The organism is Kribbella sp. NPDC051936 (assembly GCF_040680955.1).
In the GTDB taxonomy this organism is placed as follows: Bacteria; Actinomycetota; Actinomycetes; order Propionibacteriales; family Kribbellaceae; genus Kribbella.
On the sequence record NZ_JBFAXS010000015.1, the window covers coordinates 1 to 55,507 of the forward strand.

Consider the following 55,507-nt stretch of genomic DNA (forward strand, 5'->3'; position numbering starts at 1 on the left):
GTCGGGGAAGATCTTCCGCAGGTTCTTCTTGCCGATCTTCGCGATGCCGAGGCGATCGTCGACCCACTTGACCGGTCCAGGGAACTCTGTGCTTGCTGACACTGCTGTCACCTCGCGAGGCTCGCCGTCGTAATGTCAGACCATTCGCAATTGACGCACGCCTCCGCAGCGGACAGGTGACCCTGATTGTTCTCGTCAGGACGCCGTCCGCGGCGAAACTGCCCAGGTAACCGCGCCGTGTCATCGGTAGGCTCACGTCCCTCGACATGAGTCTTCGGCGTGCATCGGCTGCGCTGGACGGTGTCCCGTACCGGCACGGACGCGCGGTGTCCCGACGTTACTGAACGCGGACATTGGGGAGCTTCCATTTGGGCCGCTCGTAGTGGCACGTGTATCCCGACGGGTACCGCTTGAGGTAGTTCTGGTGCTCGGGCTCGGCGTCCCAGAAGGGCCCGGCGGGGGTGACTGCCGTGACCACCTTGCCCGGCCAAATTCCGGACGCGTCCACGTCGGCGATCGTGCGCTTAGCGACGTCGCGTTGCTCGTCGCTGGTGTAGAAAATCTCGGACCGGTACTCGCTGCCGCGGTCGTTGCCCTGCCGGTTCTTCGTCGAGGGGTCGTGGATCTGGAAGAAGTACTCCAGCAGTTCGCGGTAGGAGAGCTGGTCGGAGTCGAAGGTGACCTTGATGGCTTCGGCGTGCCCCCGGTGGTTGCCGTAAGTCGCGTTGGGGACGTCACCGCCGGTGTAGCCGACCACGCTCGAAATGACGCCGGGGTGCTTGTCGATGAGGTCTTGGACGCCCCAAAAGCATCCTCCAGCCAGGATCGCGGTCTGCGGTTCAGTCGTCATGGTCGGGTCCTCTCCTAGGGGCGGCGGGTGGTCGCACCATGAGCATGCCCCTGCTCCGCGGTCGAACGCCCCAGTGTCACCCCTGGGTCCTACTACGGGGTGCCGGGGACAGGTGACCTGGCACGCATGACTCGTGCTTGTGCGGACCATGACCGACCGCTGGATGGCTCGGCCGCACTGGGTCTCGCGGAGCCGGCTCTTGCCACGACCGCCTTCTGCCGCAGTACTGCCGGCGACTCTCGACGTCCAGCCGGTGCTCGTAGTCAGTACGGCTTGGGCGCGGGGACCATGGGGACCGGCGGCGGGTAGCGTCGCCGACCGCATCGATCCGTCCTGGTGCCGGCTGTCCTCATGACGGTGCGGCCCGTCCTGGGCGGCAGGGCGCCGTCGACGGGAGACGGCCGGTCGGGAACGGCAGTCATCGCGCAGCCTCCTCAGCACGGCCTGGACGGCGCCGCCCCGCGGTGCGACGGCGGTGTGCGAGAGAACCACGCAATTGCTCGCGCCCGCGGTACAGGCGGGTGCTGACCGTCGCCGGCTTCAAGTCGAGAAGGTCGGCGATCTCGTCTCGCGGTACCCCGGCGATGTCGTTGAGCACCACGACGGTGCGGAACTTCGGAGTCACTGCCTCGAGCGCCTCAGCAACATCGGTGTCGAGGATCTGGTCGGTCACAAGCTCGATCGCCGAAGGGGTCGTCTGTGCGGGGAGCCAGTTATCGGTGTCGGACAACGGGTAGATCTTCGCGCGGCTGCGGCGACGGACCAGGTTGATGAACATGTTGGTGGCGATGCGGTTGAGCCAGGCCTCGACATTTCCGGGGCGGCGGAAGGTCGCCCACGACCGGAAGACCCTGACGAACGTCTCCTGGGCGAGGTCCTCGGCATCCTGCGGGTCCCGGGCGAGCACGAGGCACCGCCGGTACACGAAGGCGTAGTGACGGTTCACTATCGCGTCCCAGGACGGCGCGGGCCCGGAGAGCTCTACCTGTCCGGCCGGGTCGTCCTGCACTGCCGCCTTAACGGTCTCGTCCATCCGAACCAGCTCCCTTCGCGGTGGAACGACAGCCTCGAGGTCCGTAGCTCGAGCAAACGCGGCTGACTGTGCACCAAGGTCCCGCGGCGACCGCGTCGGTTGCGCCAGCGGCGGCACCGGACTTCACCACGGGGTTGGTCGCCTCGCACACACGCGGTCGCCCACCGTGGCCCGACTCCAAGAGCAGCGAGACACACCTCGAGGCGCGGTTCCGCGGTCACGCGTCGGCGTTGCGGTTAGGCGACCAGTGGATCCGCGTTCGGTGACGCATCCGCGTCGCAGGAGCAGGTGTCGCTGCACGGGAGGTAGGTGTGCGTCGCGTGGCCGCAGCATGGACACGGACGGTCGTGCGAGAGGCGGCTCCGGACTTCTTCAGGTGCGTCCCACATGACTGTGTCTCCCTCCATACGGCGGTTCAACGGATACCTCGAGGCTTGTCCAACGACCGGGGAGCAGCGCCCGGGTCGACCACTGGGCTATGGCCCCAGGGTCAGGTGTCCGAGTCAGGCGGCCAGGTCGTGTTCCGTGCCTGCTGATCACTCATCGACACGGATGTCGTATTGGAGCGCGCAGTGCGGTCCACCCTGTCACTGGGGACTGGCACCCCGGGGGGCGCTCCGCTCTACCTCAGGTCGGCCGGGATCACCCCAGGCTTCGGGGACTACGCGAAGCGAAGTCCGGTGACGGTATCGACGCGGATGGCTGTCGAACCGTCACCGGACTTCGTCGGGCGCTCGTGCTTGCTGGTCAGAGCTTCTTGCGCAGCGATCGGAGGCCGGTGCGGACCTCGCTGACGTAGAGCTTCGGCTGCTCCCAGGCTGCGAAGTGCCCACCCTTCGGGAGCCGGTTGTAGTGGATCAGGTTCGGGAACGCTTTCCGTGCCCACGTCTCGGGGGCCGGATAGAGCTCGGTGGGGAACACGCTGACCGCGACCGGGACGTTCTTGATGCCCTTGACGCCGAAGAACGAGAACTTGTTCTCCGCGTACAGGCGTCCGGCAGACACCACCGTGTTGGTCAGCCAGAAGTGTGTGATGTTGTCGAGCACGTCGAAGGGCGAGAGACCCTCACGGACGCCGGAGATCGACCTGGTGATCATCGCCAGGCTCTTGGCGTCATGGTCCATCAGGTACGCCGCGACCCCGACCGGGGAGTCGGCCTGGCCATAGATGACCTGAGGGCGGAAGGCCATCTGCAGCGCATAGCTGACGCCACCGGTCCACACTTTGTCCAGCTCCTCGCAGCAAATGCGCTCGTCCGCGGTGAGGTTGGCCGGCAGGTTCGGGAGCACGGGCGCAGCTCCGAGGAGGTTCTTCTGGAACATGGAGTCGATCTCCGGGGGGACAACACCGGCCATGTTCGTGTGGATGCCCAGCAGTCCCGCCGGCTCGTCGACCGCCATCAGTTCGACGACGATCGCGCCCCAGTCGCCGCCCGCGGCGACGAACTTCTTGTAGCCCAGGCGTCGCATCAGCTCGACGTAGGCACGCCCGATCCGGTCCGGGCCCCAGCCCTTCGCGGTCGGCTTGCCGGAGTACCCGTAGCCAGGCATCGAGGGCACCACGACGTGGAACGCGTCTGCGGAGCTGCCGCCGTACGCGGTCGGATTGGTCAGCGGGCCGACGATCTTGAGTTGCTCGACGATCGAGCCGGGCCAGCCGTGGCAGATGACGATGGGCATCGCGTTGGCGTGCTTGGAGCGTGCGTGGATGAAATGGAAGTCCAGGCCGTCGATCTCGGTGATGTAGTGCGGGAAAGAGTTGATCCGGGCTTCACACCGCCGCCAGTCGTACTGCTCGCTCCACGTGTGGGCGAGTGCCTGCATCGTGGCGAGCTGCGGGCCCTGGGACTGGTCGTCGACGGTCTCCTTCTCCGGCCACTGGGTCTCGCGGACACGCCTCTTGAGGTCGACGAGCTTGCTCCTGGGTTCGTGGACGCGGAACCGGCGCACCGCCGTCCCGCCTGAGGTCCGGCGGGCCGGCGTGACAGCGGCCGCCGCGGTGCGGAACCCTTGGGTGCCGATCGACGTCGCCGCGGCCGCGGCCGCTACCGCGGCTGAACGGGACAGGAACGTCCGACGGGTCGAGGCGACCCCGGACGTCGACGTGCTTGGAGAGATGTCGGTGATCGTTGTGTCCGACCTGTCGGGTGGGGGTGTGGGTGACGTTTGAGACATGACAAGACCTCCTTGGCCTTGGGTCTGGCGGGCGCCGGCGGCGTCTCGAACCGTTCTGCTGCGTTCCGGCGACTACCGGGGTGCTGGGGGTTGCTTGGGGGTGCGCTGGGTGCGGGGCTGACCGACGTGAGTGGCTCTCGGGAGGGGTCGCTCAGCCCCGCTTATGCATGCGGGTCGAGGCACGCGCCAGGTGGGGATGCTCGGTTATGGTGATCGGTTCGCAGTTACCGCAACGTGCGGAATCCGGTCCGAACCTCGTCGACGTACAGCTCAGGCTGCTCCCACGCTGCGAAATGGCCGCCCTTGGGGAGCCGGTTGTAGTGGACGAGCTTGGGGTACGCCCTGCGTGCCCACGTCTCCGGCGCCGGGTACAGCTCGTCGGGGAACACGCTCACGGCGACCGGGACCTCGGTGACGCCCTTGACGCCGAAGAACGAGTACGAGTTCTCGGCGTACAGGCGGCCGGCGGACACCACGGTGTTCGTCAACCAGAAGTGGGTCACGTTGTCGAGGACGTCGCTGGGTGTGAGGCCCTCGGGCTCGCCGTTGACCGACCGAGTGATCATCGCGAGGCTCTTGGCGTCGTGGTCGAGCAGATAGGCGGCGAGCCCGGCCGGGGAGTCGGCCTGGCCGACGATGACCTGCGGACGGGCCGCCATCTGGAGGGCGTAGCTGACGCCGCCGGTCCAGACCTTGTCGAGCTCCTCACAGCACTTGCGCTCGTCGTCGGTGAGGTCGGCGGGCAGGTTGGGCAGCACCGGGGAGGCCCCCAGGACATTCTTGAAGAACTGGACGTCGATCTCCGGGGGGATGACGCCAGCCATGTTGACGTGCACGCCGAGCACCGAGGCCGGGTGGTTGACGGCCAGCAGCTCCACGACGATGGTGCCCCAGTCCCCGCCGGCCGCGAAGTACTGGTCATAGCCGATGCGCTTCATCAGCACGTCCCACGCCGCGGCAATGCGGTCCGGGCCCCAGCCCTTCTCGGTCGGCTTGCCGGAGTACCCGTAGCCTGGCATGGACGGGACGATGACGTGGAACGCGTCGTCGGCGCTGCCACCGTACTTGGTCGGGTTGGTCAGCGGCTCGATGATCTTCAGCTGCTCGACGATCGAGCCCGGCCACCCGTGACTGACGAGGAGCGGCTTCGCGTTCTCGTGCGGCGAGCGCGCGTGGATGAAGTGGATGTCGAGGCCGTCGATCTCGGTGAGGAAGTGCGGGAAGGAGTTGATCTTGGCCTCGCACTTGCGCCAGTCGTACTCCTCGAGCCAGTAGCGCGCCAGCGCCTGCACGGTGGCGAGCTGCGGCCCCTGGGACTGGTCGTCCACGGTCTCCTTCTCGGGCCATCGGGTGGCGGCGATCCGGGCCCGCAGGTCGTCAAGGTCTGCCTGCGGGACCTCGACCTTGAACGGTCGTACCGCTGTGGCACTGGTCCGCTCGTCAACTGTGGTAGCCATGGGCTCCTCCTGGGTGGATGGACTTGCGTCCGGGTTTCAAGAAGCGTGCCGAGGCGGCCGGAGAAGAGCGCCCGTGGTGACCCCGGGGTTGTCCACCGGGGTCGCGACCCCGTGTAGGTGCCAGCGGTACTACGGGTGGAAGAGACGGCTGGAGCTGCCAACCTGATCTCGACGGCCCAGCCCCGGGTCGTCGTCGAGAGAGGACTTCCAATGAACACGTGCGCACGCGCTCACTGCGAAGGCCAACCCAGCTCACCTTCTGCGGCGGTGACCGCGGCTCACAGCCCGAGATGCCCCGTGCTGACCGGCACCGCGAACGGCCCTGTGAACATGCCCGCGGACACCTCTGGGAGCGCTCCTAGCGGCACTGGGGCCGCTGAGTTCGGGTCAGTGCTGACCGCTCCGCAGCTGCCTCCGTTGTTCAGTTGGACCTTCGAGAGCCGGATCGTGCAGGCCAACGGCATCCGTCAGCACGTTGTCGTCGGGGGTGAAGGCCCGCCCCTGCTGCTGATCCACGGGTGGCCCCAGAACTGGTACGCCTGGCGTCTGGTGATGCCAGGCCTCGCGCGGGACTTCACGGTGATCGCTGTCGACCAACGCGGCATCGGCCTGACGGAGCTGACGGCGACCGGGTACGACACTGCGACGCTTGCCGCGGACATGGCCGAGCTCATGTCGACGCTGGGCTACGGGCGGTTCGCGGTCGTCGGCCACGACACTGGTCTGGCGATCGCCTACGCACTGGCCGCCGACTTCCCACGCCGGGTGCACCATCTCGCGGTCGCAGAGGTGCCGGCACCGCCCGGGGTGGTGCCACCCGGCCCGCCGCTGTTCACCCCCGAGACCGTCAACAACCGGCTGTGGCACATCCCGTTCAACCGCGTCGATGACGAGCTCATCGTTGACATGGTCCACGACCACGCGGACGCGTTCTTCGGATACGAGTTCCAGGTGCAGGGCGGCGGAACCGACATGCCCGCACACGCCCGCGACTACTACATCAGCCTCTACAACCGTGACAAGGACGCGCTACGCGCCTCGTTCGGCTTCTACCGCGCCTGGGACCAGATGCTCGACCAGAACGCGCAACGCGCGACCACGAAACTCACCATCCCGGTCCTGGGCATCGGCGGCTCGCTCAGCTGGGGCGACAAGGTCGCCCAGGGAATGATGCCCGCGGCCGAACACGTCCGCGCCGCCGTCATCCCCGGCACGGGCCACTGGGTGGCCGAACAAGGACCCGAGGAACTCGTCGCCGTCCTCCGGCACTTCCTGCCCCCCGACAGCGACTGGGCCGCCGCTCACCGTGTCGCGTAGACCGAGCGCCCGGATGGATCACCCCGGTCACGGACAGCGTCGCGCGGGTCTCACGATCCGTCCCCGGAGCGTAGGAAAGCCCAGGCCGACGCGCTGCGGGACGCCCAGGCCATCACAGCAGCAGCGAGTGCGATGACGGCCACTACGGCGCCGAAGATCTGGAAGGTCCTCTGAAGACCGAGGTCTTTGACCAGCAACCCGGCGATGACGGCGGGAATCGACAGCGACGCGTACGCGACGACGTAGAACGCAGACATGACCGACGCGCGGTGCGGGGGCGGGATGACGGCGAGGAGGTTGCGCAGGCCGCCGAGGAACGCGATACCGAAGCCGAACCCGGCGACCGAGCATCCGACGAGATAAGTAGCACCTGATCCGAGGTGGGTGGCCACTGCAATGGCGAGGATGCCGACCGCGAGCGCAATCGAGCCGAGGGTGGCCCCCAGCCAGGGTGCGGTGTACCCGAACGCGAGCTGGGCGACCGCGGCGGTGCCGAGGAGTACGACGATGCCGAGCACCGAGACGACCGTGTTCGTCGACTCGAACAGCGCAGCTCCCAGACTGGGTCCGAGCGAGAAGAAGAGACCACCGGCCGACCACGACGAGATGACCGCGAGGCTGGCGAGGATGAACGGGCCGCGCACACCCGCCGGGACGTGCGGCCGTTCGAGCCTGAGCCGGAACCGCCTGGTGGACTCGACCGGTTCAGACATCGCGTAGGACCCGACGATTGCCGCTGCGAGCAGTCCGAGAAAGATCAGGTAGGGCACGACCCGGGGCGCCCATGCGGTCTGGACGAGCACGGCGGTGGTGAGAATTCCCAGGCCGGTGCCGGTCGTGGTCACCACCGCGTTCGTGAGACTCACCTTGGCCGGCCCACGCGTGCCGGCGAAGTCGAGCAGCGCAGCGCTGGCGGTGCCGACGGCGGCGCCGGTGGCCACGCCCTGTAGGCCCCGCGCGACGAACAGCCAGGCGGCGGAGCTCGCGACGATGAATAGCAAGGTGGAGACCATGAGGGCGCTGAGAGCGGCGAGCAAGACGGGGCGGCGTCCGAGATCATCAGAGACGCTGCCGGCGAGGATCAGTGTCGCCAGCACCCCGAAACTGTAGGTCGCATAGATCAGCGTCAGAGTCAGCGTCGAGAACGACCACAGCTCCATGTACGTCTCGTACAGCGGGGATGGTGCGACCGAGCCGAACAGGCCTAGGCCGATCACGTACGCGGCAACTGCATACGCAACCGGCCCAGGGAGGGTCCGCCGACCCCGGTTGTGACTGTGGCTCGCGGCCGCCTTCTTGACCCGGCCACTGGGGTCTGCTGGGTGGTGTGCCATCGCGGGTCAGTCCTCGTTCCTGAGGCGCGGGTTCAGCCGAATGTGAAGGCGAAGACCTGCACGGCTGGGTCGAGGAAGGTGATTTCGAAGGTGCGGTCCTCGATGTGACCGGTCTGCCGGATCAGCTGGTGCAGCCGTTGGTGGGTGACGGCGCCGAAGCCCTCGGCATCGACGTCCTCGCCGTGGGCGTCATCGGGCGCTTGCCCGTCGAGGGTGACCCGGAAGTGGACGGTGTCGCAGCAGTCGGTGGGTCCCATCACGAGGTTCAGGTCACGGGCGTGGAAGCGCATGACGAGCGACCCGGCTGCCTCAGTCATGGTGCAGGACTCCTGGGCGATCGCCCACGTGCCGTGCAGAGACCAGTGGTTCAGCGGCAGCGGCGGGGGTTCGGTGTATGTGTGCGGCTGCCCGAATCGTGGGCCGCTGGGATAGGCGAAGCTGTCACTGCGCGCGGACCCGAGGTAGGTCTCTGGCGACTGCAGGTGGTCCCAGTCCGCAGCGACCTCCGCGCCCTGAGCCTCGATGGCTGCTGCTGCGGGCAGGTCGTGTACGCCGAGCAGCTCGCGAATCACCTGCTCGGACCGGTCGTAGGCGCCTTCCCCGAAGTGGTGGTGCCTGAGCCGCCCCTCGCGGTCGACGAAGTACAGCGCCGGCCAGTACCGGTTGGCGAAGGAGGCCCATACGGCGTACTCGCTGTCGAGTGCGACCGGGTAGGAGATCCCCATCTCGCGGACCGCGAGCTCGACGTTGTCCACCCGGCGCTCGAAGCCGAACTCGGGGGTGTGGACTCCGACGGTGACCAGGCCGTGGGGGCGGTAGGTGGCGTCCCAGGCGCGCAGGTACGGAAGCTGGCGGAGCCAGTTCACGCAGGTGTAGGTCCAGAAGTTGACGAGGGTGACCTTCCCGAGAAGGTCGTGGGCGGTCAGTGGGGTGGAGTTCAGCCACCCGGTTGCGCCTTCGAAGCCAGGGGCGCGGCTCTCTGATCTTGAACGGGACTGTTCGGCGGTCATGGCGGACCTTTCGGTCTGGGATGGCACTGGGATTGCAGTGGGGGACGTCTCCAGCGTGTCTGGACCGTGGCGGCTATGCGCCCGTGCTCAGCACGGGCATCCCATGACACTGGCACCCGGGTCGGCCCGCGGCGCGCCTCGCCCGATTGAGCCACTCCTGCCGAGGTGCGCCGACGATTAGACCTTCCGCCCCTCTCGGAAGGCGTGGTCGCGGGCGCTTTCGCCTTGTAGCGCGGGGATTGCGGACGGTTGCTGTGGACCGGCGAGCGCGGTTCGCTGGTTGTTTCGCGGCCCCTTTGCACCCGTAAGGGCGAGGAGTAGCATCCCCAGAGGAGCCTGGGGGTATTTGGTCGCTGATCGCTCAGCGACCCCCTGGATGGAGCGACCATGCCCGACCCCATTCGTCTGGACGACCAGGCTGTCATGACCGTGGCGTCGATCTCGCGAGCGATGTACCCGCACGACACCTTGCCTGATGAGGTGTACGCCCGGGTGGCGGCCAAGCTCGCCGACGCAGCTGGCGAGGACGCGGCCACCGCGGCCGTCATCAGCACTGCGCTGAGCACTCTCACCGCCAACGACCAACTTCTCGAACTCCCTGAGGAGGTGCGTCTGACCACCGTTGCATCCGAGGCGGGAACCGAGTTCTTCAACCTCGTCCGCAGCCTCGCCGTAGTCGAGGTGTACTCCGACACACGCACCTGGGAGCTCTGCGGGTACGAGGGCCCGTCCTTCGACAAGGGCGGCTACCTGACCCGCGGTTTCAACGACCTCGACTGGCTTCCTGACCCCGAGGACGAACCGTGACCTTCGACAGCCCAGACCGGCCCATCCCCCACCGCTTCTCCCTGACCGACGCCGAGGTCGTCGTCATCGGATCAGGCGCGGGAGGCGGCACGCTTGCCAGCGAGCTGTGCCACAAGGGAGTCAACGTGGTGCTCCTTGAGGCCGGCGAGCATCACCAGCCCGAGGACTTTATCAACGACGAGTGGCCCTCGCTGGCCCAGCTCGCGTGGCTGGACTCGCGCACCACCTCCGGATCCTGGCAGATCGCCACCGACTGGCCGACCTTACCCGCGTGGACATGCAAGGCCGTCGGTGGCACGACGGTGCACTGGGCCGGCGGATGCCCGAGGCTCAAGGACTGGGAGTTCCGGACCCTCTCGACGCATGGCCCGATCGAGGGCACCAGTCTGCTGGATTGGCCCATCGAGCTGTCCGACCTCGAGCCGTACTACGGCAAGGCCGAGGAGCGAATGGGCGTCACCCGCACCAACGGGATCCCGCCGCTGCCGGCGAACAACAACTACAAGGTGATGGCCAACGGGGCAAAGCGCGTCGGCTACACAGGCGTGTCCACCGGCCGCATGGCGATCAACCCGGTTCCCCGAGCTGGTCGCCCTGGCACGATCCAGGACGGGTTCAACTACCAGGGTGACAAGTCCCGCGCGCACTGGTCCACCCTGACTGCCGAGATCCCGCCCGCGGAGAAGACCGGCCGGCTCGACCTGCGGCCAGGCTGTATGGCGATCCGAATCGAGCACAACAGTTCCGGGCGCGTCACTGGGGTCGTGTATGCCGACCCCGACGGTCACCTACAGGTCCAGACCGCGCGCCTGGTGTGCGTGGCCGGGAACGCCATCGAGACCGCCCGCCTGCTGCTGAACTCGACCTCGTCCCAGTTTCCCGACGGGCTCGCTAACTCCAGCGGCCAGGTGGGCCGCAACTACCTGCGCCACCTGACCGGGTCCGTGTTCGCAACCTTCGAGCAGCCGGTGCACATGTACCGGGGCGAGACGATGGCCGGCATCATCACCGACGAGTCCCGCAACGACCCGGCCCGAGGGTTCGTCGGCGGCTACTACATCGAGCCGCTGTCGCTAGGCCCGGCCTTCCTCGCGTCGTTCCTGGTCCCGGGCGGGTACGGCCGGGACTACGCCGCCGTGATGGAGCAGTACGACCACATGGCCGGGATGTGGCTGGTCGGCGAGGACGTCCCACGGAAGACGAACTGCGTCACTCTCAACACCGACGTCCTCGACCAGTTCGGGCAGCCGGTGCCGAACGTCCACTTCGACGACCATCCCAACGACCTGGCGATGCGTGAACACGCCTACGCAGCCGGCGAGGCCATCTACGAGGCCGTCGGATCCACGCGGACGTTTCGCGTACCGCCGTACCCGAACACCCACAACATGGGGACTGCACGGATGAGCGCGCGGCCCGAGGACGGGGTCGTCAACGAGTACGGGCGGGCACACGACGTGCCGAACCTGTTCGTCTCCGACGGCAGCGTGATGACCACAGGCGCCGCGGCCAACCCGACGTTGACCATCGTGGCGCTGGCGTTGCGGCAGGCCGACCACATCGAGGAGCAGATGAAGGCCGGGAACCTTTAGCCGCGGCCGCGGAGCTCGGGCCCTGGACCGCGACTTGCCACACGGGTGCGCCTATCGCCTCCGCGGAAAGGAGTCGGGTCTTGGATCCAGAGCCAACAAGCGGAAACCCCGCCGACAGCCCCTTACGCTCTACCTTGCCCGCCGTCCGCATCCATGTGGAGGCTGTGCGAACCGTAGCGGCTGTCCCCGAGTTGCGTGGCCGAGCGACTGAGTGCGGCTACCTCGGCGACCTGGTTGCCGCGGTCCGACGGGGCAAGAGCCGTGCCCTGGTGCTCAGCGGCGACGCCGGCATCGGCAAGAGCGCGTTGCTGGGGCACCTGACAGGCGTCGCAGACGGCGTAGCTATAACGCGGGCGGCGGGGATCGAGTCGGAGATGGAGCTGGCCTACGCCAGCCTGCACCAGGTGTGCGCGCCACTCCTGAACCACCTCAACGACATTCCAGGCCCGCAGCGGCGCGCCCTCGCGACCGTGTTCGGCCTGAGCGACGGAGCAGCACCGGACCGATTCCTGGTCAGCCTCGCAACCTTGAGCCTGTTCGCTGCCGTGGCGGAGGAACGACCCCTCTTGTGCGTGATCGACGACTGCCAGTGGCTGGACTACAACTCGGCGTCGACGCTCGCATTTGTCGCGCGCCGTCTCCTGGCCGAACGGGTCGGCATCGTCTTCGCGGCCCGAACGGTTCCGGACACGATGGCCGACCTACCGCAGATGGTTGTGCGCGGTGTCAGCAACGGCGAAGCCCGGGCGCTGTTGGACTCGGCCGTTCCGTTCAAGATCGACGAGATGGTCCGCGACCGGATCGTCGCCGAGACCGGCGGCAACCCGCTTGCTCTGCTCGAGCTCCCCAACGGGCTGACCCCCACCCAGTTGGCCGGCGGGTTCGGGCTGGTCGGACAGCACACGCTGTCGGGACGCATCGAGGAAAGCTTCCTGCGGCGCCTCGAAGATCTGCCGGCCAAGACGCGCCGGCTGCTGCTCATCGCCGCTGCCGAGCCAATCGGAGACCCGCTGCTGCTGTGGAACGCTGCCGAACGCCTGCGGATCCGACCCGAGGCCGCGGACTCCGCGATCGCGTCGGGCCTTCTGAGCATCGACAACCGAGTGGTCTTCCGACACCCGCTGGCGCGCTCCGCGGTCTACCAGGCCGCCTCCGCCGAGGACCGCCGCACAGTCCACCTGGCGTTGGCGCAGGCGACGAACAAGCAGAACGACCCCGACCGCCGCGCATGGCACCGGGCCGCCGCGTCGGCCGGCCCGGACGAGGACGTGGCCGCCGAGTTGGAGCAGTCCGCCGACCGGGCCCGGGCGCGTGGTGGGCTCGCGGCTGCTGCAGCGTTCCTGCAGCGGGCGGTTGCGCTGAGCGAGGACCCGACGCTGCGGACCGAACGCGCCATCGCTGCCGCGGAGACGAGCTTGAAGGCTGGCGCCTTCGAGCGGGCGCTCGACCTGGTCACGACCGCGGAGACCGGGACCATGGACGGCTACCAACACAGCCGCTGCGACCTGCTCCGCGCCCGGGTCGCGTTCGCTGCAGGCCTGTGGAGCGACGCACCACCGCTGCTGCTGCGCGCCGCACGCCAACTCGAACCGTACGACGAGGACCTGTCGCGCGAGACCTACCTGACCGCGTGGGGCGCCGCCGGCTTGGGCGAAGAGCGGGCCGCACGCGAGTTCCTGCCCCAGATCTCCCAGGCAGCGCGGGCGCTGCCCAGTCCAGTGGCCGACGAAAACCCGCGCGACCTGCTCCTGGACGGGCTCGCCCTGCTGACCCTCGACGGACACGCGGCAGCCCACCCGCTGCTGACGCGGGCAACCCAGACCGCAGCGACCATGTCCACCCATGACGTGTTGCGGTGGGGCTGGATGATTGTCGGCGCCTACGCTGCGATCTGGGACTACGACGGTTGGTACGCAGCCGCCAAACGCAACGTCAAGGTCGTCCGGGAGGCCGGCGAGCTCGCCGCACTGCCCGTGCACCTCACCTACCTAGGCATGGCCACCGCCTGGAAAGGCGAGTTCTCCGACACCGCGGCCCTGGTCGCCGAGCTCGACAGCGTCGCGCAAGCGACCGGAAGTCGGTTCCCGCCCTACGCGCTGCTGCGGCTACGGGCCATGCAGGGCCGTGAACCTGAGGCGTCGGCCACCATCGCGCACGCGATCGACCAGTTCGGCGGAGACGGCTCGACCGCCGCCCGCGCCCGGTGGGCGTCTGCGGTGCTCTTCAACGGCCTGGGCCGGTACGAGGAGGCTGCTCGAGCCGCAGCCGAGGCCCTGGATGGGACGCCGAACCACTGGGTGTTCGGCTGGATCCTGCCCGAGCTCGTGGAAAGCGCGATGCGGTCCGGCAACCCGGCGTTGGCACGCAAGGCTCTGATCAGGTTGGACGGGACCACCCGGCTCTGCCGGTCCCACTTCGCGCAGGGTATTCAGGCGCGAAGCGAGGCGCTCGCGGCCGACGGACCGAAGGCCGAGGAGCTCTACTGCGAGGCCATCGAACGATTGACCCAGACGCCACTGCGGCCGGAGCTGGCCCGGGCACACCTGCTCTACGGCGAGTGGCTGCGCCGTGAGAACCGGCGGTTGACGGCCCGCGACCAGCTCCACACCGCGTTCGACCTGTTCGCCGACCTCGGTATGGAAGCGTTCGCAGACCGGGCCCGCTCGGAGTTGGAGTCGACCGGTGAGAAGGTCCACCGCCGCAGCGTCGAGTCGTTCGACGAGCTAACCGCGCAGGAACGCCAGGTCGCTAGCCTCGCGCGGGACGGCCTATCGAATGCCGAGATCGGAGAGCGGCTGTTCCTGAGCCCCCGGACCGTGGAGTGGCACCTGCGAAACGTGTACATGAAGTTGAACATCCGGTCCCGCCGCGAGCTCGCTGCCGCGCTTGCGAGCTCTGACACCCACGACACGAGGGTCGTCACCAGTACGGACGGACCCTGACCGCGCGTGCCGGGTGCTCCGCGGCTTCGTGCGTGGTGAGCGCATGGCCCGCTGGAACGGCATCCCAGCCGGGTCGGTTATGGAGGACAGCTAATCCCGCTTGACCCCTCCGGGCCTCATTATTCCCGCTACGAGCGGCGGCCCCGCGGCGAGGGGCGCCTGAGGACGAGCGAACAGCGCACGAAGCGTCCGCCCGGGTAAGCCCCGGTCTGTGGACTTCGTGCTTCTTGCGGTCGGAGTCACACCACGTCGCCCTCGTGCTCCTCAAACTGGGGCCAAGACCTAGGCAGCAGCGTGGATCGCTGAGGCTTCTCAGCAGGACCCGGGTCCGGCCCTGTGGTGCCCCGGCCGGTCGGCCCCCGTCGCCCCGGTACCTGGTGCGCTACCGGGGCGAGACCCCGGTAGCTGCCCCGGGTGTTCAGCGAGTCGGTGTTGCGGAAACTTGTGGTGGCCGAAGACACCGTCGGAAGGGGTTCGACGCACTGATGTTGATCGGCACCTGCTCTCGCGAGTGTGGTGTCGGTCGACCCAGCACGGCACTCGAAGGAGGACGACTCATGCTTGGCGACTACCCGATCAATCCTGTGCTGCTAGCCAAGGACCTGGAGGCGGCGCGAGACTTCTATCACGTGCGGCTCGGGCTGGCGATCCTGAGCGAGGGAGCGGACGACCTCGTGTTCCACTGCGGTCGCGGGACCCGACTGGAGATCACGAGAAGCACGACTGGCACCTCGGACACCCAGACTCAAGCCACATGGTTCGTCGACGACCTTCGCGCCGAAGTGGACGAACTCCGGACTCGCGGGGTCGACGTCGAGGACTACGACTTGCCCGGGTTGAAGACCGTCGACGGCATCGCGGACCTTGGCTTCGCGTGGGCTGCGTGGATCGTCGACCCGGGAGCGAACGCGCTGGGGATCGTCCAGCTCCGCAACTGACTCACGAACTGCAGCTACGTCCTCGATCTAGTCAGTCAGCCGTGTAACGCTTCGTGAGATCTCGGGTGGAAATCAGCCCAGGTCACGTAACTGCCCTGGTCGCAGCTGCACCCGCCGCGGCTCGCATAGGTTGTTTCGGAGTCAGCGCACGACGTGAAGACGGGGACGCTCGTCGGGTTGTCCGAGCAATTCGCCCAGGTGCGACGAAGTCCAGCAGAGCTCGCGGGCAAGCGCCGCGTGATCGAGGCCTTGACGCCTGGCCAGCTCCATTGCCTCCTGCAACAGAGTCGGGATCTCACCGGGATACGAGGTCAACGGCTCCGGTCGTCGGAACTCCGCCATCTGCGCAAGGCGCTGGTGCGCCCGCCGAATCGATACGTCGGACACCAACCGTAGTTCGCCCATCCGGTAGATCAATGACTCGATCGACACGCCCCAAGTCCGGCTCAAGGCGTCAAGTACCGCCATCCGCACCGTCTTCGGCAACAGCGGCTGAATCTCCGCACCAGGGGTGAGGAACTCGGCCGCGAACTGGTCCGCCTCTCGCTCTTGTTTCCGGTCGCCCGGTAGGGGTATCGGGTGCAGCAGTAGATGGCCGATTTCATGTGCACAGGTGAATCGGTACTCGTAGACGGACTTGAAGCGCTCGGGTGTAACGATGACGAGTGGGCGCCCGAGCGCATCGGTGGAGTATGCCTTCACCCGCGTGACAGCTTCGTTCGTCAGCGGGATCAGGCAGACGACAATCCCTCGCGACTCCATCGTCGCTGCGAGATGAGGCACAGGACCACGCGACATCCCCCAGGCCTGCCGCAATGTGCGCGCCGCTTCTCGCGGCGACGTGCCCTCCGGGATCTCGGGCAGCGAGAGGTCGGGGAACCTGACTCGCTTCTCCAGAGCGTTGGTGAGCTCCCAGAGCTGCTCGGCATGTGCGACCGCCTTGGCACGATCCTTCGCGCGAGTAGACCGCAAACTACGGAAGTGTGCGTCCGAGGTATCGAGGCGTCCGAACGGGCGTCCGAGGGCGAAGAACTCGGGCGCGACGCCGAGGGCACGGCCGATCGCGCGCACCAACTCTGGGCGAGGCTTGGTCGAGCCGGCCTCGTATTGCCCGACAGCTGCCGCGGAGACACCGACCCTGTCCGCAAGCTCCGCCTTCGTCAGCTCGGCAAGTACCCGAGCCTGAGTCAGGCGCCCTGGATCAAACCCATTGGCTATCGCAGTCAAGCCTCCATTGCCGGCGCGGCCGAACAGCGTCAGCTCCGGACCGTCAAGACCGTCGTCAGCCATCTGCCGAGGTATCCGAGGCCTGTTCGTCGATCGCGGGGAACTTCGACGGCACGTCGCCAGAGGTGAACGTCCGGGCCGGGGATGCCGACACCGGCAGCGTCGGCTGCAGGCGCAGCAGGCTCTCATGGAAGGACTTCCAGTCGACGTACCCGTCAGCTGTCAACCAGACCTCTCCCCAGTTCACCGAATGCAAGCCGTGCACGGAGCTGGAAATCGCGACGATCACCATGCGGCTTGAGCTCACCTCGGGCGCGTTCGTCGTACTCGTGAAGAGGTCGAGGAGCCGCAACTCCTCCTCGCTGAGGTTCGGGTCCGGAGGCTCGAGATCGATCAACGGCTCCTGTAAGGCAACGCCACCGAGATTCGCTGCCTCGAAGCGCGCCGGCGATGTCACGAACGGCGTCTGCGTCAGCTCCGTCTGACCGCTGCTCGCGAACCGCCAAGGAAAGACCGCGACGCCGTTGATCACTGGAATCCGGTACGGCGCCCCGCCAGGGCGTACGAGCACGACGCCGGGCAGACTCTCGAACTGCTCGAACCGCTCCAGAATCCCGCGCCAGAACTGGCCGTAGACACTGGCCGAGCGGTGGCCCGAGGCGTCCTGAGCGTCGAGGCTGAGTTCGTGCTCTTCCCGCACGTGCCGCGCGACTTCGTCGCGCAACGTCGGGCCGTACATGCCGAACGTCTCCAGAGCCCAAGCCCGCCCTGCATCCACAGTCGCCTCCTGAAGTCTACAGCGACGATCATAGCCTTGCGCTTTAGTTTCGAACGTCAATGGCACGCTTCGGGCGTGTCGACCTCCGGCACCGCTGGTCGGATTCAGAACCGGCATGGTTCGCGCACCGAGTGGCCGGTCTCGAAGTCTCGCGGGCTCGTGCGTTGAGCGGGCTCGTTGAGGCATCGAGTGGGAGGTCCTCGAATGGCGTTCGCCAAGGATTTGTGGACTACGGCTGTCGTGCAGGCTGATGGGTCGGTCAAGCGCGAGCGGAACGAGAAGAGGTGGGGGCGAGGGAAGCGGTGGTTGGCGGTATGGGTAGGACCGGACGGGAAGGAGAAGTCGCGGGCGTTCGATACCAAGGTGCGGGCCAGCCGATTTGCGTCCGAGATGGAGGCTGACGTCGCTCGTGGCGAGTACGTCGACCCACAGGCCGGCACGGTGCGGTTCGAGACTCTTGCGCAGAGCTGGCTGGGATCGCGGGTGGTCGATCCGACAACAGTGGTCCGGTATGAGACGGCTTGGCGTCTGCATGTGCTTCCGGAGTTCGGTAAGCGGCAGGTGAAGAGCATCAAGCCATCCGAGATCGCGAACTGGATCGCGGATCTCGAGCGGCGCAAGGGGACAGCGACGGCGCGAACGGCCTTCGTTGTGCTGCACGGGACATTCGAACTGGCGGTCGATGACGACATCATCAAGCGGAATCCGTCCAAGGCCAAGGTGGTCAAGGTGCCGGTCCCCAAGACCAGAAGGATCACTGCGTGGAGTGACGAGACTGTCGAGCGCGTCGTCGAGTGCCACCCGGTGCAGTATCGAGCGATTCCTACGGTCGGCGCAGCAGCGGGGTTGCGCCAGGGGGAGCTGTTCGGCCTCGCCCAGGAGGACATCGACTTCGACGAGATGGTCATCCGTGTTCGGCGGCAGGTGAAGCGTCTGGGGAAACACTTCGTCTTCGCCCTGCCAAAGAACGATCGAGAACGCACAGTTCCGATGTCCGAGGGGGCCGCGCTGACACTGCTTCAGCACATCGACGCCTTCGAGCCGCGGCCGTACCGCCTGCCCTGGGAACAGCCGACCGGCGAGCCTCACGAGGCAAATATCCTCTTCCGATGGCGCGACGACCGGCGCATCGCGGCCCGTGGCTTCAACGAGCGGGTCTGGCTTCCTGCGCTCGCGGCCGCCGGCGTCATCCCGCAGCCGGTGAGAAACGCGCGCGGAGCCCTCCAGTACACCACGAACCGCGAAACCGGCATGCATGCGCTGCGGCACTACTACGCCAGTGTGACGCTGGCCGACGGTGTCAATATCAAGGAGCTCGCGGAGTACCTCGGCCACGGCGACCCGGGCTTCACGCTGCGCCTCTACACTCATATGCTGCCGTCGTCGCACGATCGCGCCCGCAAGGCGATCGACTCGCGCCTCGGCCGCATCTTTTCATTAGCGGCTCACGGAACAGTGGCGGAACAGACCGTCAGAACACATCTACTGGATCTCGCCGCACAAGACCTCGACGCAGGACCTGACTTGGGCATCTGACCTGCGGAAACACTATCTGCAAGGCTCCCCCAACAGGCGAGATGCAGAGCTCCGAGACGAGGACCTGACGCACATGTTCCAGTTCTACGCCGAGAACCACGACGACTTCACCGGCGACCGCAACCTCGCCAAGGTCCGCGAACTGAACCCCGAGCTGCAGTCCTTCGCAACGTGGGTCAACAAGCACCGGGACGAGCTCGAAGCCCTGCGAAACTAGGAGAATCCAAGCACCAGGGCAGACGGCCCGTGCTGCGCGGGTTCAGTCCCAGCGGACGCTGGGAGCTTCGGCGCAGGTGGTGCGCGGGTCCAGGTCCGCGGCGATGTCGAGCGCGATGATGGCGCAGTCCAGCGCCTCGTACGACGGCTGTTCTGTCGTCGCCGGTCCGTAAATGCACACGGCCCGGCGCCCGTCGCGTGTCCGTCCTGCTGACTCCACCGCGCCGTCCTCGTCGTGCAGCAGACTCCATCCGGTCTCTGCGAGCGAGGCCAGTGCCCGTTGCCGGTCGGCCGTGTGCAGGGAGAGCGGCCGCGGGCGCTCGACGTCGGTGAGCCGTTCGGACCAGGCCGCTTCGACCAGAGGATCCGACAACGCCTCGATGTCGGATCCGTCCGGCGGCAGCACCAGGTAACCGATACCGGTGACCGGGTCGAGAAAAGCTGTATGGGCGGCGAATTCGACCACCGTGACGTCGACGTACGGGCGCGTCATGCTGCCTCGACCTCGAACACGCGGTCGAGCCCGGTCCTGCGGAGTACGTCGGACATCCTGCGGCTCGCGTGCCGGATGACCACGCCACCGCCGCGCCGCCGGCAGACGCGATGCGTGTCGAGCAACGCGGCCAGCACGGTCGAGGAGATCTGGTCGAGCTCGGACACGTCGACGACGACCAGGCTGACACCGTCCATCACCAGACCGCGCAGTTGCCAGCGCAAGGCGGTCGGTCCGCTGCCCAGATCCGGCTCGGACAGGGTCACGATCGCCTTCTGGGGAGGCGGGCTGTGGGTGGGGTCGGTCATCGACGGCCCTTCCGCGGCGGTTTCGGGTGATGTCACCACTGTGGCCCGCGGAGTTTGAGCGCACCGGTGCGCCTTCTTTACGATCGGATGACATGCCCCGCCCGCCTGTCACGGCAACCTGTTCGGTTGCGAGGATGTGACGATGCCTATGCATGTCCTGGTCGTGGAGGACGACGATCGCATCCGGGCCGTCCTGCGCCTGGCGCTCGAGGACGAGGGCTACGAGGTCGCCGAGGCCGCCGACACGCCCTCGGCGCTGGAGGCCGTCAGATCGTCGCTGCCCGACCTGATGATGGTCGACCTGATGCTCGGCGAGGTCGACGGCTACACCTGCATCCGTGAGGTACGGCGGGTCAGCGACATCCCGATCGTCATCGTCAGCGCGCGCTCCGACACCCACGACATCGTCGCCGGACTCGAGGCGGGCGCCGACGACTACGTCACCAAACCCTTTCAGGTGAAGGAGATCACGGCCCGGATCCGCGCGCTCCGCCGCCGGCTGCGCGGCAGCGCCGAGGCGACCGAACCCGACGTCGTCCTCGACTCCGACCCCGCCCGCGCCCTGGTGCTGTCCACCTCGCGCGGGGCCGTCATGCTCGACGGCAGGGACGTCCCGCTGACCGTCACCGAGTATCGCCTGCTGGCCGAGCTCGCGCATCCACCCGGCCGGGTGCTCAGCCGCCCGAGCCTGCTCGAGAAGGTGTGGGAGCACGGGTACTACGGCGACGAGCGGATCGTCGACGTGCACATCCGGCGGCTGCGCACCAAGATCGAACGCGATCCCGGACGGCCGCAGGTCGTCGTCACGGTCCGAGGGATGGGCTACCGACTGGACCCGCAATGAGGCGCGGACGTCGTACGTTCGGCCTGCGGCACCGGCTCGTCGCGGCCTTCTCCCTGGTGGCTCTCCTGGTGTCCGCGGTCTTCGCGATCAGCACGTACCTGCTGGCCCGCGGGTACCTGCTGGCCCAACGCGAGCGCGTCGTCCAGCACCAGAGCTTCGCCGACGCGGTCTTCGTGCAGCGACGGCTCGAGAGCGCGGGCGCGGACGTGTCGGCCGTGCTGACCGCTGCCGGGACACCCGCCGGGCACACGATCATCCTCAGATGGCACGACCAGTGGTACGCCTCGGCCCTCGACCAGGGCCGGGACGCGGTACCGGCCTCGGTCCAGCAGGAGATTGCCGCCGGGCGCTCGGTCAGCCAGCGGTTCCGGTCGGCCGACGGTCCGGCCCTCGTCGTCGGCGTCCCGGTGCGCACGGCCGAGGCCGAGTTCTACGAGATCGCCCCGCTGACCGAACTCGACGGCACAGTGCGTCTGCTCAGCGGCATCCTCCTCGGCGGCGCGCTGCTGGCCACCGCGGCCGGGGCGGCGCTGGGGGTCTGGGCCAGCCGGTCGGTGGTCACGCCGCTCAACCGGGTCGCGATCACGGCCGCCTCGATCGCCGGGGGCGATCTCGACCGCCGCCTGGCGGCCACCGACGATCCCGAGCTCGCCACCATCGTCGGCTCGTTCAACAGCATGGTCGACACCCTCCACCAGCGGATCACGCGAGACGCACGGATGGCAGCCGACGTGAGTCACGAACTCCGGTCCCCGCTGACCACTCTCGTCGGCAGCGTCGACCTGCTGAACGCCCGGCGCGACGAGCTTCCCGAACGCTCCCGGAAGGCTCTCGATCTCGTCACCGCCGATCTGCAGCGCTTCCGGCGGCTGCTCGACGACCTCCTCGAACTCGCACGCTCCGACGCCGGACTCGACCACCGTCCGAACACCGTCATCGACCTCGGCGGGCTCCTGCGACAGGTACTGGGCGAAGCCGGCGCCGGACCACCGGCGTTCCCCGACGGCGACGACGTTTTCGTGGCAGCAGACAAGTCGCGTCTCGGCCGGCTCTTCCGCAACCTGTTCGACAATGCGAACACCCACGGCAACGGACTCACCGGCGTCACAGTGACCCGATCCGGCGACGACGTGCTCGTGCTGGTCGACGACAGCGGTCCGGGCATCCGGCCCGAGGACCGGGAAAGCGTCTTCGAGCGGTTCGCCACCGGCGCGGCGAAGCGCGGGTCGTCGTCGGGTACGGGTCTCGGGCTCGCGCTCGTGGCCGAGATGGCCGCGGCCCATGACGGAGCCGTGTGATGCACGGCATCGCCCGGCGGCGGCGCGCGGTTCGTCGTACGGCTCCCGGAAGCGGAGCGAGAGTCGTGAGGAACGCCGTCGTCTGCCTCGCGGCCGCGGTGCTCGTTCTCGCCGGCTGCGGCGTTCCGATGCAGGACGAACCGGCGCCGATCGCCTCCGGCGAGATCCCGTCCCGCCTGCAGCGCACCGCTCGCCCCTCCTCGGCGGCGCCCATACCGAGCACCGGCAGGCCCGCCGTCCAGGTGAGCTTCGTCCGCGACGACAAGCTGGTCACGCTTGTGCGCGAGGTGCCCACGACGACGCCCGCGGACGGGCTCAGCGCGGTTGTCGACGCCTTGCTTGCGGGACCGACCGACCGGGAACAGGCCGGCGGTATCACCACGGCGCTGCCGCCCGGCCTGATCCTGACGATCGTCGAGGTCCGAGGCAGTCGCGTCGTCCTCGAACTGTCCGGCCAGACCGGCGGCAGGTCCGCGACCGAGAACATCCTCGCCGTCGGGCAGATCGTCCTGTCCCTCACGGCGGTGCAGTCCATCGACCAGGTGACGTTCGCGCGCGACGGGGTGCCGGTCGAAGCCTTGCTGGCCGACGGCGCCCTGACGACCGCGCCCCTGACCGCCGCCGACTACGACTCCCTACGGAGCCGGTAGCAGTTGACGGTGGCACTGAGAGAACTTTGAGATCACGTGACGTTCCGCGACCTGACCCGCACCGTGACCGGCTCGCGCGCTAGACAGGTGACGACCGCTCGAAGGGAATGCATGATGACCGAACCACGCCCGACCTGACGATGGCGCTTCACCGATCCATCCGGACAGTTCTGGCGGCGGTCTCACGACTCCGCCGGAAGCCGAAGCCCGCAACGGCCGCTCCCGGGTTGCAGGTGCCGGCGCGGCTCGCCGACTGGTCCGACGCTGAGCTCTATTCGGTCTGGCGTGCCACCGGAGCGGAGCTTGTCCGTGCTCTGCACGCCGAGCACACCGCGACGGCCGCAGAGGCACGGCAGTATCTCCTCAGCGAGATAGAACGCCGGCACCCCCTCGAGACGGCCGCGTGGCTCGAGGCGGACGCCCTCCGGACCGGCGGAGCACCGGACTTCCTGAAATCTGACCGCTGACACCACTGCAGCAACGGTCGTGCCGAGTCAGCGCGGTGACTGCGAAATCAACTTCTCTGGCTCTGCGGAGGCAGCGATGGTATGACCTTCCAAGCGCTTGATTGTTTCCTCCGGAAGTCTGGTCGAAGACACCCCCGAGACCGGCTTTCGCCTGCCGCGCCGGACCTGGCGCAAGGTGCGGCAGGCGAAAGCCGCCCCATCCGATGACAACAACGACACCGGCGACACCATCCGACGTGCCCGATCACTGTCAGAACCAGGTCGCGCGTCCGTGGGTCAGTTCTTGGCGGCGGCCTTTCCGCCCTTGCGGCCGGCCTTCTTCTTCTGGGCCGTGGTGCCGCCCTGACTGCTGGAGCCACCCTTGCCGCTCTGCTTGCCGCCGTGCTCACTGGCCTTCGGCGAGTTGGCGATCTTCGCCGCACGCTCCTTGGACATCCCCTTGTCCTTGAGTGCCTCGTACTGCTTCTCGTTCTTCACATTCGCCGACTTACCAGGCATCAGAACCTCCAACCGTCCGGCACCACGTGGACACCAACCCGGTGCCCACCGCACCGACTCCTATGCGGCGCCCTGAAGCGCACAGCCGGGAGAGCGATTCCTTTCGCGGGTTCGTCCGGTCAGTACCTCTCGACAGCCTGGCCGCGTCGTGCCAGGTCGGCCAGACGAAGCAGGAGCCCGACGATGAAGTTCAATCTGTTCCTCCCCACCGGCTTCGGCAGTGATCTGTCGTCGTTCAGCGATCCGGTGGATGCGGTCGAGCGGATCATCCAGCTGGCGCAGACCGCCGAATCCGCCGGGTTCGCGGAGGTCTGGCTGCCGGATCACCTGCAGACCATCCCGCCGTCGAACCGCTACCTGTTCGAGGCGTGGACCCTCCTGACCGCGGTGGCCCGGGCGACCACCAGGATCCGCGTCGGCCAACTCGTCACCGGCAACGGCTATCGGAACCCTGCCCTGCAGGCGAAGATGGCCTCGACACTCGACGTGCTCTCCGGCGGGCGTCTGACCTTCGGGATCGGCGCGGGCTGGTACGAGGCCGACTACGCCGCGTTCGGGTACGAGTTCCCCGGCGCGGGCCGGCGACTTCGCGAGCTGCGCGAGGCCGTGCAGGTGATCCAGTCGCTGTGGACGGACGAGGTCAGCGACTTCACCGGCGAGTTCTACTCGCTGAAGAACGCCATGGTGCAGCCGAAGGGCGTCCAGACACCGCGCATCCCGCTGATGATCGCCGGCGGCGGTGAAAAGGTGACGCTCCGGATCGTCGCCGAGTTCGCGGACGTCTGCAATCTGATGACGTCGCCTGCCGACATCGAGCGCAAGCTGCAGATCCTGCGCAAGCACGCCGCGGACGTCGGCCGGAACGCCGGCTCGATCAAGGTCACTGCGACGACCGGCGCGCTGGTGACCGATACGGACGAGGCTGCCCAGGCGCAACTCCACCCGAGCATGGGCGCGTTCTATCCCGGTGACTTCGCGTCGTACCTGCTCTACGGCACGCCGGAGACGGTCCGAGCACGGGTCGCGGCGTACGAGAAGGCCGGCGTCGACGAGTTGGTGATTGGCTTCCACCAGTCGACCGATCCCGGCGCGATCCGGGACTTCGCCGAGATCGTCGGGCTCTGATCCGACTGACCGGGGTTGCGGCGGGGTACATGAGGCGTGGTTACAACACGGAAGCGCTGAGGAGCGATCTCCTTCCGGACGGTCAAAAAGCGGCCTGAGTTTGTCACCTCGTACGAGGAGGCTGTCGATGAGCCAGGAGCGATCGACCGAGGTACGGCGGAGCGAAGCCGCGATGGACGTGGATTGGTTCCGCTGGGAGTTGTGTCAGGAACGTCAGTTCCGGCTGGATCAACTGATGGATCTGGCCCGCGAGGAGACCACGCCCTTCTCGCCGGCGGTGGCGGAGGTGCGGGCCGTGCTGAAGGCCGGGGCGGTACGGGCGTTGGAAGAGATCGACGCCGCGCTGTCCCGCCTTGCCACGGGTGTCTTCGGCGCCTGCGAGATGTGCGGGGAGATGCTTCCACTGCATCGTCTCCGAGCGATACCGACTGTGAGGCTCTGTCTGCGATGCGAGCACCGCCAGGCGAGGGACGCGAGGCCGGTGGGCCGATAGCAAGCCGGTAGGCATGCCGAGGGGTACCGCAGGGTCACCATGTCTGACAGCACCATGCCTGACGCGGACACCGCGGAGATCGCGGAGCGGATAGGCCGTGCGGTACTCGCGGCCGGGCTTCGCGTGGCCGTCGCCGAGTCACTCACCAGCGGCGCCGTCGCCAGCGCGCTCGGGGCGGCGACGGAGGCGAGTTCCTGGTTCGCCGGCGGAGTCGTGGCGTACGCGGCGGACGTCAAGTTCAAGGTCTTGGACGTCGATCCAGGTCCGGTGGTGACGCCGCGCTGCGCGGCCCAGTTGGCCCGTGGAGTTGCCCGCCTCCTCGGAGCAGACGTCGCCGTGGCAGTGACCGGCGTCGGCGGACCAGAGCCGGACGAGGGGCATCCGGCCGGCACCGTGTACGCGGCTGTCCACTACCTGTCGACGGAACACGTCCGCCACAACGTGTTCGAGGGTGATCCCGCACAAGTGGTTGCCCAAGCCACCTTTCACGCACTGCGGATGCTTCACGACCTGGTTGCGGCTTGAATCCCTTTGACCTTTGCCGGTCTCGACGCGGAGATGTCCGGCCCGCTTTGCCTGGGCGGCGGACGGTTTCGCGTACCGGCCACCCCGCAAACTTTCCCACCCCCAACTGATGGGTGTGGGCGCCTCGGATCAGGCCGCCGAATGTCACGGTGCGGGAATCGTCTCGGTGATGCTGCCGTCGGCCGCACGGATGACGTGCGGCAGCCGGTTCCAGCGGGCGACCTGGGAGCCGAGGGCGATCTGCTCCAGCTCCTCGTCCCCGTCCGCGAACGGGATGTCGCTGTCGTACCGTCGTGAACACCACGCGCCGTCCGCGTAGTACGTCTCGATGTATCCGGCCTCGCATCCGGCTTCGCGGCGGGACTCGGTGCGGTCGTGGTTCGTGGTGCGTCCGTCCGGGCGCGTGCTGGGCACGGGAAGGTGGGTCATTTCTCGGGGCCTCCTGGCGGGGTGCGGCGGGCAAGGTCGGCGGTGCGGATGGTGTCGGCCGTCTCGGAGATGACGGTGATCTGGTCGGCCAGGCTCGGGTGGGTGGCGCGGAGTTCGGGGCCGGCGGCGGTCAGCGGCTGGATCAGGTCGGCCGGGTCGTTGCCGCCGAGTGCGTCGCGGAGGCGGTCGATCGCGGGAGCCGCTCCGGCCGCGGACGGATTGGAGCTGTCGGACGGCAGGGCGGTGATCCGCCCGGCGAGCTGGCGCAGGTCCGCGGCGTTGTCGCGGGCCCACCCCGCGACGGCGCGATCCCCCGAGCGGCGGTCACGAGCAGCTTGGACCCGCCGCTCGCGCGTGGTGTCCGGCTGGTCGGCGGCATGGGGTTTCAGCCGTAGGTAGCGCCGCTCGGCGGCCTGGCGGCTGGCGAGGCCGAGCGTCGGTGCGATGTCGGCCCAGGTCGCGCCGCGGTCGCGGGCGGCGTCGACGAGCACGGGCTCCCACTGGTCGAAGTACGCGCGCAGGCGATGCAGTGTCGTGAGGGTGGCGAGCAGTTGCTCGGCGTCGGCGTCCGCGAGCGCGCCGGGCGTCTCGAGCAGCTCGAGCCCGCGGAGTCGATCGCCCGTGTCTTTTCTGCTGGTCACCCGCTACTCCGATCTGGCGTCATATGTCGTCAAGATGCTGACAACGGATCTTGTCATCGTTTCGATGACATGTTAGAACAGGAGTGCGTGTTGACACCACCGATTCCATCGACGATCAGGAGGTGCAGGACAGATGTTGATGCGCACAGACCCGTTCCGGGAGCTCGACCGACTGACGCAGCAGGTCTCCGGCGCGGGGAGCCAAGGGAGCTGGTCGCGGCCGAGCCCGATGCCGCTGGACGCCTACCGTTCGGGCGACGAGTACGTGATCGCCTTCGATCTTCCCGGTGTGTCGCCGGACGCGATCGACCTGGATGTGGAGCGCAACGTGCTGACGGTGAAGGCGGAGCGGCGTCCGCCGGAGGTTCCGGACAGCGTCGAGATGCAGGTGGCCGAGCGGCCGCTCGGGGTCTTCTCCCGGCAGCTGTTCCTCGGCGAGACGCTGGACACCGACAAGATCGAGGCGCAGTACGACGCCGGCGTCCTGACGCTGAGGATCCCGATCGCCGAACGGGCCAAGCCGCGGCGGATCGCGATCGCCGGTGCCGACAGCCAGAAACAGATCAACGCCTGACGGCTGAAGGTGGTGGTTCATCTGAGCGGATCGGCGAGCGCCGCCCACATCGCAACCCAGTGAAAACCAGTCGAGTACGGCATCACCACAGCAAACCGAGTGCGTGACGTGGCGGCCCGCGGCACCGAGAGGGTCATGCGAAACACGTGCAGCGGCCACCGGGACGGCATCCCACCGGCGAGGCCGCCACGTCACACCTCACCTGCCGCGGCCGAGTCCTCAGCCGTTGGCGTTCGCGCCCTGCGCCGCTCGTGAACGAGCTGAGCTGCTGGCCTCAGGGTCGTTCGAAGCGTCCTGCTGGTCGAGCTTGCGGCGGTAGAAGTCGTACGCCGCTTGCTTGCTCATTCCCAGCGCGCTGCCGACCTGGCTCCAGCTGGAGCCCTCTTCCCGGGCCTGCCGGATCATGTGCCAACGCGCGCCGGTGAGGAGCTCGACCAACCGCCGGCTGGCCTGAAGTGCTTCCAGTCCGGTCACGCCCGGCAGGTTTCCCAACGCCTTCACGAGCGACGTGACGGGCCGGCCGGCACCCTCGGCTTCCGCAATGCGGCGCTCGTACGACTCGCGCCGATCGCTGACCCGCAGTACGCCGAGCAGCTCCTCCATACCCCTGTCGTCCGCGGCCAACGGAGGCTGTGCCATGTCACCACCCATCTCGTCAAGATATCTCGTCGACCGGCGTTGCGCCGATGACCCATGGCGTCAAGCTATCTTGACGCCGGTTCGCCGTCAAGCTACCTTGACGCTATGAGCACAGCCGCGCTACACCAAGGGCATCTGGCCGGACACCCCCGTCGCCAGAGCGACTGCGCGCCTCAGATCAGGTCGCGCGAACTCACCTCGGCCGACCGGTTCGCCCAGCTCGCCCTCGACCTGCACGACTCCGGCGGGATCGAAGAGACCGTCGACGCCGTGGTCGAGTTCGCCTTACAGGCGCTGAGCTGTTCCCACGCCGGCGTCGCGCTGATCTCGGGCCGGCCCCGGCGGCTGGAGATCCCGGCGGTGACCGACCCGCTGGTGGCCGAGATCTACAAGCTGCAGGTGGACGGCGGGCAGGGCCCACTCACCGAATCGATGCGCGACCACTCCGTCGTGCGCGTCGAGGACACCGAAACCGACGACCGCTGGCCGGAATGGTCCGCGAAGGTCCTCGAGCTCGGCGTGCGAAGCGTCCTCGACGTCCCGTTGCACACCGGAGGTTCCGTCGTCGGCGTGCTGGGTCTGTACTCGACCCAGCCGGGCGGATTCGGGCCCGACGAGGAAGCGATCGCCGAGATCCTCGCCCGGCACGCCTCGGTCGCCGTCGCGAGCGCCCGCAACGAAGTCAACCTCGCCGCCGCGGTCGACGCCCGGAAGCTGGTCGGTCAGGCGATGGGCATCCTGATGGAACGCTTCGACCTCGACGACGAGCGAGCATTCGAGGTCTTGCGGCGCTACTCCCAGGACAACAACCGCAAGCTCCGCGACGTCGCCCAGGAACTCGTCGACACCCGCAAACTCCCCCGCTGACGAAAGTCCGCCGGGCCCTGTGCCGGAGCGCCGGATGGCAGGGCCGCACGACCGATCGCGCGCGGTCAGTGCGTAGCCGTCGCGCGGGTCGGTGACTTGGTGAACAGGGCGGCGCAGAAGGCGATGGTGGCGACGGAGAAGGTTACGAGGGGCGGGCCCGGGACCCACAGTGCGGCGATCGCCAAAGCCAGGAGCGTTGCGATCAAAGCGACGATCCCGTACGGGCGCAGGCGATCCGGAGCGGTTCGGAGTGTGTCGGCGATCATCCACAGGAGCGCGCCCACGACGATCACCGCCAGGCCCATGACGAGGCTCACGCCGCGGTGCAGGGACTCGGCGTTGAGCCGCAGTGGGCCGATCTCGAACTGGCTCGCCCGCATGACGGCGTCCAGCTCCGGGTCGCTGGGGAGGAAGAAGCTCAGGACGGTGTGGCCGACGCCGGTCACGGTCCAGGTGACGGCTCCGACCCGGAACGCGGTCGCGTTCATGAGGCTGCCATCAGCTCAGGCCAACAGCGGGTGTCGGTGATCTGCCGCAAGGACAGGAGCCGGCCGTCCTTCGTGGTCAGGATGTGGGCGAACGGCGCCCGCCAGCCATCGCCGCGATAGTGGCCCAGGACAACGAACTCGTTCGGCGCCACCGGAAGCAGACGATCCGGTTCGCAGTGCAGCTCGACGCCGTCCGCCAGCCGGCCCCAGAGGTTGCGCACCGCGGACTCACGGCCGCGGAACTCACGGTCGACCGGGAGCGGCAGGCCGGGACTCAATGTGAGGACGAAATCCTCGTGAACGGCATCGCGCAGGGCAGCCGGGTCGTGTGCGGCCAGGCTGTCGTAGAACTTCCGTACGGCGGGTTGTCCGGAATCATCGCTCATGGTCTGGAAGCTACGCCCGCCGCGACATCCCCGGCAACGCGAGCTGCCTCACACATACATACATGCGTGAATGTATGATGATGGTGTGAAACGGCGGACGCAGGCGGAGCGGATCGAGCTGACCCGGAACAAGCTGCTCGAGGCCGCGGCGAGAGGCTTCTCGACGTACGGCTACGGGAACGTGCGGCTCGACGACATCGCCCGCGAGGCGGGATACACCCGCGGCGCGCTGTACCACCAGTTCGCGAACAAGGAGGAGCTCGCACTCGCCGTCATCGACTGGGTGTCTCGCACCTGGCGTGCCGAGGTCGGCGACCCCGCGGAGGCGATCGCCGACCCGGCCGAGCGGCTGCTGTGGACGGCGCAGGCGCACGCGATCTACTGCCGGCGCGACGTCGCCGCGGTGCTGATGAGCCTGCGGGTGGAGTTCGCCGGCCGCGACCACGCCGTCACGAAGGCACTCACCGAACTGATGACGCCCTTGAAGGACACGATCGCCAAGCTGATCACCCGCGGCCGGCGGACCGGCTCGATTCCCGCCGGCCCGCCGCCGCGCGCACTCGCCTCGGCGTACCTCGGTGCCCTCGAGGGCGTCACCGCCGCAGTCGGCGGACCGCCGCACGACAAAGAGTTGACCATGCGGGCGGTCCGCGGGGTGCTGGGCCTGCCGCCGAGCTGACGTCACCCTTCCGGCAGGGGCGGCAGCTCGACGTGCCGGACCTTGTAGTCGCCCTTCGTCACCGGCGCGAACGGGGCCGGTGACATGCAGGTGCCGACCGGCGCCTCTTCGGTTTGACCGGACGCGTTCTGGGTGAGGTTGACGACGGTCCAGGACAGTCCGACGCGATCGTGCTTGCCGTTGTCCAGGACGCTGAAGCCGAGCCGCTTGCCGACCCAGTCCTTGACCGGCTCGTCCGCTCTCGTGATCTTGGCGGTCAGCGAGGCGACGCCCGGCCCGGTGACCAGACAGTCCACCGTTCCCTCGGCGCGGATGGTCTGCTTCCAGGCGGCGACGTAGTGCGAGATCTGCACGGTGCCGCGCGCATCGGTCGGCAGCCCGATCGGCGCGCCGGGGATCGGGCGGGTGTACGGCGCGGCCGTGGCGTCGAAGGCGAAGTGGCGTACGTCGTCGTCCGGGGCGAACGGCAGCATGAAGTCGGCCGCACCGGTGACGCGAGCCACCTTGGGAGCGGCCTGCGCGGTGGAGATCCCGGCCACAGCGGTGGTAGCCACAACGGTCAGGGCGACGAGCTTCTTGGTGAGGTTCATACCAGGATCCTCGCGAGCCGACCGCGCCGGGACCTCCCTCGCGGGAGGGGATCAGGTCCCCCGCAGGTAGCAGATCAGGTGATGCCCCGGAAGCGGGTGATGTGGGCGGCTGCGCAGAGGTTGACGTCGAGGATGTACGGCGCGGTGGCGCCGCACTGGTCCGCGCCGGCGCCTGGGTCGACGGGCTGGCCGTGGCCCGCGGGCTGCTTCCGGCAACGGTCTCGCGGTCTTAGGCTGGAGCGGTTCGGCAGACCGCGGCGGGACGGACTCGGCGCGTCGTAGGCGTACCGCGAAAGGGCGGCGGACGGTTTGGGACGTGGAGACGGGTTCCGCGACCTGGGGGCGGAGCGAACGCAACCTGCGCAGCTTCTCGGTCGGCGGGCGGAACGGGCAGTCCTGGACCAGTTACTGACCGATGTCCGCAACGGCAGGAGCCGGGTCCTGGTCGTTCGCGGCGAGGCCGGCGTCGGCAAGACCGCCCTGCTGACCTACGCGGCCGAATCCGCGACGGACGTCAGCACGCTGCGGGCGGTCGGCGTCCAGTCGGAGATGGAGCTGGCGTTCGCGGCGCTCCACCAGCTGTGCGCGCCGCTCCTCGATCGGCTGGACCGGATCCCCGAGCCGCAGCGCCGGGCGCTCGCGACCGTGTTCGGGCTGGCGCCGGGCCCCGCTCCGGACCGCTTCATGGTCGGGCTCGCGGTGCTCAGCCTGATCTCCGACCTGGCCGGTGAACGGCCGGTCCTGGTGGTCGTCGACGACGTGCAATGGCTCGACACGGCCACCGCGCAGGTGCTCGGGTTCGTCGCCCGCCGGATCGGCGCCGAGGCGGTCGGATTGTTGTTCGGCGCCCGCGAGATCGGTGTCGAGCTGCACGGTCTCGCCGAGCTCCAGGTCGAGGGGCTGCCGGCCGACGAGGCCCACGCCTTGCTCGGTTCGGCCGTCGAGTTCCTGCTCGACGAGCCGGTGCGCCGGCGGATCGTCGCCGAGACCGGCGGCAACCCGCTCGCCCTGCTCGAGCTGCCGCGCGGCCTGACCGCGACGCAGCTCGCGGCCGGGTTCGGCCTGCTCGGCGGCCAGGAGCTGCCCGGCCGCATCGAGCAGAGCTTCCTGCGGCAGGCCGACACCCTGCCCGCGCCGACCCGTCGGCTCCTGCTGGTCGCGGCGGCCGAGCCGATCGGCGATCCGGTGCTCGTCCGCCGGGCAGCCGACCAGCTCGGGATCGAGGTGGCCTTCGCCGAGATCGACGGGCTGATGAGCCTGGGTGAGCGGGTGACGTTCCGCCATCCGCTGGTCCGGTCGGCGCTGTACGGCTCGGCGTCCGAGACGGAGCGGCGCGCGGTGCATCTGGCGCTGGCCGGAGCGACGGACTCGGCGACCGATCCCGACCGGCGTGCCTGGCATCTGGCCGCCGCCACAACCGGACCCGACGAGGACGTCGCCCTCGAGCTGGAGCGCTCCGCGGGTCGTGCGCAGGCTCGGGGCGGTTTCGCCGCCGCCGCTGCCTTCCTGCAGCGGGCGGTCGCGCTGACCCGCGACCCCGTCCGCCGGACCGAGCGCGCGCTGGCGGGCGCGCAGGCCAGTCTGCAGGCCGGCGCGTTCGGGACGGCCTGGGCGCTGCTGGCGACAGCCGAGGCCGGGAAGCTCGACGGTCTCGGCCGGGCCCGGATCGATCTGCTCCGCGCCGAGGCGGCGTACGCGCAGCAACGCGGCGGGGACGCGCCCGGCCTGCTCCTGCGCGCGGCCAAGACGCTCGAGCCGCTCGACGTACGGCTCGCACGCGACACGTATCTCGACGCCTGGAGTGCGGCTCTGTTCGCTGGTCAGCTGGCCACGGACCCGAGTCTGCGCGACGTCTCGGCGGCGGCCGAGGCGGCGCCCCGGCCGGAGACCCCCGGCCGCAGCTCCGACGTCCTGCTGGACGGGTTCGCGTTGCTGTTCGGCGAGGGCCGTCCTCGTGCCGTGCCACTGCTCAAACAGGCTGCCCACGCGTTCGGTGATCAGGGTGCCTCGGTCGAGGAGGTGCTGCGCTGGGGTTGGCTGGCCACCGCGGCCGCGGCGACCGCGTGGGACTTCGAGGCGTGCCTGTCGACCGCCACCCGGCAGGTCGAGGTGGCGCGCGGTGCCGGCGCGCTGGCGGTACTGGCGGTCGGGGTCAACGTGCTCGGCCAGGTCGCCGCGCTGGCCGGCGACTTCGCCGAGGCGACCTCGCTGCGGGCCGAGGCCGACGCGGTCCGCGAGGCGACCGGCGCGCACGTCCTGCCGTACGGCGGGCTGGTGCTGGCTGCCCTGCGCGGGCTCCCGGACGAGGCGTTCCCGCTGATCGACGAGACCATCGAGAGCGCGATCGCCGGAGGGCAGGGTACGGCGGCGCAGTACGCGCGCTGGGCGCGGTCCGTCGTACTGAACGGCCTCGGCCGCCACAGCGAAGCGTTGCCGTGGGCCGTCGCCGCGAGCGAAGACACACCGGAGCTGTTCGTGTCGTCGTGGGCGCTGAGCGAGCAGATCGAGGCGGCCGTCCGCAGCGGACGCCCGCGCGAGGCTGCCGCCGCACTCGGCCTGTTGCAGGACAAGACCCTGGACACCGAGGAGCGCTGGGGCCGCGGTATCGAGGCACGCGCGCGAGGTCTGCTGGACGACGGCCCGACCGCGGAGGGTGCGTACCTCGAGGCGATCGAACACCTCACCGGGACCAGGCTGCGCCCCGACCTGGCACGGGCACATCTGCTGTACGGCGAGTGGCTGCGTCGCCGCACGCGCCGCGGAGAAGCGCGGGCCGAGCTGCGTGCGGCGTACGACCTGTTCGCGTCGATCGGCATGGCCGCGTTCGCCGAGCGGGCGCGCCGCGAGTTGCAGGCGACCGGAGAGACGGTGCGCCGACGGACGAACGGACCGGGCACGAGTGACGAACTCACGCCGCAGGAGCTCCAGATCGCGTTGCTGGTCCGCGACGGCCTGTCGAACCCCGAGGTGGGCAGCAGACTCTTCCTGAGCCCTCGCACCGTCGAATGGCACCTCCGCAAGATCTTCGACAAGCTCGCCATCAGCTCGCGCCGGCAGCTGCGCGACGCCCTGCCGGACGCGGTCAGCGAGGCCGCCGGTTAGTGCCGCAGCAGCTGCTGACCGCCGTCGACGTCGTACGTCGCTCCGGTGAGCGCCGTGTTCGTCATCAGGTGCAGGATCAGCGCGGCGACATCGTCCGGGCCGACCACCCGCCGGATCGGCAGGGTGGCCCGCAGGTCGGCGCGGCGGGCCTCGAGCTGGTCGCCGAGCAGCCGCGCCGACAGCGGCGTGTCGACGAACCCGGCGGCGACCGCGTTCACCCGGATCGGGGCGAGCTCCAGCGCGGCGTTGGCGGCGATCGCCTGCAGCGCGACGGTCCCGATCGCCGCGACACTCAGGCCGATACCGGGCCGGCGCGCGCCGGTCCCGCTGATGAAGGTGAGCGAGCCGCCGGCCCGGACCCGTCCGATGCACAACCGCGCGATGCGGAGGGCGCCGACCAGATCCTCGTCGAACACCCGCAGCGCCCAGTCGAAGTCCAGCTCGGCGATCGGTGCGTAGAACGGCCCGCCGCCGCTGACCAGGACGTGATCGAGGTCCGCGGGAAGGTCGGCGAAGACCTGCGCGAGACGGTCCGGATCACCCAGGTCCAGGATCGGCGCGCTCTCGGCGTCGACCTCGGCGGCGGCCGCGGCGAGCCGCTCGGGATTCCGGCCGGTGACGACGATCCGGGCGCCGGCACTACGGGCCTGGTGGGCCGTCGCCAGCCCGATCCCCGAGCTGCCGCCGATCACGACCACACGCTGCCCGTCGAGACTGCCGTTCATCGTGTTCTCCCTCTCCTCAGGTCAGGTGGACACCGGGACGGCGCAGCCGTGAACCCGCGGCGTCGCCGGCAGTTGGGTGGCGGGTGGGCGGCCGCGGGCGACGTACCCGAGGGTGATCACCGCGGCGACCACGCTGAGAGCCGCCATCACGAGCATCGCCGTCTGGTACCGGTGCCCGAGCGGCTGGACGAGGTCGTCCGAGCCGCCGACGCCCAGCAGCGCGGGGACGAGCGCGATCAGCACCACGCCTCCGACCCGGGAGGCGGCGTCGTTGATCGCCGACGCCTCGCCGAGGTCGGCGTCGTCGACGGCAGCCAGGACGCCGGCCGTCAGCGGCGCGACCGTCAGCCCGATGCCGAGCCCCCACAACAGCGCGCCCGGCAGGATCGCGCTCAGGTAGCTGTCGCCCGGGCTCGCCGCCGACAACCACGCGAATCCGCCGGCCACGATCAGGATGCCGACGGCCATCGGCCAGCGGACGCCGACCCGGGCCACCAGAGCGCCGGTGAACGGCGAGACGAGCAAGAACACCACCGACTCCGGGATCAGCGCCGCACCCGCCTCGGTTGCGCTGTACCCCAGCTGCAACTGGCATTGCAGGACGACGAGGTAGCTCGCGGCGGACAGTGCGCCGTAGAACAGGACCGTCGCGGCGTTGATGGCGACGAACTGGCGGATCCGGAAGAGCGCCGTGCGCAGCATGGGCGCTGCCTGTCGTTGCTCCACCGGGACCAGGGCGGCGAGACAGACCACGCCGACACCGCCCGGGACCAGCACCGTCGCGCTCCCCCATCCGTCGGACGGTCCTGCGGTCAGCGCATAGATCACGCCGCCCAGTCCGACGACGGTGAGCAGAGCGCCGAGGACGTCGACAGAGAGGTCCCGACGCGGGCGGCTGACTTCCGGTACGCCGCGCAGAACCCAGAGCGCCGCTGCTATCAGCGGAACGTTCAGCAGGAACACGTACCGCCAGGAGGCGTGATCGATCAGCCAGCCTCCGCCGTACGGCCCGAGCGTCGTACCGAGGGTCGACAATCCTGCCCAGATGCCGATCCCCTTGGCACGGTCCGCGGGCCGCAAGGTGCCGTTGAGCAAGGCCAGGCTGCTGGGCACGACCATCGCTCCGCCGGCTCCCTGCACGACTCGCGTCGCGATCAGCGCCGCGGTGTTCGGGGCAGCCGCGCAGCACAGCGACGCGATCAGCATGACGCCGAGGCCGATCATCAGGAGCCGGCGCCAGCCGAAGTGATCGGCCAGCGCGCCGGCGAGGAGAAGCATCGAGGCGACCGTCACCAGGTAGCCGGTCAGGATCCATTGCAGCCCGGTCACACCGGTCCCGAGGTCGCGGCCGATCGCGGGGATCGCGACGTTGATCATGTAGGCGTCGATGAAGCCGACCATCGAGGCCAGCACCGTCGCCGCCACCAGCAAGGCCCCGGCCCGCCCACGGATCGCGATCCCGGCGTACGACGCCCCGCCGGCCGCGGGCTCGTTCCGTGTCGTCATCGCGCGACCGTTCCGGGATCGCTCGGGTGCCGGGTCAGGGGCAGCGTGTCGACCGAGAGCCAGGGCGCCATCGGCAGGCTGTCGACGATCTTCCGGAGCAGCTCGGCCTCTGCGGTCTGCCAGTGGCCGAGGTTGCGGCCGTCCCCCGGAAGCCGCCACAACCGGATCAGCTGTCCCGCGGCCGCGAGCTCCCGCGTCCGCCGCGCCTCCCGCGCAGTCATGGCGTCGACGTCGGCGGCGGTCGCGTCGGACGGGACGGCCACGACGAACGTCGTGAAGAACTCGCCGGCGCCCGGATCGAGCGCGATCCGATCGGGCCCCGGATCGTTCGGGTGGGCGGACAGCTCGGTCACCTCGTCGGTCCGCCAGATCCGCAACGGCATCGACGCCAGGACGACCTCGAGCGCCGCGGCGTCGTCCGCCGCGAACAGACCGAGCGTTCGCCACTGACCGGGTGCCGGCGGCGGACGCCACAAACGCTTCAGGTGGCCCTGCCCGGCCAGATCCGCGGAATGGGCGGCCTCCCGGGCGCGCACTTCGGCGACCTCGGCCTCGGTGACACCGTCCGGCACCCGGGTCGTCATCGTGACGAGAAATTCCATGTCCAGCCTCCGGCTCGTGGATGCCCCCGGATCCCACGATCCGCCGCGCCCGGCCACCACGACACCAGTGACGGTCCCTGGTCGCGAAAACCAGGGACAGTCACTGGCCCGGCGGCCACGTGGTGCGCGCCACCCTGGACGCAACCGAAGGGAGTGCGCAATGGACAGCAAGCACGAGTACGACGTGATCGTGCTCGGCGCCGGGGCACCGGGCGAGCACTGTGCCGCGACGTTGGCCAAGGGCGGCGCGCGCGTCGCCGTCGTGGAGCGTGAACTGCTCGGCGGCGAGTGCTCGTACTGGGCCTGTATCCCGTCGAAGACCTTGCTGCGCCCCGGTGAGGCGCTGGCCGAGGCGCTCGACGCGCCCGGCGCCCGGGAGGCCGTCACCGGCTCGCTCGACGTCTCCGCTGCCCTCGGCTGGCGGGACTTCATGGTCTCCGGGTACGACGACTCCGGTCAGGTCTCGTGGGCCAAGGGCGCCGGGATCGAGGTCCTGCGCGGTCACGGCCGGCTCGCGGGTCCGCACACCGTCGCGGTGGACGACCGGACCTGCACCGCGGACGCGATCGTGGTCGCGACCGGCGCCGACCCGGTGATCCCGCCGGTCCCCGGACTCCAGGACCTGCCCGGTGTGTGGACGAACCGCGACGTCACCGGGCTGGTCGACGTCCCGGACCGGCTGATCGTCCTGGGCGGCGGAGCCACCGGGGTCGAGATGAGTCAGGCACTGGCCCGGATGGGCGCGACCGTGACGCTGCTCGAGCGCGGCGAGCACCTGCTCCCCCGCGAACCCCGGGCGGTCGGCGAAGCGGTCGCGACCACACTCACCGCGGACGGCGTGGACGTCCGGGTCGGCACCGGCGCGGAGCGCGTCGCGCTCGCGGGATCGACGTACGTGGTCGACCTGAGCGACGCGACGCAGGTGACGGGTGACCGGATCCTGGTCGCGACCGGCCGCCGGCCGCGGGTCGACGGCATCGGGCTGGAGACCGTCGGCATCGATCCCGATCCGCGCGGCGTCCCGGTCGACGACACACTGCTGGCAGCTCCCGGCATCTGGGCGCTCGGCGACGTCACCGGTCTGTGGCAACTGACGCACGTCGGTGAGTACCAGGGACGTGTTGCCGCAAGCAACATTCTCGGCAGGCCCCGGACGGCGAACTACCAAGCGGTGCCGCGGGTCGTGTACTGCTACCCGCAGGCGGCGTCGGTCGGCGCCGCGGACGGCGCGTTCGTGGCCACCGTGCAACTGTCCGGTGTGCCACGAACCGCGACGTACCTCCGCTCGTACGACACCCAGCCCGGCTTCCTGACGCTGGTTTCGGACGGAACCCTGATCACCGGCGCGTACGCCGTCGGCCCGGAAGCCGGCGAGTGGCTGCAACAAGCCACGCTGGCGATCCGCGCAAAGGTCCCGCTGCCCGTCATGCTCGACGTCATCCAGCCGTTCCCGACGTTCTCCGAAGCCTTCCTCCAGGCGTTGCGCGATCTGGAGGCCCAAGTCACCGCACGCTGATACGCCTCAGCGCTTGGGCTGCTCGCTCAGCTCCGAGCGGTACGCGCGGAACGCGTCGATGGACGCCGTCAGATAGCGCTTGACGACCTCGAGCTCGGCGGGCGTGAACTCGCTGGTGGCCGCGCGGTGATGGGCTCCCAGCGGCGTGAAGAACCGGCCGGCGAGTTCGCGGCCGGGCTCGCCGTACCGCAGGATCACCCGGCGCCGGTCGGCCGGATCGCGTTCCCGCTGGACGTGACCGGCACGTTCGAGCCGGTCGAGCAGGGTCGTCACGGACCCGGTCGTCAGTCCCAGTTCGGCGGCCAGCTGGCCGGCCGTCAGCGGCCGTCCGCGCTCACCGGCGACGAGGATCCGCACCAGCGCCTCGACGTCGGTGCCGTGGACGCCGTGCCGCTGTGCGAACACGTGCGCGATCCGCTGCCCCTCCGCGACGAGCATCTGCACCAGGCCGACGAGGTCGTCCTGTGGGGACCGGGCCTTGCGCTCCACCACCTCCACCTCCTAATGTCTTGGAAATCAAGATACTTGATCATCGAGTTTTCTAGGCCTCGTTGGGAGTCACTGTGCCAGGTCCGGCCCGGTTGGTGCGCAGTCGGCGCACGGCCGCCTTCGTCGTCCTCGTCGCCGTCCTGCTGGCGGCCGCGGCGTTGCTGCTGCCCAGCCCGGGCGAGGCCGCGCCCAGATCCGCGACGGGCCTGTCGACCGCGGCCGAGTCCGCGCAGGTCGAGCAGCTTCGCGCGGAGCTCCCCCAGGCCGACGGTTCCGCCGTGCTGATCGTGTTCAGCCGGTCCGACGGCGGCTCGCTGACCGCCGCCGACCGGTCCGCGGCGCAGGCCAAGGCCGCCTCGGTCGGCGTGCGGGCGCCGTTGCAGGTCCCGGAGAACGGGCGCGTCGCACTCGCCGTACTCCCCCTGCCGGAGCGCGACGACGCCGCGATCGCCACAGCCGTCGACCAGTTGCGCGAGAAGCTGCGCGGTCTGCCGTCCGGCCTGGAGACCGCCGTCACCGGTCCCGCTGCCTTCACCACCGACCTCACCAAGGTCTTCGACGGCGCCGACAGCAAGCTGATCATCGTCACCGCCGCAGTGGTCGCGCTGCTGCTCCTGCTGACGTATCGCAGTCCCGGCCTGGTGCTTCTTCCACTGATCGTCGTCGGGCTCACCGAGCAGGTCACGACCAGCGTGTCCGACCAGGTCCTCTCACGCCTCGGGATTCCCGGCGGCGGACAGGTCACCGGGATCGTCAGCGTCCTGGTCTTCGGCGCCGCCACGGACTACGCACTGCTCCTGATCGCGCGGTACCGCGAGATCCTCCGGCACGAGGAGCGACCGGGCTACGCGATGGCGCTCGCCGTACGCCGGGTCGCCGAACCGATCCTGGCCAGCGGTGGCACCGTCATCGCCGCGCTTGCGCTGCTGTTGCTCGCGAGCACCGAGACGCTGGTCGGGATCGCGATCGGATGCATCATCGGTATCGCCCTCGCGATGGTCGCCGGGCTCGTCGTCCTGCCCGCGGTCCTGGTGCTGTTCGGACGGAAGGTGTTCTGGCCGTTCGTGCCGCGGGTGGGTGACCCCGCGACCGAGGGCAAGCTGTGGGGCCGCCTCGGGGCGGTTGTCGCGCGCCGGCCGGCCGTGGTGCTCGTGCTGTCCACCCTCGTTCTCGCCGGGCTCGCGCTCGGCACGTTCGGCGTCCGCACCGGTCTCGCACAGAACGAGCAGTTCCGGGTCGAGCCGGAGGCGGTGCGCGGCGCGAAGATCCTGGCGGAGGCGTTCCCGGCCGGCTCCACGGAGCCGCTGACGGTGATCGGTCCCGCGCAGCAGGCATCCACGGTGGCGGCGTCGATCAAGGACGCACCCGGTGTCGCCGAGGTCCGGCCGGGCGCCCGCAACGACCAACTCGCCTCGTACGACGTGGTGCTGACCGCCGAGCCGGGAAGCGCCGAGTCCTTCGCCGTGGTCCGGGACCTCCGCGAGCGGCTCGACCAGGTCGGGACGGACGTCCTGGTCGGCGGCGGCGCGGCCGAGACCCTCGACTCGAACGAGGCCGATCAGCGCGACCGGCTGCTGATCATGCCGCTGATCCTGCTGCTGGTGGGGGCGGTCCTGGTCGCCGTACTGCGGTCCGTGCTGGCACCTGTGCTGTTGCTGCTGACCGTCATCGCGTCGTTCTTCGCGAGCTTCGGGGCCAGCTGGCTGCTGTTCGACCATCTCCTGGGCTTCCCTGCCCTCGACGGACAGGTCATCTTGCTGTCGTTCCTGTTCCTCGTGGCACTCGGCGTCGACTACAACATCTTCCTGACCACGCGGGCTCGCGAGGAGGCGCGGACCACGAGCACCCGGGAAGGCATGCTGACCGGGCTCCGGGTGACGGGCGGCGTCATCACCAGCGCCGGGCTGCTGCTGGCGTCCGTCTTCGCGGTGCTCGGCGTGCTCCCGCTGATCACGCTGACCCAGGTCGGGGTGATCGTCTGTGCCGGCGTCCTGCTCGACACCCTGCTCGTCCGCACGGTCGTCGTCCCGGCGCTGGCCTTCCTGCTCGGCGACCGGTTCTGGTGGCCGAGCAGGTCCGGGCAATAGGTGCCTACGGCAGCCTCATGAGCGGCGCTCAGGTCCAGGACGTGGCGAACAGGAAGCTCGCCAGCGGATAGTCGCGCAGCGCGCGGGTCAGTTCGTCCCGGAGGCCGGTCGCCAAGGCCGGTGGCAGGTGACGGAACTCGAGCAGTGCCGTGACCCAGCCCGCGGTCTGTGAGATCGGACGCGGGTCAGTGGTCAGCAGCGCAGCCCAGACCGCGTGCAGCAACTGCTCGATCGAGTCTTTGACCAGATCCGGGTCCAGATCGCACTCCGGTCCCGGCCACCTGGACGTCAGGTCGGCGAGCAAGGCCGCGTGCGCCAGCTCGAGCGCGGCCTGTTCGGCCGCCGCGGCCTCGGGCAGCGGTTCCGCCCTCGGCACCACGGCGGGCATGGTCCGGATGACCTCGATCGCGTGGGCCGCGTCGGCGGCCCAGGCGGTCGCCCCGAGGCTGGTGGCCCGCAGGTCGTCGGTCCCGAACGCCGGCCCGCCGACCAGCACCGGGATCCCCGCGGCCCGCGACGCCTCGATGAAGCGTCGTGTGGTCGGCAGCGAGCCGAGGACCGAGCAGCTGACCGCCACCGCGTCCGGGCCGAGATCCTGCAGGTACTGACTCAGCCGCAGCGTCGGTGTCGACGCGCCGAGCAGCGTCGTCTCCCATCCGTCGGAACGCAGCGCGCAGTCGATCATCATCGCCGCGAGCGCATGCCATTCGCGCTCGGCGCACGCCACGACGACCCGCCCCCGAACCACCGGCGTACGCCGTACTGCCCGTGCGATCGTCTCGGTCGCGGACATCGCCACCGCGGTCGCGGCGTGCTCGTCCGCCACCGACCACTCCCCGCGCTGCCACTTGTCGCCGACGACGCGCTGGGCCGGACCGACGACGTGGGTCAGCAACGCGATCGGGTCCGCACCGTCCGCGAGCGCCGCATCCACGACGCCGAGTGCGTTCGTGACGTCGACCTTCGCCACGGCGTCCTGGAACGCCGTCAGGGTCGCTCCGAGATCGGTCGCGCTCATGCGGTCGTCCGCGCGCAGCCGACCGACACCACGGCGATGTCGTCATGAGCACGACCGGCGAGGTGCTCGACCACGTCCTGTTCGACGGCGGCGCAGACCACGTCGGGTGCGGCACCGGCGAGCCGACCCAGCAGTTCGGCCAGCCGGTCGTCGCCGTAGAACCCGGACTCACCGCGGGCCTCCTCGACACCGTCGGTGTACAGCACCAGCTGATCGCCGGGCGCCAGCCGGACCGTGGTCGCGACGTACTGCGCATCGCCGACGACGCCCAGCACCGCGCCTTCCGCCTCGACGGCCTCGACCTCGCCGTCGGCGCGGACAAGCAGTGGTGGTGCGTGGCCGGCGGACGCGACCTCCACGACCAGGTCCCCGGCCTCGGGACTCTCCCCGGCGCGAACGCGCAGGCAGAGCAGTGTGATGAAACGCTCCGACGTGTCGTCGTGGAAGACCGCGCTCAGGGCGCCCAGCAGTGCGCCCGGTTCGCGTTCGAAATGCGCCGCGGTCCGAAGACTCTGACGTGCTCTGCCGGTCAGGACCGCGGCATTCACACCCTTGCCGCAGACGTCGCCCAGGGCGATCAGCCAGTCCTCCCCCGCGCGGAAGACGTCGTAGAAGTCACCGCCGATGTCGAGCTGCTCGGCAGCCGGCCGATAGCGCGCCCCGAGCACGGCACGGGGCACGTCCGGCAGCGGCGGTGGGACGAGGCTGTCGTGCAACGCCGAGGCGATCTCGCCACGCTGTTCGTACAGCCGTGCGGAGTCCAGCGCCAGCGACGCCCGGGCGGCGATCCGCTCGGCCAGCGCGATGTCGTCCGGACCGAATCCGCGCCCCTGCCCGCGCACCATGATCAGCGCGCCCAGCGTCGCGCCCCGCGCGGTCAGGCCGATGGCGAGCACGTCCGCCGGGCGCAGCGACGCGGCCTCGTGTCGCAGGACCGAATGCGGGATGAGCGCGGACAGGCCGTCCTCGACCCCCGCGGCGACATGCAAGAGCTCCCGCATACCGGTCGTCAGCACCCGCCCGAGGGCCGTGCCGGCCACACGCCGCCGCGAGACGGTCAGCTCGGCCGTCACGTCGCTGCCCCCGAACAGCTGGAGGCCGGTGCCCTGCGGACTGGCGAGCGCGACCACCGCCCAATCGGCGACCTCGGGGCGTACCCCGTCGAGGAGCTGCAGGACGGAGCGACGCAGGTTGAGTGAGCCGGCCATCGCCAGCGCGATGTCCTCCGCGAGCTCGGGCCGAGCCCCGGTCGTTGCTGGTGCGTGTCCGGTGCTGGTGGTGTCCTCAGCCTTGATCATCGGTCACCGAGCCAGTGGCCGGAACCGTTGAAACGACCGCTTCGACCGCCTGGTCGAGCGTCTCGTGGACGGCGAACACCTTGTGCAGCTTGGTGACCTTGAAGATCTTGTGCACCCGCGGGCTGGGCGCCGCCAGGACCAGGGCCCCACCCCGCGCCGCCGCTTCCTTGTGCGCACCGACCAGGACGCCGAGGCCGCTGGAGTCCATGAACTCGACCCCACTCAGGTCGAGCACGATCGGGCGTGGTCCGAGCTGGGCCTTCAGGCCGGCGGTGAGCACCGGCGCACTCTCCAGGTCGAGGTCGCCCACGACCCGGACCATCACGTACGACCCCGCATCGGTCGTGGCGAGGACGAGTTCGGCACCTTCATCGAGCATGACAGCAGCAGCTTCCTGCCGGGCACCTGGCAACGGACGGCGCAGGCAACCCGACGGCTCAACGCGCGCGAAGGCGCGGGCCAATACTCGGCTGCTGGCTAAACCGATGACCTCGCCTACAACTATCACCGCCACCCGGCGCGGGCAACCTGACACACCCGCATCCGGCGACCGGCCGCCGCGCTCGCGACTGTCCGCTCACGACCGTGTACAGGGAGCGGACAGGGAGCGGACAGGGTCAGCGGGAGACCGGCAGGTCGCGGTCCTCGATGACCCGGCGGGCGATCTCGGGCAGCTTCACGTTGTACTCCAGCGAGATCCCGCTCAGCACCTCGTACGCCTCCCGGCTGTCGATGCCGTAGCGCTCCATCAGCACCCCGAGGCTCGAGCTGACCAGGCGGTGGGTCTCGATCGACGCGTGCAAGCGGTGCTGGTACCACAGCGATTCCATGGCGACAGCGACATGGGTCGAGAACGGCCTGACGTACGTCAGGTCGGTCGCCGTGCCGGGCCAGTACAGCGACAGCACACCGACGGCCCGCCCGCGGCCCGGGATCAACGGGACGTGCGTGACGCGCCTGGCATCCCGTACGTCGGCGGACACGGGCTCGCCAGCCTCGAGCGAACGCCGCAAGGCACCGGCCGGCGCCGCCGCGTCGTCGCGGAGCAGATCGGCTGCCGGGCCGGCTACGTCGAGGAGCGCCGCGTCGCGACCGAGCGTGGCGACGCCGACCAGTGGGCAGGCGAAGAACGCCGCCGCCAGCTCGGCTGTCACTGTCAGTAGATCCGTGGTGTCCCGGACGGACTGGAGCCGCACCGCCACGTCGGCGAGTTCTGCCGCCTTACGGCGCACGATCTGCTCGTCGTCTGTTCGCAACGGACTCCCCATCGGCAACGTGGACCGGCGCGCGCCGGGTCCTGGTCTGGATCGTCGGGATCATAGGCGATCCGTCCCCCGCAGGCCGCCGGTCCGGGCACGTTCCGGCCGGTGGGGTCGTGCTGGGCACGGTGGCCCGGAAGACGCACAATGAATCCACCGGTCGGCGCCGCCGACCATTCGAGTCGAGGGTACTGCGATGGAACTACCGGAGTTGGCCGACCTGATGGGCACGGTCGCCGACACATTGCGAACGCCGGTCACGGCCGAGGATTCGCTCGACCTGATCACCTCCAGCGTGGTCGCGACGATCCCCGGCATCACGGGCGCCAGCATCTCGGTGACCAGCACCGACGGCACGATCGAGACACTCGCGCCGACCGACCCGCTCGCGGCCGAGGTGGACCAGTTGCAGTACGACCTGGGCGAGGGTCCGTGCCTCGACGCGGCGCTCAGCGAGCCGGTCGTGCAGGTCGACAACCTGGGGAGCGACGACCGGTGGCCGCAGTACGGTCCGAAGGCCGCCGCCCTCGGGATGCACTCGCAACTCTCGTTCCAGTTCCGGGCCGCACCGCGGGTCCGCGGCGCGCTCAACCTGTACGCCGACGAGCCGCAGACCTTCGACGCCGACGCCCACTACATCGCGGGCATGTACGCCGACTGGGCCGCCGTCCTGCTGGGCTGGAGCCGGCAGGAGTCGACGATGACGGAGGCGCTCGAGAGCCGGACCACGATCGGCACCGCCATCGGGATCCTGATGGAGCGCTACCAGCTCGACGCGAACCGGGCCTTCACGTTCCTCGTCCGGACGTCGCAGACCGGCAACGTCAAGCTCCGCGAGGTCGCGGCCGGGGTGGTCCGGGACACCGCCAAGAAGGCGCGAACCTAGCCGAGGTAGGGGTTGCCGGCGCTGGTCCACTTCACGACGCCGGTGTACGCCTGCCGTTTGTTCGAGTCCTTCACCCCGTTGTGGTTGGCGTCGACGTACGCGTGGAACGCGATCCGCGTGATCCCGCCGACGTTCAGCACGGTCGCTCCGCCGGGACCGCAGAGCCGGGTCGACGTGGTCGTCATCAAGGTCTTCACCCGTGTGAAACGCCCGCCCCAGAAGGTGTTCGCGGACCATACGTCGGTGTTGTACGAGCAGTTGACGTAGTCACCGCGCGAGGCGAACAACCACACCTTGCCGCCGTGCGCGATCACCGACGGGCCTTCGATCCTGGTCGAGCTGACGATCTTCGCGATGCTGTTGCCGACGACCCGCGTACCGGTCTGGGTGTCCATCTGCACCGCGCGGATCTGGAAGCCGGACGCGTTGCGGTAGTCGCTCTTGTAGATCAGGTACCGCTTGCCGTCCTTGGCGCGGTACGCCGCCGGATCGATCGCCTCGTACCCGCGCGAGACCCACGGCGAGCACACGACCGGCTTGGCACCGGGCGTGTAGTTGCCCGCCGGCTGCCGCGAGGTCGCGACGCCGATGCAGTGCACGTGCCGGGACGCGGACTCGCCGGTGAAGTACATGACGTACAAGGCCCCGCGGCTGTCCGAGCTCTGGAAGACTTCCGGTGCCCACAGCAACGGCTTGCTGTGATCGACCCAGGCCGGGATCGCCGCCATCGACTTGTGGACCGCCGACCAGCCGCTGCTCGTCGTCCAGCGCGCGCCGTAGCCGGCGCCGGTCCGGAACAGGTAGTACTTCGAGCCGAAGTGCGCGAATCCGGGGTCGGCGAACTCCTCGGTGCCGACCCGGCGCACACTGCTCGGCCCGGCCGCCTCGGCGACACCCGCCGGCATCAGTGTTGCGCACAGACTGGCGGCGATACCTAGGACAAGTGGCGTACGGCGCATGCGAACTCCCGTGGGCGTCGGGGTTGTCAAGGTGCTGCAATGTACCCCGGCCACCGGGCCACCTTCAGAGCCACCAAGCCGAACCCGCCGTCTGTGACGAACAGGCCCAGCTGCCCAAGCCCCAAGTCGTACCGGCGGAAGCTCAGCGCGACCCGGTTGTCGACCACGACCTGACCGGTCGTCCCGTCCAGCAGCAGCTGCACCGTATGCCGCCCAGGCGGCAGCGGGCAGGCACGCTCGAGCTCCACGACGTACGGCACGTCGCCGCGAACCTGCCACTGCGCAGCGCCCGTGCGGCCGCGGGGCCAATGATCCATGACCAAACGGTTCGCCTGTGGCTCCAGGCGGACGATCGTCGCGTCCTCGCCGTCCGGCCCGGCGTGCAGCAGCAAGCCGAACGACTGCGTTCCGGCATCGATGTCGACGGTCAGCGTGATCAGGCACCGCTCGGGAACGGGTTCACCGATCCAAGCGGCGTACCGGTCGATCGCGCCCTGCCCCGGTACGGCATCCGCGCGGTCGAGCGGCGACACCTGCACGTCCTGTACGTCGCCGTGCGCCGCGACGACCTCACGCGGGAACCCGAACGCCAGCGTGCCGTCGTCCTCCTGATGCGCCTCGAGGACGGCGAGGTCACCGGCCCACTGCCACGGACCGGTGTCCGAATCCCCTTGTTTCGTAGGGATCCAGCCAACGAAGAACCGCCGTCCGTCGTGTTCGACCGATTTGGCCGCGTAGAACGCCCGCCCATCGACGGTGTCGCGCGCGGGTGCGAGCCACGGCCCGTCGGGACCGCGCGCGATCCGGTAGCGCGTCTGGAACGCGTCGGTGAACTCGGAGTAGACCAGGTACCACCAGTCGCCCCACTGGAACACGTCCGGGCACTCCTGGGTGATGAACCGGTGCGGCTCCCACAGCGGCTCCGCGAGTTCCCACTTCTCCAGATCGGTCGACGTCAGCCGCGCCACCACACCGCACCGGCGATCGGGCGTATCGGCGTACCGCGCAGCGAGCACCAGCTGCCAGGTTTCACCGACCCGGTAGACGAACGGATCACGCCAGTCCTGTGGCACGAAACCTTCCGGCGCACCGAAGGACAGCGCGGGTTGCTTGGTCCAGCGCGTCGGATCGCCGTCGCTGACCGCGTGACAGACCACCTGGAACGAGCCGTCCGCATCGCCGCGCCGCGGATTGTGGCCGGTGTAGAACAGATGCAGCCGGTCCCCGTCGGCGACCACACTTCCCGTGTAGCAGTCGAAGTCCTCGTCGTCGCGACCACCGGCCGGCAGGACGACGCCGTGGTCCGTGTAGTGCACGAAATCCGTTGTCGACAGCAACGCCCAGGGCATCCCACCCTCCCCTGCGGTTGGGTCGTCGGGCCGCTCGTCGAGCAGGTAGAACAACCAGATCCGCCCGGCATGACTGAACGGAATCACGTCACCGACGAAGCCCGACGACGGGCGCCAGTGGATCATTGCGGCGTCCCGCGCCGGCGCCGGCGCGGCGGATCGCCGACCGAGTCGCGCTCGATCAGCTCGCAGTCGACGATGATCCGCTCTGGGGCCTCGTCGGGCGGGGACAGCACCAGCTCCCCCGCGCGGCGGCCGAGCATCAGGTGCGGCAGTGCGGCGGTGGTCAGCCCCGGGCGGACCTGGTCCGCGACGTCAGGCTGGTCGTCGAAGCCCACGATGCTGATGTCGCGCGGGCACTCCAGGCCGAGCGCGTGCGCGGCGAGCAGCGCACCGATCGCCATCCGGTCGTTGCCGCACACGAGCGCGGTCGATCCGTGCTCCGCCACCACCTCGGTCGCGAGGTCGTACCCGGAGCCGATCTGGTAGTTGCCGTACCGGTGGACGAGGTCGGCCGGCCGCAGACCGGCCGCACGGGCGGCGTCGTCGAAGCCGCGGCGGCGCTCCTTGCAGGCGTAGTCGTTCCGCATACCGCCGAGGAAGGCGACGTCGCGGTGCCCGCGGTCGAAGACCGATGCGGCCGCGGCGCGCCCACCGGCGTACTCGTCGGCGAGCAGGACCGTGTCGGCGTGCCCCTCCTCCGGCCAGCAGTTCACGAAGATCGTCCGGATCCCGTCGAGGCGCGGGCTGCGGTGCAACGGCTTCGGCGAAAGTGACGCGTACACGATCGCGGCGACGCCCTGCCCGACCAGGCTCGCCACGGCGTCGTCACCCTGTCCCGGGTCGTCGGTGGTGTCGACGACCATGCACACGTACCCGGCCGGCTGGACGACCTGTTGCAGGCCGAGCACGATCAGACCCGCATACGGCTGGGAGACGATGCCGCTCGTCACGACGCCGACCGTGAACGACTTGTTCGACCGCAGCAGCTGCGCGGCCCGGTTCGGGACGAACTCGAGCTCGGCCGCAGCCTCGAGGACGCGCCGCCGGGTCTCCTCGGCCACCGCGACGTCACGACGGTCGTTGAGCACGAACGAGACCGTCGGCTGGGACACCCCCGCACGACGCGCGACGTCGGTCATCGTGACCCGTTTCGGCCGGCCGGCCGGCTGCTTCGCCATGGTCCCCCTCTGCGCTGCGCGGCCTCGTCGCCGCCGTCATTTTCCTATCACAGATCGACCCAATACGTATTGCGTCACACCGCACACCGCTGCTACGGTCCCGGGTCAATACGTATTGGGCGGCCTTGCCGGGCCGCCCGCGCGGTCAAGGAGGAACCCAGATGACAGGTACTCGTCCGCCCGGCGGCGCGCTCGCCCGCCGTACTCTGCTGAAGGCCGGAGCCGGTGGTCTCAGCCTGGCCGCACTGGCCGATCTGGCCGCCTGCGGCAAGGACGGCGGCAGCTCGCCGAAATCGCTGAAGATGCTGTACTTCGGTGAGCAGGCCGCGGCCACCCAGCTGCAGAACCGCCTGCAGCCGCAGATCGCCAAGCTCGACGCGAGCATCAAGTTCGAGATCTCGGCCATCAACGGCACCGACTGGAACGACTTCCTGGCGAAGGTGCTGACCCAGATCGCCGCCGGGACGCCGCCGGACATCATCAGCGTCGCCACCGAGGGCCTGCAACTGATGGCGTCCAAGGAGCTCGCGGTCCCGCTCGACGACTACGTCACCAAGGACCTCGACGCGCTGAAGGAGTACTTCGCCGACATCCACCCGGCCCTGGTCGAGTCGATGATGTACCAGGGCCACCTGTGGGAGCTCCCGGACAGCTTCAACGCCGGGAACATGTTCTACAGCACCGGCTTGTTCCAGCGCGCCGGCGTCGTACCGCCGAGCGAAAACTGGACCCTCGACGACTTCGAGGCGGCCGCGACCAAGATCGCGAAGTTCCAGGGCGTCAACGCCTTCGGCTGGGTGGTCCGGCTCTGGGGCAGCTGGACGTCGTTCATGTACGCCAACAACGCCAACCTGCTCGAGGAGGGCAAGTACGACGGCGGCGACTGGCTGTGGAGCAAGGCGTACGCCGGTGACGCGGCCGCCGCGGGCCGCAAGGGCGGCTGGAAGTGGGGCGCGCCGACCGCTAACTCCGAGGCCACCGTCGAGGCGCTGAACTACATGATCGAGCTGACCAGGAAGGGCCTGTCGCCGTCGCCCGACGTCGGCGGTGGCGGCACGCTGCAGGGCCTGTTCGCGTCGAACCGGATCGGGATGTCGATCGGCGGCGGCTTCTGGGCCGGCGGCCTGACCAACGCCGGGATGAAGAACGGCAGCTTCGACGTCACGATGTTCCCGAAGTGGAAGAGCCAGCGGCACCTGTTCGGCGCCGGCGGATACGCGATCTTCAAGTCGTCGAAGAAGAAGGACCTGGCCTGGGAGGTCCTGAAGCTACTGGTGAAGCCGGAAACGTTCGACCTGGTGTTCCCGGGCAACGTCACCACGCCCGGCCGCAAGTCCCTGGTGACGGCCGCGCGGTACGCGAAGACGGGCCCGAAGCACTGGTCGGTCTTCTACGACACGCTGACCAAGCACCCGGACACCGCCCCGATCCCGGCTCCGCCGTACTACAACGCGCTCGCGACCGCGCTCAACCAGCGCACCACCGAGGCGATCTCGTCCGGCAACGCCAAGGCGGCCCTCGACGGGTTGCAGTCCGACCTCGAGAAGGCTGCGGGGGCCGGCTGATGACTGCCGTCACCGCGGAGGTACGGCGGACGGCGGTGAAGCCGCGCAGCCACCCGAGCTCGCACGGGGAGACACGGTTCGGGTTCGCGATGATCGGGTTGTCGGTGCTGTTCGTCGCGGTCTTCACCGCGATCCCGATCGTCGCGTCGCTCGGCTTGTCGTTCTTCTCCTGGGATGTCATCTCGTCGCCGGAATTCGTCGGGCTGGAGAACTACCGGCGGCTGTTCACCGACGGCCCGGTGCTCAAGTCGTTCGGCGTGACGCTCGGCATGGCGCTCGCGATCGTCGTCCTGCAGCTGACCGTCGGGCTGGGGCTCGCGGTCCTGGTCAACCAGCGCCGGCTGATCTGGGCGCGGACGGTGTTCCGGACCGCGTTCTACCTCCCGCTGCTTGCGTCGACGGCGGCCGTGTCGATCTTCATGGGCTATCTGTTCGACTACAAGTTCGGCGTCGTGAACTACTACCTCGGCCTGCTCGGGATCCCGAACGTGCCATGGCTGACCAACGGTTTCGCGGCCGCGACCACGATCGTGCTGATCGCGGTGTGGCAGCAGGCCGGGTTCACGTTCGTGCTGTTCGTGGCCGCGCTGATGTCGGTGCCGGCCGATGTCCTGGAGGCGTCCCAGATCGACGGCGCCGGACCGTTGCGGACCTTGCTGCGGATCAAGATCCCGCTGATCAGCCCGACGATCCTGTTCGCCGCGGTGGTTGCCCTGATCAACGCGATGCAGCTGTTCGACCAGCCGTACATCATGACCAAGGGCGGCCCGGGATCGGCGACCACGACGGTCACGATCGCGATGTACCAGAAGGGCTTCCAGAACCTGCAGTTCGGCTACGGCTCCGCGATCGCGATCGTGCTGCTGGCCGCGATCCTGGTGATCACCGGGCTGCAGTTCCTCGCGGCACGAAAGCTGGTGTTCTACCAATGATCCACTCCACCACGACCCTCGCCCGGATCGGCCGCGTCACCGGCGCCGCGATCCTGGTGATCGCCGCGATGGTTGCCCTCGGCCCGTTGCTGTGGACGGTCACCACGTCGCTGCGGACACCGGCCGAGGCGTTCACCAACCCGCCGCAGTGGTTCTCGCTGCACCCGGACTTCTCCAACTACGGCGCGGTCTTCGACCGGATCCCGATCGGCCGGTTCTTCGTCAACAGCGTGGTCGTCACCGGGCTGATCGTGATCGGCCAGACCATCACCTGCACGCTGTCGGGGTACGCGTTCGCGATGGTCAGCTTCCCGGGGCGCTCGGTGATCTTCGGAATCTTCCTGGCCACGATGATGGTGCCGCTGCAGACGATCATCATCCCGGTGTTCGTGATCGTCCGGTACCTCGGCCTGTCCGACAGCCCGTTGTCGCTGGTGGTCTCGGCGCTCGGCAGCGCGTTCGGCACCTTCCTGATGCGGCAGTACTTCCTGCAGATGCCCCGCGAACTGGGCGAGGCCGCACGGATCGACGGCGCCGGGCACTTCCAGACCTTCCTGATGATCTACGCCAAGATGGCCGGCCCGGCGATCGCGACGCTCGCGATCCTGAACTTCTCCGGCTTCTGGGCGGAGTTCTACCGGCCGCTGATCTTCCTGCAGTCGCAGGACAGCTTCACGCTGCCGCTCGGCCTGGTCGGTCTGCAGGGCAATCTCGGCACCGGTTCGATCTCGGTCGTGCTGGCCGGTGTCGTGCTCGCGATCCTGCCGAGCGTCGTGCTGTTCGTCTTCGCCCAGAGGTACTTCATCGCAGGAATCACGGCAGGAGCTTCACGGTGACCCAGATCCAGTCCGCCCGATCGGCCGGCACGGTCGCGCATCTCCGTCCCGCGTTCCACGTCCGGCCGCCGCGCGGCTATCTCAATGACCCGAACGGGCCGATCGAGCTCGGCAACGACGTCCATCTGTACTTCCAGTCGCGGCCGGTGCTCGACCTGCAGGCCCCGGTCGAGTGGGGTCATGCGACGTCGACCGACTACGTCCGCTGGACGCTGCACCGGCCCGCGATGGCGCCCCGGCCGGGCGGTCCGGACACCGACGGCTGCTGGTCCGGCAACACGGTGCTCGACGACGGCCGGATCCGGGCCTTCTACTCGGGCCGGGTCGAGGAGCGCCCGTACCAGTCGGTCCTCACCGCGGTGTCCGACGACGGCGGCGCGTCGTTCGGGCCGCCGCGCCAGGTGGTGCCCGACCCGTCCGACGGCGCGATCATGTTCCGCGACCCGTTCGTCTGGCGGGAGGACGATTCGTGGTGGATGGCGGTCGGCGCCGGGTACGCCGGACGCGGCGCGAGCATCGCGTCGTACCGGTCGGACGATCTGGAGCACTGGACGGACGCCGGACCGCTCGCCGAACTGCCTCGCGGCGTCGTGGACGGCGAGGACACCGGCGCCGCGTGGGAATGTCCGCAGATGCTGACGATCGACGGCCGGCGGATCGCGGTGGTCTCCTCGTGGTCACCGGAGGGCGGTCCCGGCGAGGCGCTGTCGTTCGGCGTCGACGGGCCGCCGGCTCCACAGCGGGTCGATCACGGGACGAACTTCTACGCCGCGTCGGCCTTGCGTGACAGCCGGTTCGGCCCGCTGTTGTTCGGCTGGCTGACCGAGGGGCGCGACCGCCCCGGGTGGAACGACGACTGGGCGGGGGTCATCTCGCTGCCCCGCGTCGTCTGGCTCGGGGCCGATTCGTCACTCCGGAGCGCCCCGGTTCCGACGGTCGACACCCTGCGGACGGGGCCTGGCGTGCCCGCCGACGGTTGTACGACGGGGCCGCAGTGCGAGATCGCCGTACCGGAAGGGCCGGGGCGGGTCGTGATCCACTTCAGCGACCAGGAGCGTGTGGTGATCGAGCTCGACACCGACACGCTGACGGTCGACCGCTCCCAGGCCGGCCTCGGCCCGCACAGCCACCGCGACAGTATGAGGGTCAGCGACGCCTTCGACCCGGCCTCGGGCCGGCCGGCGGCGCGGATCTTCCTCGACGGGTCGGTGCTCGAAATCTTCACCAGCGCGGGCCGCGTCCTGAGTACGCGGGTCTACCCGACGTCGCCGCCGGTCTGGCGGGTCGAGGCGCCGGCGACGGCCCGCTTCTGGACGCTCGACAGCTGACAACGACTGATGCCGCGCCGGTTCGACCGGCGCGGCACCAGGTGGGTGTGACTACTCGCCGACCAGTTGTTCGTAGTGCGTGGTCAGCGACACGTGCGTGACGCCGTTGAAGGTGGCTGGGATCTTGCCGTACTTGGTGATCGCGGTCGCGGTGCCGTTCGCCTTGCTCATCGCGTACTGGTCGGCGGTCTGGGTGTCGTGGTCGGCGAACACGAGCAGCGTGCCGCCGCGGGTGCCGCAGCCCTGCGCGACGATGGACTCGTACTGCGCGAAGCCGGTGGAGCGGATCAGCTTCATGACCGGCTTGGCGCCCGCCGCGACCGGGATGTGCGCGGTCCACAGCGCGCCGGTGGTCGTGGTCATCAGCAGCGTGTCGTACGTCGCGGTCTCGCTGATCACCGTCATCGCCTTGAAGCCGCGGAAGCCCGGGATCGGGCCGAGGGCCTTGAATCCGGCGCCGACGATGGCGTAGCGGTACAGGCTGTTGTTGGTGTTCAGGCCGTACAGGTACGCGTGCCGCGGCTGGGCGACGCTGTAGTTGGAGGTCGCGATCGACTTGAAGCTGGTCCAGCCCGACCCGACCTTCTTGAAGGTCGGCACCGGCGGCTTCTCCTCGTCGGTCGGCAGGTACGTCGTGTGCCGGTAGAGGTTCCCGCCCTGCAGCAGCAGACCGTAGTAGTAGAACTGGGTCTGCGTGGCGTTGGTCGCGAAGTACCAGGTCGCGTCCGCGCGGGTGCCGACGAACGCGAACGGCTCGAAGATGTCGGCCTGCGGCAGCGTGGGCGGCCTGGACGGCGTCGCGTCGATCTCCTGCATGGTGCCCGCCGCGGTGGGCACGCCGACCGCGCTGACGCACGGCGTGGCGGCGACCGCGGCCTTCGCGGACAGCGGCCGGGCGGTTCGTTCCGAGAAGTACGGCTTCGGGTCGGCCTGGCCGCTCGCTGCGGCCGGGGCGGATGCGGCCGCGGCCGCGAGCAGGCCCGCGCCGGCCAACGAGAGCGCAAAGCGCTGCAGTTTCATAGGAGTTCCCCCTCCAGTGTCATCTCGAAGAGCTCGAGATCGGCCGACTATAGCCGAGCCCAAGGCCCTTTGAATACAGGGTTGCAGCAAGCTGCACGGCCTCAGACCCGGCGCACTCCGGCCGCGGACGACGGACCGGCGTTGTGTACGGCGATGGCGTGGATGTTCTCCAGGGTGCCGGTGTACCCGGCGACCACGGTCGCGGTGATGGTCCCCGAAATGCCCGCCCCTTCGGGCAGCAACGCCGTACCGCATTGGACGGTGCCGGCCTCAGCCGTTGCCGGCAGCACCGACCCGGACGGTCCCCGTCTCCTGTCGGCAGTCGCGCACACAACAGATCACAGAGTAATCAACCAACTACCCGATGTCATCGCTATCCGTTGCCAACGGCCACTTCATTCCCGTGGTTCGACGCGCAGCGTGGTGGCTCTCGCCGCGGCGTTCGTGATCGCGCGGCTGGGCGATCCGTTGCCGTACTTGGCGAAATAGGCCGCGTCGATCCGGTCGTCGGCCGTGTCGTCCGGCACGTAAGTGACCTCCCTGGTCGTCCCGTCCCACGCGATCGCACCTTCGTGATGCCGGACGACCCCCTTGTACCAGCCACCCTCGGCGCCGCGCACCGATCGCACGTACAGCTTTCGGT

55 protein-coding genes (1 of these 55 cut by a window edge) are annotated in these 55,507 nt (G+C 69.2%); 24 read left to right on the forward strand and 31 right to left on the reverse strand.

Going from position 1 to position 55,507, the window contains the following annotated elements:
- Positions 1–337: 337 nt before the first annotated feature.
- The 4 genes from msrA to AB0L64_RS38940 form a co-directional block, all read right to left on the reverse strand.
- The gene (msrA, locus tag AB0L64_RS38925) at positions 338–850 is read right to left on the reverse strand and encodes a peptide-methionine (S)-S-oxide reductase MsrA (RefSeq protein ID WP_363717985.1); all 513 of its coding nucleotides are present in this window, start codon (positions 848–850) and stop codon (positions 338–340) included.
- 418 nt (positions 851–1,268) lie between these two features.
- Positions 1,269–1,883: a sigma-70 family RNA polymerase sigma factor gene (locus AB0L64_RS38930; RefSeq protein WP_363717986.1), complete on the reverse strand. Its 615-nt coding sequence runs from the start codon at positions 1,881–1,883 to the stop codon at positions 1,269–1,271.
- A 747-nt stretch (positions 1,884–2,630) separates the two neighbouring features.
- A complete protein-coding gene (locus tag AB0L64_RS38935) occupies positions 2,631–4,058 on the reverse strand; it encodes an epoxide hydrolase family protein (protein WP_363717987.1) in 1,428 nt (475 codons plus the stop codon).
- A gap of 224 nt (positions 4,059–4,282) precedes the next feature.
- Positions 4,283–5,515 (reverse strand): epoxide hydrolase family protein, encoded by a 1,233-nt coding sequence (locus AB0L64_RS38940; protein WP_363717988.1) that lies wholly within the window; start codon positions 5,513–5,515, stop codon positions 4,283–4,285.
- A gap of 417 nt (positions 5,516–5,932) precedes the next feature.
- Here AB0L64_RS38940 and AB0L64_RS38945 point away from each other — a divergent pair, with 417 nt between their 5' ends.
- The gene (locus AB0L64_RS38945; RefSeq protein ID WP_363717989.1) at positions 5,933–6,832 is read left to right on the forward strand and encodes an alpha/beta hydrolase; all 900 of its coding nucleotides are present in this window, start codon (positions 5,933–5,935) and stop codon (positions 6,830–6,832) included.
- A gap of 50 nt (positions 6,833–6,882) precedes the next feature.
- On the opposite strand, the gene AB0L64_RS38950 is transcribed toward AB0L64_RS38945, so the two are convergent.
- Together AB0L64_RS38950 and AB0L64_RS38955 are read right to left on the reverse strand one after the other, a co-directional pair.
- Entirely contained in the window at positions 6,883–8,049 is a 1,167-nt protein-coding gene (locus AB0L64_RS38950) for an MFS transporter (protein WP_363717990.1), read from the reverse strand.
- A 149-nt stretch (positions 8,050–8,198) separates the two neighbouring features.
- Positions 8,199–9,176 carry a redoxin domain-containing protein gene (locus tag AB0L64_RS38955; protein ID WP_363717991.1) on the reverse strand — a complete coding sequence of 326 codons (978 nt, stop codon included), beginning with the start codon at positions 9,174–9,176 and terminating at the stop codon, positions 8,199–8,201.
- Positions 9,177–9,563: 387 nt separating this feature from the next.
- On the opposite strand from AB0L64_RS38955, the gene AB0L64_RS38960 reads away from it, so the two are divergent.
- The 4 genes from AB0L64_RS38960 (at position 9,564) to AB0L64_RS38975 (ending at position 15,455) form a co-directional block, all read left to right on the forward strand.
- Positions 9,564–9,983 carry a hypothetical protein gene (locus tag AB0L64_RS38960; protein WP_363717992.1) on the forward strand — a complete coding sequence of 140 codons (420 nt, stop codon included), beginning with the start codon at positions 9,564–9,566 and terminating at the stop codon, positions 9,981–9,983.
- Positions 9,980–11,575, forward strand: a complete 1,596-nt coding sequence (locus AB0L64_RS38965; RefSeq protein WP_363717993.1) for a GMC family oxidoreductase — start codon at positions 9,980–9,982, stop codon at positions 11,573–11,575. Before AB0L64_RS38960 ends, AB0L64_RS38965 begins: the two co-directional genes overlap by 4 nt.
- A 164-nt stretch (positions 11,576–11,739) precedes the next feature.
- The gene (locus tag AB0L64_RS38970) at positions 11,740–14,517 is read left to right on the forward strand and encodes an AAA family ATPase (RefSeq protein ID WP_363717994.1); all 2,778 of its coding nucleotides are present in this window, start codon (positions 11,740–11,742) and stop codon (positions 14,515–14,517) included.
- Positions 14,518–15,074: 557 nt separating this feature from the next.
- Positions 15,075–15,455 (forward strand): VOC family protein, encoded by a 381-nt coding sequence (locus tag AB0L64_RS38975; protein WP_363717995.1) that lies wholly within the window; start codon positions 15,075–15,077, stop codon positions 15,453–15,455.
- Positions 15,456–15,596: 141 nt separating this feature from the next.
- On the opposite strand, the gene AB0L64_RS38980 is transcribed toward AB0L64_RS38975, so the two are convergent.
- Together AB0L64_RS38980 and AB0L64_RS38985 are read right to left on the reverse strand one after the other, a co-directional pair.
- Entirely contained in the window at positions 15,597–16,745 is a 1,149-nt protein-coding gene (locus tag AB0L64_RS38980) for an XRE family transcriptional regulator (RefSeq protein WP_363717996.1), read from the reverse strand.
- Positions 16,738–17,526: a hypothetical protein gene (locus tag AB0L64_RS38985; protein WP_363717997.1), complete on the reverse strand. Its 789-nt coding sequence runs from the start codon at positions 17,524–17,526 to the stop codon at positions 16,738–16,740. The genes AB0L64_RS38980 and AB0L64_RS38985 overlap by 8 nt, the downstream gene beginning before the upstream one ends.
- A 138-nt stretch (positions 17,527–17,664) precedes the next feature.
- Here AB0L64_RS38985 and AB0L64_RS38990 point away from each other — a divergent pair, with 138 nt between their 5' ends.
- Both AB0L64_RS38990 and AB0L64_RS38995 read left to right on the forward strand, forming a co-directional pair.
- On the forward strand, positions 17,665–18,996 hold the full coding sequence (locus AB0L64_RS38990) for a site-specific integrase (protein WP_363717998.1): 1,332 nt from the start codon (positions 17,665–17,667) through the stop codon (positions 18,994–18,996).
- A gap of 73 nt (positions 18,997–19,069) precedes the next feature.
- Positions 19,070–19,213 (forward strand): hypothetical protein, encoded by a 144-nt coding sequence (locus tag AB0L64_RS38995; RefSeq protein ID WP_363717999.1) that lies wholly within the window; start codon positions 19,070–19,072, stop codon positions 19,211–19,213.
- Positions 19,214–19,255: 42 nt separating this feature from the next.
- Here the strand turns inward: AB0L64_RS38995 and AB0L64_RS39000 are convergent, their stop codons facing one another.
- Together AB0L64_RS39000 and AB0L64_RS39005 are read right to left on the reverse strand one after the other, a co-directional pair.
- Positions 19,256–19,705, reverse strand: coding sequence for a hypothetical protein (locus tag AB0L64_RS39000; RefSeq protein WP_363718000.1), 450 nt, complete (start codon positions 19,703–19,705; stop codon positions 19,256–19,258).
- Positions 19,702–20,013 carry an STAS domain-containing protein gene (locus AB0L64_RS39005; RefSeq protein ID WP_363718001.1) on the reverse strand — a complete coding sequence of 104 codons (312 nt, stop codon included), beginning with the start codon at positions 20,011–20,013 and terminating at the stop codon, positions 19,702–19,704. Before AB0L64_RS39005 ends, AB0L64_RS39000 begins: the two co-directional genes overlap by 4 nt.
- Before the next feature lie 142 nt (positions 20,014–20,155).
- Between AB0L64_RS39005 and AB0L64_RS39010 the strand changes: the two genes are divergently transcribed.
- From AB0L64_RS39010 to AB0L64_RS39020, 3 genes are all read left to right on the forward strand, one after another.
- The gene (locus AB0L64_RS39010; protein WP_363718002.1) at positions 20,156–20,857 is read left to right on the forward strand and encodes a response regulator transcription factor; all 702 of its coding nucleotides are present in this window, start codon (positions 20,156–20,158) and stop codon (positions 20,855–20,857) included.
- Complete coding sequence (locus tag AB0L64_RS39015; RefSeq protein WP_363718003.1) at positions 20,854–22,155, forward strand: HAMP domain-containing sensor histidine kinase; 1,302 nt, start codon at positions 20,854–20,856, stop codon at positions 22,153–22,155. Before AB0L64_RS39010 ends, AB0L64_RS39015 begins: the two co-directional genes overlap by 4 nt.
- Positions 22,156–22,220: 65 nt before the next feature.
- Positions 22,221–22,805 carry a GerMN domain-containing protein gene (locus AB0L64_RS39020; protein WP_363718004.1) on the forward strand — a complete coding sequence of 195 codons (585 nt, stop codon included), beginning with the start codon at positions 22,221–22,223 and terminating at the stop codon, positions 22,803–22,805.
- Positions 22,806–23,548: 743 nt separating this feature from the next.
- On the opposite strand, the gene AB0L64_RS39025 is transcribed toward AB0L64_RS39020, so the two are convergent.
- Positions 23,549–23,770: a hypothetical protein gene (locus AB0L64_RS39025; RefSeq protein WP_363718005.1), complete on the reverse strand. Its 222-nt coding sequence runs from the start codon at positions 23,768–23,770 to the stop codon at positions 23,549–23,551.
- Between the two features lie 183 nt (positions 23,771–23,953).
- Here AB0L64_RS39025 and AB0L64_RS39030 point away from each other — a divergent pair, with 183 nt between their 5' ends.
- From AB0L64_RS39030 to AB0L64_RS39040, 3 genes are all read left to right on the forward strand, one after another.
- Positions 23,954–24,895 carry a TIGR03560 family F420-dependent LLM class oxidoreductase gene (locus AB0L64_RS39030; RefSeq protein ID WP_363718006.1) on the forward strand — a complete coding sequence of 314 codons (942 nt, stop codon included), beginning with the start codon at positions 23,954–23,956 and terminating at the stop codon, positions 24,893–24,895.
- A gap of 127 nt (positions 24,896–25,022) precedes the next feature.
- Positions 25,023–25,388, forward strand: coding sequence for a TraR/DksA C4-type zinc finger protein (locus tag AB0L64_RS39035; protein WP_363718007.1), 366 nt, complete (start codon positions 25,023–25,025; stop codon positions 25,386–25,388).
- Positions 25,389–25,427: 39 nt separating this feature from the next.
- Positions 25,428–25,913 carry a CinA family protein gene (locus AB0L64_RS39040; RefSeq protein ID WP_363718008.1) on the forward strand — a complete coding sequence of 162 codons (486 nt, stop codon included), beginning with the start codon at positions 25,428–25,430 and terminating at the stop codon, positions 25,911–25,913.
- A gap of 144 nt (positions 25,914–26,057) precedes the next feature.
- Here the strand turns inward: AB0L64_RS39040 and AB0L64_RS39045 are convergent, their stop codons facing one another.
- Positions 26,058–26,342, reverse strand: coding sequence for a hypothetical protein (locus AB0L64_RS39045; protein WP_363718009.1), 285 nt, complete (start codon positions 26,340–26,342; stop codon positions 26,058–26,060).
- Entirely contained in the window at positions 26,339–26,983 is a 645-nt protein-coding gene (locus AB0L64_RS39050) for a hypothetical protein (RefSeq protein WP_363718010.1), read from the reverse strand. Before AB0L64_RS39050 ends, AB0L64_RS39045 begins: the two co-directional genes overlap by 4 nt.
- Before the next feature lie 133 nt (positions 26,984–27,116).
- Between AB0L64_RS39050 and AB0L64_RS39055 the strand changes: the two genes are divergently transcribed.
- Positions 27,117–27,557: an Hsp20/alpha crystallin family protein gene (locus AB0L64_RS39055; RefSeq protein WP_363718011.1), complete on the forward strand. Its 441-nt coding sequence runs from the start codon at positions 27,117–27,119 to the stop codon at positions 27,555–27,557.
- Positions 27,558–27,776: 219 nt separating this feature from the next.
- Here AB0L64_RS39055 and AB0L64_RS39060 read toward each other — a convergent pair whose 3' ends face one another.
- Entirely contained in the window at positions 27,777–28,196 is a 420-nt protein-coding gene (locus AB0L64_RS39060) for a hypothetical protein (RefSeq protein WP_363718012.1), read from the reverse strand.
- Between the two features lie 105 nt (positions 28,197–28,301).
- Here AB0L64_RS39060 and AB0L64_RS39065 point away from each other — a divergent pair, with 105 nt between their 5' ends.
- Complete coding sequence (locus tag AB0L64_RS39065; RefSeq protein WP_363718013.1) at positions 28,302–29,063, forward strand: GAF and ANTAR domain-containing protein; 762 nt, start codon at positions 28,302–28,304, stop codon at positions 29,061–29,063.
- 65 nt (positions 29,064–29,128) lie between these two features.
- Here the strand turns inward: AB0L64_RS39065 and AB0L64_RS39070 are convergent, their stop codons facing one another.
- Both AB0L64_RS39070 and AB0L64_RS39075 read right to left on the reverse strand, forming a co-directional pair.
- A complete protein-coding gene (locus AB0L64_RS39070) occupies positions 29,129–29,551 on the reverse strand; it encodes a hypothetical protein (RefSeq protein ID WP_363718014.1) in 423 nt (140 codons plus the stop codon).
- Entirely contained in the window at positions 29,548–29,937 is a 390-nt protein-coding gene (locus AB0L64_RS39075) for a nuclear transport factor 2 family protein (RefSeq protein ID WP_363718015.1), read from the reverse strand. Before AB0L64_RS39075 ends, AB0L64_RS39070 begins: the two co-directional genes overlap by 4 nt.
- Positions 29,938–30,022: 85 nt before the next feature.
- On the opposite strand from AB0L64_RS39075, the gene AB0L64_RS39080 reads away from it, so the two are divergent.
- Complete coding sequence (locus AB0L64_RS39080; RefSeq protein WP_363718016.1) at positions 30,023–30,616, forward strand: TetR/AcrR family transcriptional regulator; 594 nt, start codon at positions 30,023–30,025, stop codon at positions 30,614–30,616.
- Positions 30,617–30,618: 2 nt separating this feature from the next.
- Here AB0L64_RS39080 and AB0L64_RS39085 read toward each other — a convergent pair whose 3' ends face one another.
- Positions 30,619–31,206 (reverse strand): hypothetical protein, encoded by a 588-nt coding sequence (locus tag AB0L64_RS39085; protein ID WP_363718017.1) that lies wholly within the window; start codon positions 31,204–31,206, stop codon positions 30,619–30,621.
- A 309-nt stretch (positions 31,207–31,515) separates the two neighbouring features.
- Here AB0L64_RS39085 and AB0L64_RS39090 point away from each other — a divergent pair, with 309 nt between their 5' ends.
- A complete protein-coding gene (locus tag AB0L64_RS39090) occupies positions 31,516–34,308 on the forward strand; it encodes an AAA family ATPase (protein ID WP_363718018.1) in 2,793 nt (930 codons plus the stop codon).
- Here AB0L64_RS39090 and AB0L64_RS39095 read toward each other — a convergent pair.
- From AB0L64_RS39095 to AB0L64_RS39105, 3 genes are read right to left on the reverse strand one after another with little or no spacing between them, the layout of a single operon-like run.
- Complete coding sequence (locus tag AB0L64_RS39095; RefSeq protein WP_363718019.1) at positions 34,305–35,033, reverse strand: SDR family oxidoreductase; 729 nt, start codon at positions 35,031–35,033, stop codon at positions 34,305–34,307. The two genes, AB0L64_RS39090 and AB0L64_RS39095, sit on opposite strands and share 4 nt — an antisense overlap.
- 21 nt (positions 35,034–35,054) lie before the next feature.
- A complete protein-coding gene (locus AB0L64_RS39100) occupies positions 35,055–36,539 on the reverse strand; it encodes an MFS transporter (RefSeq protein ID WP_363718020.1) in 1,485 nt (494 codons plus the stop codon).
- Positions 36,536–37,141, reverse strand: a complete 606-nt coding sequence (locus AB0L64_RS39105) for a muconolactone Delta-isomerase family protein (protein WP_363718021.1) — start codon at positions 37,139–37,141, stop codon at positions 36,536–36,538. The genes AB0L64_RS39100 and AB0L64_RS39105 overlap by 4 nt, the downstream gene beginning before the upstream one ends.
- A 160-nt stretch (positions 37,142–37,301) precedes the next feature.
- Here AB0L64_RS39105 and AB0L64_RS39110 point away from each other — a divergent pair, with 160 nt between their 5' ends.
- Positions 37,302–38,657, forward strand: coding sequence for an NAD(P)/FAD-dependent oxidoreductase (locus AB0L64_RS39110; RefSeq protein WP_363718022.1), 1,356 nt, complete (start codon positions 37,302–37,304; stop codon positions 38,655–38,657).
- Positions 38,658–38,663: 6 nt separating this feature from the next.
- Here AB0L64_RS39110 and AB0L64_RS39115 read toward each other — a convergent pair whose 3' ends face one another.
- Positions 38,664–39,149, reverse strand: coding sequence for a MarR family winged helix-turn-helix transcriptional regulator (locus AB0L64_RS39115; protein WP_363718023.1), 486 nt, complete (start codon positions 39,147–39,149; stop codon positions 38,664–38,666).
- 92 nt (positions 39,150–39,241) lie between these two features.
- On the opposite strand from AB0L64_RS39115, the gene AB0L64_RS39120 reads away from it, so the two are divergent.
- Positions 39,242–41,233 carry an MMPL family transporter gene (locus AB0L64_RS39120; protein ID WP_363718024.1) on the forward strand — a complete coding sequence of 664 codons (1,992 nt, stop codon included), beginning with the start codon at positions 39,242–39,244 and terminating at the stop codon, positions 41,231–41,233.
- Between the two features lie 28 nt (positions 41,234–41,261).
- Here AB0L64_RS39120 and AB0L64_RS39125 read toward each other — a convergent pair whose 3' ends face one another.
- The 4 genes from AB0L64_RS39125 to AB0L64_RS39140 form a co-directional block, all read right to left on the reverse strand.
- On the reverse strand, positions 41,262–42,251 hold the full coding sequence (locus tag AB0L64_RS39125) for a cobalamin-dependent protein (RefSeq protein WP_363718025.1): 990 nt from the start codon (positions 42,249–42,251) through the stop codon (positions 41,262–41,264).
- Complete coding sequence (locus tag AB0L64_RS39130; protein WP_363718026.1) at positions 42,248–43,549, reverse strand: SpoIIE family protein phosphatase; 1,302 nt, start codon at positions 43,547–43,549, stop codon at positions 42,248–42,250. Before AB0L64_RS39130 ends, AB0L64_RS39125 begins: the two co-directional genes overlap by 4 nt.
- On the reverse strand, positions 43,536–43,928 hold the full coding sequence (locus AB0L64_RS39135) for an STAS domain-containing protein (RefSeq protein ID WP_363718027.1): 393 nt from the start codon (positions 43,926–43,928) through the stop codon (positions 43,536–43,538). The genes AB0L64_RS39130 and AB0L64_RS39135 overlap by 14 nt, the downstream gene beginning before the upstream one ends.
- Positions 43,929–44,166: 238 nt before the next feature.
- Positions 44,167–44,805 carry an ANTAR domain-containing protein gene (locus tag AB0L64_RS39140; RefSeq protein ID WP_363718028.1) on the reverse strand — a complete coding sequence of 213 codons (639 nt, stop codon included), beginning with the start codon at positions 44,803–44,805 and terminating at the stop codon, positions 44,167–44,169.
- A 199-nt stretch (positions 44,806–45,004) separates the two neighbouring features.
- On the opposite strand from AB0L64_RS39140, the gene AB0L64_RS39145 reads away from it, so the two are divergent.
- Positions 45,005–45,694, forward strand: coding sequence for a GAF and ANTAR domain-containing protein (locus AB0L64_RS39145; protein ID WP_363718029.1), 690 nt, complete (start codon positions 45,005–45,007; stop codon positions 45,692–45,694).
- Here AB0L64_RS39145 and AB0L64_RS39150 read toward each other — a convergent pair.
- The 3 genes from AB0L64_RS39150 to AB0L64_RS39160 are packed head-to-tail and all read right to left on the reverse strand — an operon-like array spanning position 45,691 to position 49,183.
- The gene (locus AB0L64_RS39150; RefSeq protein ID WP_363718030.1) at positions 45,691–46,653 is read right to left on the reverse strand and encodes a family 43 glycosylhydrolase; all 963 of its coding nucleotides are present in this window, start codon (positions 46,651–46,653) and stop codon (positions 45,691–45,693) included. The two genes, AB0L64_RS39145 and AB0L64_RS39150, sit on opposite strands and share 4 nt — an antisense overlap.
- Before the next feature lie 26 nt (positions 46,654–46,679).
- A complete protein-coding gene (locus AB0L64_RS39155; RefSeq protein WP_363718031.1) occupies positions 46,680–48,128 on the reverse strand; it encodes a glycoside hydrolase in 1,449 nt (482 codons plus the stop codon).
- On the reverse strand, positions 48,125–49,183 hold the full coding sequence (locus AB0L64_RS39160; RefSeq protein ID WP_363718032.1) for a LacI family DNA-binding transcriptional regulator: 1,059 nt from the start codon (positions 49,181–49,183) through the stop codon (positions 48,125–48,127). Before AB0L64_RS39160 ends, AB0L64_RS39155 begins: the two co-directional genes overlap by 4 nt.
- A 161-nt stretch (positions 49,184–49,344) precedes the next feature.
- Between AB0L64_RS39160 and AB0L64_RS39165 the strand changes: the two genes are divergently transcribed.
- The 4 genes from AB0L64_RS39165 to AB0L64_RS39180 are packed head-to-tail and all read left to right on the forward strand — an operon-like array spanning position 49,345 to position 53,844.
- Positions 49,345–50,748, forward strand: coding sequence for a sugar ABC transporter substrate-binding protein (locus AB0L64_RS39165; RefSeq protein WP_363718033.1), 1,404 nt, complete (start codon positions 49,345–49,347; stop codon positions 50,746–50,748).
- On the forward strand, positions 50,748–51,680 hold the full coding sequence (locus AB0L64_RS39170; RefSeq protein WP_363718034.1) for a sugar ABC transporter permease: 933 nt from the start codon (positions 50,748–50,750) through the stop codon (positions 51,678–51,680). The genes AB0L64_RS39165 and AB0L64_RS39170 overlap by 1 nt, the downstream gene beginning before the upstream one ends.
- Positions 51,677–52,516 (forward strand): carbohydrate ABC transporter permease, encoded by an 840-nt coding sequence (locus AB0L64_RS39175; RefSeq protein WP_363718035.1) that lies wholly within the window; start codon positions 51,677–51,679, stop codon positions 52,514–52,516. Before AB0L64_RS39170 ends, AB0L64_RS39175 begins: the two co-directional genes overlap by 4 nt.
- The gene (locus AB0L64_RS39180) at positions 52,513–53,844 is read left to right on the forward strand and encodes a glycoside hydrolase family 32 protein (protein ID WP_363718036.1); all 1,332 of its coding nucleotides are present in this window, start codon (positions 52,513–52,515) and stop codon (positions 53,842–53,844) included. The genes AB0L64_RS39175 and AB0L64_RS39180 overlap by 4 nt, the downstream gene beginning before the upstream one ends.
- Positions 53,845–53,895: 51 nt before the next feature.
- Here AB0L64_RS39180 and AB0L64_RS39185 read toward each other — a convergent pair whose 3' ends face one another.
- The 3 genes from AB0L64_RS39185 to AB0L64_RS39195 all read right to left on the reverse strand — a co-directional run.
- Entirely contained in the window at positions 53,896–54,864 is a 969-nt protein-coding gene (locus AB0L64_RS39185) for a hypothetical protein (protein WP_363718037.1), read from the reverse strand.
- Between the two features lie 101 nt (positions 54,865–54,965).
- Positions 54,966–55,154, reverse strand: coding sequence for a hypothetical protein (locus tag AB0L64_RS39190; RefSeq protein WP_363718038.1), 189 nt, complete (start codon positions 55,152–55,154; stop codon positions 54,966–54,968).
- A gap of 105 nt (positions 55,155–55,259) precedes the next feature.
- Positions 55,260–55,507 carry the 3' portion of a DUF2255 family protein gene (locus AB0L64_RS39195; protein WP_363718039.1) on the reverse strand. Its footprint extends 121 nt past the window's final position, so only the last 248 of its 369 coding nucleotides appear in the window; the start codon falls outside the window, past its right edge — the gene reads right to left on this strand; it ends in the stop codon at positions 55,260–55,262.

Bases quoted from the DNA above. Each gene is read 5' to 3' on its own strand.
- AB0L64_RS39170 (WP_363718034.1), top strand. From the start codon at position 50,748: ATGACTGCCGTCACCGCGGAGGTACGGCGGACGGCGGTGAAGCCGCGC.
- AB0L64_RS39135 (WP_363718027.1), bottom strand. From the start codon at position 43,928: ATGCTCGATGAAGGTGCCGAACTCGTCCTCGCCACGACCGATGCGGGG.
- AB0L64_RS38980 (WP_363717996.1), bottom strand. From the start codon at position 16,745: ATGGCTGACGACGGTCTTGACGGTCCGGAGCTGACGCTGTTCGGCCGC.
- AB0L64_RS39070 (WP_363718014.1), bottom strand. From the start codon at position 29,551: ATGAACGCGACCGCGTTCCGGGTCGGAGCCGTCACCTGGACCGTGACC.
- AB0L64_RS39125 (WP_363718025.1), bottom strand. From the start codon at position 42,251: ATGAGCGCGACCGATCTCGGAGCGACCCTGACGGCGTTCCAGGACGCC.
- AB0L64_RS39015 (WP_363718003.1), top strand. From the start codon at position 20,854: ATGAGGCGCGGACGTCGTACGTTCGGCCTGCGGCACCGGCTCGTCGCG.
- AB0L64_RS38990 (WP_363717998.1), top strand. From the start codon at position 17,665: ATGGCGTTCGCCAAGGATTTGTGGACTACGGCTGTCGTGCAGGCTGAT.
- AB0L64_RS38955 (WP_363717991.1), bottom strand. From the start codon at position 9,176: ATGACCGCCGAACAGTCCCGTTCAAGATCAGAGAGCCGCGCCCCTGGC.
- AB0L64_RS39060 (WP_363718012.1), bottom strand. From the start codon at position 28,196: ATGGCACAGCCTCCGTTGGCCGCGGACGACAGGGGTATGGAGGAGCTG.
- AB0L64_RS39005 (WP_363718001.1), bottom strand. From the start codon at position 20,013: ATGACCGACCCCACCCACAGCCCGCCTCCCCAGAAGGCGATCGTGACC.
- AB0L64_RS38930 (WP_363717986.1), bottom strand. From the start codon at position 1,883: ATGGACGAGACCGTTAAGGCGGCAGTGCAGGACGACCCGGCCGGACAG.
- AB0L64_RS39150 (WP_363718030.1), bottom strand. From the start codon at position 46,653: ATGCGCCGTACGCCACTTGTCCTAGGTATCGCCGCCAGTCTGTGCGCA.
- AB0L64_RS39165 (WP_363718033.1), top strand. From the start codon at position 49,345: ATGACAGGTACTCGTCCGCCCGGCGGCGCGCTCGCCCGCCGTACTCTG.
- AB0L64_RS39010 (WP_363718002.1), top strand. From the start codon at position 20,156: ATGCCTATGCATGTCCTGGTCGTGGAGGACGACGATCGCATCCGGGCC.
- AB0L64_RS39145 (WP_363718029.1), top strand. From the start codon at position 45,005: ATGGAACTACCGGAGTTGGCCGACCTGATGGGCACGGTCGCCGACACA.
- AB0L64_RS38960 (WP_363717992.1), top strand. From the start codon at position 9,564: ATGCCCGACCCCATTCGTCTGGACGACCAGGCTGTCATGACCGTGGCG.
- AB0L64_RS39095 (WP_363718019.1), bottom strand. From the start codon at position 35,033: ATGAACGGCAGTCTCGACGGGCAGCGTGTGGTCGTGATCGGCGGCAGC.
- AB0L64_RS39030 (WP_363718006.1), top strand. From the start codon at position 23,954: ATGAAGTTCAATCTGTTCCTCCCCACCGGCTTCGGCAGTGATCTGTCG.
- AB0L64_RS39130 (WP_363718026.1), bottom strand. From the start codon at position 43,549: ATGATCAAGGCTGAGGACACCACCAGCACCGGACACGCACCAGCAACG.
- AB0L64_RS38935 (WP_363717987.1), bottom strand. From the start codon at position 4,058: ATGTCTCAAACGTCACCCACACCCCCACCCGACAGGTCGGACACAACG.
- AB0L64_RS38975 (WP_363717995.1), top strand. From the start codon at position 15,075: ATGCTTGGCGACTACCCGATCAATCCTGTGCTGCTAGCCAAGGACCTG.
- AB0L64_RS39155 (WP_363718031.1), bottom strand. From the start codon at position 48,128: ATGATCCACTGGCGCCCGTCGTCGGGCTTCGTCGGTGACGTGATTCCG.
- AB0L64_RS38940 (WP_363717988.1), bottom strand. From the start codon at position 5,515: ATGGCTACCACAGTTGACGAGCGGACCAGTGCCACAGCGGTACGACCG.
- AB0L64_RS39045 (WP_363718009.1), bottom strand. From the start codon at position 26,342: ATGACCCACCTTCCCGTGCCCAGCACGCGCCCGGACGGACGCACCACG.
- AB0L64_RS38995 (WP_363717999.1), top strand. From the start codon at position 19,070: ATGTTCCAGTTCTACGCCGAGAACCACGACGACTTCACCGGCGACCGC.
- AB0L64_RS39055 (WP_363718011.1), top strand. From the start codon at position 27,117: ATGTTGATGCGCACAGACCCGTTCCGGGAGCTCGACCGACTGACGCAG.
- AB0L64_RS39035 (WP_363718007.1), top strand. From the start codon at position 25,023: ATGAGCCAGGAGCGATCGACCGAGGTACGGCGGAGCGAAGCCGCGATG.
- AB0L64_RS39025 (WP_363718005.1), bottom strand. From the start codon at position 23,770: ATGCCTGGTAAGTCGGCGAATGTGAAGAACGAGAAGCAGTACGAGGCA.
- AB0L64_RS39075 (WP_363718015.1), bottom strand. From the start codon at position 29,937: ATGAGCGATGATTCCGGACAACCCGCCGTACGGAAGTTCTACGACAGC.
- AB0L64_RS39175 (WP_363718035.1), top strand. From the start codon at position 51,677: ATGATCCACTCCACCACGACCCTCGCCCGGATCGGCCGCGTCACCGGC.
- msrA (WP_363717985.1), bottom strand. From the start codon at position 850: ATGACGACTGAACCGCAGACCGCGATCCTGGCTGGAGGATGCTTTTGG.
- AB0L64_RS39085 (WP_363718017.1), bottom strand. From the start codon at position 31,206: ATGAACCTCACCAAGAAGCTCGTCGCCCTGACCGTTGTGGCTACCACC.
- AB0L64_RS39065 (WP_363718013.1), top strand. From the start codon at position 28,302: ATGAGCACAGCCGCGCTACACCAAGGGCATCTGGCCGGACACCCCCGT.
- AB0L64_RS39000 (WP_363718000.1), bottom strand. From the start codon at position 19,705: ATGACGCGCCCGTACGTCGACGTCACGGTGGTCGAATTCGCCGCCCAT.
- AB0L64_RS39105 (WP_363718021.1), bottom strand. From the start codon at position 37,141: ATGGAATTTCTCGTCACGATGACGACCCGGGTGCCGGACGGTGTCACC.
- AB0L64_RS39100 (WP_363718020.1), bottom strand. From the start codon at position 36,539: ATGACGACACGGAACGAGCCCGCGGCCGGCGGGGCGTCGTACGCCGGG.
- AB0L64_RS39160 (WP_363718032.1), bottom strand. From the start codon at position 49,183: ATGGCGAAGCAGCCGGCCGGCCGGCCGAAACGGGTCACGATGACCGAC.
- AB0L64_RS39040 (WP_363718008.1), top strand. From the start codon at position 25,428: ATGTCTGACAGCACCATGCCTGACGCGGACACCGCGGAGATCGCGGAG.
- AB0L64_RS39110 (WP_363718022.1), top strand. From the start codon at position 37,302: ATGGACAGCAAGCACGAGTACGACGTGATCGTGCTCGGCGCCGGGGCA.
- AB0L64_RS39185 (WP_363718037.1), bottom strand. From the start codon at position 54,864: ATGAAACTGCAGCGCTTTGCGCTCTCGTTGGCCGGCGCGGGCCTGCTC.